Genomic DNA, 57671 nt, shown 5'->3' on the forward strand with positions numbered 1-57671 from the left:
CTCATCCCCCCCCGGCGGGGGCCGCCGCCCAGCTCTCGTAGCGCCAGGCCCCCGTCGTCCATCCGCCCGCGGGCGGGGCGGGGGTCGCGGCCCCGTCCGGCGCCGCTGTTAGAGTTCAAGTGTTGTCTGCCAACCAGTCTGCCCCGTTGTCGTGGCACAGGACCGGCCCTGCCCTGTAGGGCACCGGTATGTGCCGAGGTGACGGAAGTGGGCGTGACCCCGTGTCGTCAGCCAGGAGGATCTGTGCTTTCCGCCTTCGTGTCGGCCTTCCGGACCCCGGACTTGCGGCGGAAGATTCTCTTCACGCTGGGCCTGATCGCGCTGTACCGCGTCGGCGCCTCGCTACCGTCGCCCGGAGTCGACTACAAGGCGATCCGCCATTGCATCGACGTCGTCTCCGGCGGTGACAATGCCGGCATCTACCAGCTGATCAATCTGTTCTCCGGTGGTGCGCTGCTGCAGCTGTCGGTGTTCGCGATCGGGATCATGCCCTACATCACCGCGAGCATCATCATCCAGCTGCTGACGGTGGTCATTCCGCGGTTCGAGGAACTGCGAAAAGAAGGCCAGTCCGGCCAGAACAAGATGACGCAATACACGCGTTATCTGTCGATCGCTTTGGCGATTCTGCAGGCCACCGGTCTGGTGGCGCTCGCCTCGCGCGGCCAGCTGCTGCGCGGCTGCCCGGACGAGATCCTGGCCGACACCAGCATCTTCGGCTTGATCATCATCGTGCTGGTGATGACCGCCGGCGCGGCGCTGGTGATGTGGTTCGGCGAGCAGATCACCGAGCGCGGTATCGGCAACGGTATGTCGCTGCTGATCTTCGCCGGTATCGCCGCCCGCATCCCGAGCGAGGGCAAGCAGATCCTCGACAGCAAGGGCGGTCTGATCTTCGGGCTGGTGTGTGTCGCCGCCTTCGTGGTGATCGTCGGCGTGATCTTCGTCGAACAGGGCCAGCGCCGAATACCGGTGCAGTACGCCAAGCGCGTGGTCGGCCGCAAGATGTACGGCGGGTCGTCGACCTATCTACCGCTGAAGGTCAACCAGGCCGGCGTGATCCCGGTGATCTTCGCGTCCTCACTGTTGTATCTGCCGAATCTGGTCGCCCAGCTGACCCAGTCCTCCAACTCCGACAGCTGGTGGCAGAAGATCATCCAGAAGTATCTGGTGAACCCGGGTAACCCGGTGTACGTCCTGATCTACTTCGCGTTGATCGTGTTCTTCACCTACTTCTACGTCGCGATCACCTTCAACCCGGAGGAACGCGCGGACGAGATGAAGAAGTTCGGTGGCTTCATTCCCGGTTACCGTCCGGGTAAGCCGACCGCCGACTATCTGAACTATGTACTGAGCCGAATCACCCTCCCCGGTTCGATCTACCTCGGTGCTGTTGCCGTACTGCCCAACCTGCTGTTGCACATCGGTGCCGGCGGTGGCGGTTCGAACTTCCTGCCGTTCGGAGGCACGTCGGTGCTGATCGTCGTGAGCGTCGGCCTCGATACGGTCAAACAGATCGAGAGCCAACTGATGAACAGAAATTACGAAGGGTTCCTCAAGTGAGACTCGTACTGCTCGGACCGCCGGGTGCCGGTAAAGGGACACAGGCCGAACTGCTGTCGGACAAGCTGGGTGTTCCGCACATCTCCACGGGGAATTTGTTCCGTGCGAACATCTCCCAGCAGACCCCGCTGGGTCGCGAGGCGCAGAAGTACCTCGACGCCGGCAACCTGGTGCCCAGCGATGTGACCAACCGCATGGTGGAGTCCCGCATCGCCGAGCCCGACGCCGTCAACGGATTCGTGCTCGACGGCTACCCGCGCACCGTCGACCAGGCCGAGGCCCTGGAGAAGATGCTCAAGGAGTCCGGTCACGCGCTGGACGCCGTGATCAGCTTCGAGGTGGCCACCGATGTGGTGGTCGAGCGGATGCTCGGCCGGGGCCGCGCCGACGACACCGAGGAAGTCATCCGCAACCGGATGCAGGTGTACCGCGACGAGACCGAACCGCTGCTGCAGCACTACGACGGCCTGGTCGTCTCGATCGACGGCGTGGGTGAGGTCGACGAGGTCAACGCCCGCGTGCTCCACGTTCTGGGTCGCTGAGGCGAATGGTTTTCGGCCTCAAGCAGAAGAAGGTGGTGCCGTTCCGCACCGCCGGTGAGCTCGATGCCATGGCCGCGGCCGGCGCGATCGTCGGCCGTGCGCTGGTTGCCGTGCGTACGGCCGCCAAGCCCGGGGTGTCGACCTGGGAATTGGACGAGGTCGCCGAGCAGACCATTCGCGAGGCGGGCGCCGTCCCGTCCTTCAAGGGCTATCACGGCTTCCCGGGATCGATCTGCTCGTCGGTGAACGACCGTGTGGTGCACGGGATTCCGTCGAAGGACGAGGTGCTCGCCGAGGGCGATCTGGTCTCCATCGACTGCGGCGCGATTCTCGAGGGCTGGCACGGCGATTCGGCGTGGACGTTCGGCATCGGTGAGGTCATCGAGGCCGATCGGCTGCTCAGCGAGGCCACCCGGCTGTCGATGGACGCCGGTATCGCGGCCATGCTGCCGGGCAATCGCCTGACCGACGTCTCGCACGCGATCGAGCTGGGGACGCGCGCCGCGGAGAAGGAGCACGGCCGCGCCTACGGCATCGTGGACGGGTACGGCGGACACGGCATCGGCCGCCAGATGCATATGGATCCGTTCCTCGCCAACGAGGGCGCACCCGGACGTGGCCCGAAACTCGTGGTCGGTTCGGTGCTGGCGATCGAGCCGATGTTGACTCTCGGCACCACGGAAACGACTGTGCTGGACGATGATTGGACCGTCGTCACCACCGACGGCAGTCGCGCCGCGCACTGGGAGCACACGGTAGCGGTCACCGAGGACGGTCCGCGGATCCTGACCGTTCGACCCGAATAATACGTTTCGCGACGCACCCGTGGCCTCGTCGGCGCGGGTGCGTCGTGCTGTCTGGGGTGTTACGCCGTGCGTCCCGTCATGGTGGTGAGCGGAACCACGCCGGTCCAGCCGCACGGGCGGTCGCAACTGGCGACGACGGTGGGCGCCCCGGCGAAATCGGCGGAAGCCCTTGCGGGATAACCGCATTCGGGACATTTGCCGAAGTAGTCGAGAACCTCGTGCATTCCGGGGTTCATGGCGATACTGCGTTCGGTCACGGGCCCTCCTCACAGTCGGCGCACGGCGTCGAGACCGCACGTGGTGATGAATATCTGCTGGTCGAGAACCTAACTCTCGGGCCGGTCCGATCGTTCCGTTCCGGGTGGCGCATTGGACATCTCACAAGCGGTGCGGCGAGGCGCTGCGGGTGTGCCACAGCTACCCGGCGCCGCCGTCGCCCGCCCCGGCCCGGGTGCACGGCGGTAGCCGACACTGAATTTCCTTGGGCGCCACCGGATATTCAATCTGGTGTGCTGTTGTTGCTACTGCGCGCGTCGACGGTGGAGGTGGCAGTGGTCAACGAACGGCTCCATGCCGACATGATGACGGTGCTCGAGGGGCTCGACGAGCAATTGCGCGGCATCGCCGAGATCCAGTTGCGACGCTCCCGGCTGACGGCCACGGCGAACACCTGTGAGCAGCGAATCCAGGTGACCGTCAATGCCGACGGACTGCTCATCGACACGAAGTTCGCCGACGATATCGCGGATCTGACCTACGACGAGATCGCCGCGGGGATGACCGCGGCGGTGCAGCAGGCCGCGGCGGAGGTGCTGCGACTCGGCGCCGAACTCATGCAGCCGCTGCGCGAGCGGAAGCTGCAATTGCCGAAATTGTCGGAATTCGTCGAGGGCGCACCGGATCTCGGGCAGATGATGCCGACCGCGCCACCGGCGCCGACCCGGATCGAGGATTATCGCGACGTCCCGCCCGCGCATCCGGTGGACGGCAGCGCGCACCGCTCGATGGTGTCCGACGAGGACTGATCCCCCGTGAGCCTGTACCTGCCCCCGCCCGTACGTCCGATCGCCTGGGTTGCCGGCGCCAGCTGGCCCGACGGTGACGAAGACAAGATGTGGGCGGTTTCGCGGGCCTGGGAGCAGGCGTCCAAGGATCTCGCGGCGCAGGTTCCCGGTATCGAGAGCGCGAAAACGGCAGCGATGGCGGCATTTCCGGCCGGGGATGCCGCCGATCAGATCGGCAAGTTGTTCGATGCCTTTCTGCAAGGTGACCAGTCGCTCGCGACGCTGGCCGAATCGTTCAAGACCATCAGCGATTCGACCTTCGACGTCGGTACCGAACTGCAGTCGGCGAAGATCAACATCATCGTCTCGCTGTGCATTCTGCTGGTCGAGATCGCTTGGGCGTGGCTGTTCCCGCCGACCGCGCCGGCGGTGGAGGCCGCCGCGATCGGCACCACCCGATCGATCGTGAAATTCATCGCCGACGCACTGCAGAATGCGCTCGAACGTGCCTGGGCGAAACTGGGATTCGCCACCCGCGGCGAACTCAACGGCGCCTCGCGGTACTGGTTCAAGCACATCCTCTCCGCCGATACCTGGAAGGGGATGAAGGGACAGACCTGGAAGTACAAGGCCAAGACGATTCTGCCCACGGCCAAAGGCATGGGCGTGTATACGCTGAAATTCGGTGAGGGCGCGCTCTGGGCTCCGGTGACCAACGCGATCGTGCAGGGCGCACAGATCGCGGACGGTAAGCGGCACGGATTCAACTGGAAGGAATTCGGCGCGTCCTGGGCGGCCTCGGCGTTGAGCACCATTCCCAGCCGCGAACTCGGCCGGTACATGGGCTTCGGGATCGGCAATCTCGACAAGAAGTTCGGCGGTGCGATCACCAATATGCCGTTCCGGTCGGGAATGTTCCTGCAAGGCGCGACGATCGGTGCCACGGCCGGTGTCTTCGGCAACATATTCGGCAATATCGGCGCGGGTGCGGTGACCGGTGATATCGCGGGCGCGTTCGCGGGACCGGAAGGCTGGGTAGGTAGTGCGGCCCGCGGCGGAATGGTCGGCGGTATGCGCGGTCTGGGAACGAAGACGACCACCAATACCGAGGGCGACCCGAGATTCAACCTCTGGATGAATGCGAAGGCGCCCTGGGCCCCGCCGAAGACGCCACCCACGAACAATCCGCTGACGCCGCGACCGGTGCCGGGACAGAATGAGGCGGCGTCTACGACGAATACCTCGACGACGAACGGCGGAAACCACCAGCAAGGTGGTGGTTTCCGGGATCCGTCCGATCCGAATTACATGACGCCGTCGCGTCCTGCGCCGCAGCCACCAGTGAACGGCGGACAGGGGGGCGGTGGTTTCCGGGATCCCTCGGATCCGAATTACATGGTGCCGTCGCGCCCGGCCCCTGCACCGCCGACGCACGCAGCGGGGGCGGGCGGACAATCAGGAACGGGCGGAACGCATTCGGGCCCAGCGGGTTTCGGTGGACCGCATCAGTCGACGTCCATAGCGGGTGGTGGTTTTCGGGATCCGTCGGATCCGAATTACATGACGCCGTCGCGTCCTGCGCCGCAGCCGCCGGTGAGTGGTGGGCAGGGTGGTGGTGGTTTCCGTGATCCGTCGGATCCGAACTATATGGTGCCGTCGCGTCCGGCTCCTGCGCCGCCGGTGAACGGCGGGCAGGGCGGTGGTGGTTTCCGGGATCCGTCGGATCCGAATTACATGACGCCGTCGCGTCCGGCGCCGCAGCCGCCGGTGAGTGGTGGGCAGGGGGGCGGTGGTTTCCGTTCGCCCTCGGATCCGAACTACATGGTGCCGTCGCGTCCGGCCCCCGCCCCGCCGGTAAGCGGTGGTGACGGATCGGTGCCGCATCCGATCGGCAATTCCGCGGGCGCGGCCCCCGGCTCTCGCCCGGCGCCTGCTATCAACGCTGCGCCGGTGGGGAATTCGAGCAATCCGCCGAATTTCTCCCGGCCGTTCACGCAGCCGGGTGCGTCGGGGGGCGGGCCGGTGAGCTCGTCGTCGGCGCCGGTTCACGCTGCGCCGGTGGGGAATTCGACGGGCAATCCGAGTGGCCCGCCGAACTTTTCCAGACCGTTCACCCAGCAAGGCCCTCCGACTGCCCCGGTGTCGAATCCCTCCACCGGAGGGCAGGGCGGTGGTTTCCGGGATCCGTCGGATCCGAACTATATGACTCCGTCGCGTCCGGCGCCGCAGCCGCCGGTGAATGGTGGGCAGGGCGGTGGTGGTTTCCGGGACCCGTCGGATCCGAATTACATGACGCCGTCGCGTCCGGCTCCTGCGCCGCCGGTCAACGGTGGGCAAGGTGGCAGTTTCCGGGATCCGTCGGATCCGAACTATATGACTCCGTCGCGTCCGGCGCCGCAGCCGCCGGTGAATGGTGGGCAGGGCGGCAGTTTCCGCGACCCGTCGGATCCGAATTACATGACGCCGTCGCGTCCGGCGCCGGCTCCGCCCCCGCCCGCTGACCCGGATGAGCCGAAGGATCCGGGGAGGCCGTTGGGGCCGGGCAAGGATTATCGCGCGAAGTCGCGGCCGAAGAAGGTGCCGGACATCGGTCCGATGCCGGCGCACTACGACGCCCCGGACGCACCGGGCGAGCAAGCGTGGCTGGACGCGGCCGATCCTCCGCCCGCGCCGCGCGCGGCGGCGTCGGACGATCCGGGCGCGAGCGACCCGGGTGGGGGCGACCCGAATGTCGACAAGCCGTTCCAGATGTAGGCACACAGGTAGGGACTGACAATGGCGGAGAAGATCGAGGTGGATGTCGACGCGCTGACAAGAGCCGCCGACCTGCCCGAGGAAGTCTCACACAAGGTTCGGGGCGTGATCGATACCCTGCACAGCACGCTGGCCGGAATCGAGAACGACTCCGCCAACCAGCCGTGGGGAAACGACAAGTCCGGCAAGAAGTTCGCCGACGGCGACAAGGGATACAAGGCGACGCGGACCAATATGGTCGACGGCGGCTACAGCATGGCCGATGCCCTGTTTCAATTCGCCGAGGGTGAGCGGTCGGCCGCCGACCAGTTCAGAGCCGCCGAACAAGGTTCGACCCAAGGCCTCGGAGGCTGATCATGACGTTGCCGAATGCGGATACCACCGAATGGACCCAAATTCTGGGTGCGGCGAATGCCGGTGTGCTGCAGTTCGATACGAAGGACATCAAGGCCGCCACCGATGCCGCGGCGCAGCTGATCGCCAATCTGGAAGCCCTGGCGCAATCGGTCCACGACACCCGCGCGCACGAGGTCGGCGCCTTCAGTATTCTGCAGTCCAGCCGCGATCTGGCCGGTGTCTACAGCAATCACGGTGCGGCACTGTACAACTCGCTGATGACCCATGCGAATGTGGTCCGCGATCAGTTCGACACCTTCGTCGCCGCGGGGAAGACCTTCGCGGCGCACGAGCACAGTTCGACGTTCAATTTCGACACGCTGGCCAAACCCAAGGACGTCACCAGCAATGTGACGCCGCCGAAACTCTCCTCGAACGGTGGGAGTCTGGTCGCCGACCTCAATCAGGATCTCGTCGACGACAGCTGGTCGATGCCGAGTTTCCCGGAGGCGATCCAGGGTTACGGCGGTAAGACCGATTCGGTCACCATCAATATCGAGAACCCGGACAGTCTGGACTGGGACCAGATGATCCAGCTGGGGCAGACGATTCACGCCCAGCCGCCGATGGATCTGTCCGGATTCTGGGATTCGATGTCGAAGCTGCTCTCCAGCAATATGGCCACCTACGCGGACCAGATCGCGAAGTTGCAGGCCAGCTGGACCGGTACGTCGTCGGCCGCGGCGGTGACCGCCGTGCGCAATTACAAGGACAGTACGCAGGATCTGATCGACGCCATCAAGGTGACCGGTGCCAGTCTGCGGTACACCAGCGACTGGCTCGAGGCCACGCGCAAGTCGATGCCCACTCCCGGACAGCCGGAGAAGACGGGCTGCAAACATCACCACACCGACGAATACCGCGCGAATTACAAGAAGTACTACGCGGAACCGATGAAATCGACGATCTCGACGATTCCGACGATCGCCATCCCGGGCCAGGCGAGCGGTGGTAGCACGTCGGGTAGTGGATCCGGGTCGGGCAGCGGCTCGGGCTCGGGCTCGGGTTCGGGCAGCGGGTCGGGGAGTGGTTCGGGTTCGGGCTACGGCAGTGGTTCGGGCTATGGGAGCGGTTCTGGATACGGCAGCGGTTCGGGCTACGGCAGCGGTTCCGGATACGGGAGCGGCTCGGGTTACGGCAGCGGTTCCGGTTACGGGAGCGGCTCGGGATATGACAGCGGTTCGGGTAACGGCTCCGGCAGCGGCTCGGGTTACGGCAGTGGGTCGGGCTATGGCAGCGGATCCGGGTACGGCAGTGGGTCGGGTAGTGGCGCCACATCGCAGCAGCTGCAGGAGGCCTACCAGCAGGGCTACCAGGTCGGCTACGAAGAGGGTTCGCACAGTTCGGGTTCCGGCAGTGGCTCCGGCTACGGAGGCGGTTACGACAGTGGTTCGGGCTACGACAGTGGTTCCGGTTACGGCGGCGGATCCGGTTACGGCAGTGGCGACGGCTACGGGAGTGGCCAGGGCTACGGCAGCGGCCAAGGCTATGGCAGCGGACAGGGCTACGGCAGCGGTTCCGACTACGGCTCGGGCTACGGCGGTGGCGCGGGCGGCGGTTACGGAGGTGGTACGGGCGGCGGTTACGGCAGCGGATCCGGGGCGAGCTCGGGTTCGGGTCGCACCGGCAAGAGTTCGCCGATGCCGAGCAACTACGACAGCATGCCGGGCAGCGGCGAGTCCAACCAGCAACTACCGAATCTGAGCGACCTGCTCAATTCCGCCGGACTCGGCGACACCGGCGGATCCTCCGGCGGCAGTTCCGGTCCCAGCAGCACGCCGTACTCCGGTCCGACCGGCAGTGGCACCGGCTCGTCGACCGGCACCGGATCCACCTCGGGGACGGGTTCGTCGTCGATTCCGTCGAGTCTCGGTAAGACCCAGCAGTCCGGGGCGGGCGCGGCCAAGAACGGTCAGCAGCAGCTGCCGTCACTCGACGATCTCCTGTCCGGCCTTGCGGGAGAACAGAATACGGAGGCCGGAACCGGCACCACCGGCGACAGCGCCGGTCGGACGGTGCCGTCCTTCGGTAATTCGGCGACGACGGGAAGTGCGAATCCGCTGGAGTCGCTGCTGTCCGGCGGGACGGGCAACTCGAATCCGCTCGCGTCGCTGCTCGGAGGGAGCGCAGGTGGCACCAATCCGCTCGAATCGCTGCTCTCGGGCGGCGAACAGGCACTGAACCAGCTCGGGCAGACGGCCCACGACAGCCTGTCCGGCTTGGGGCAACTGCTCTCCGGCATTCCTGGGTTCGATCAGTTGCTGGCGAGCAATCCGGATCTGCGTCATCTTCTGTCCGGTATCCCCGGTCTGGACCAGTTGGTCTCGGGATCGACCGGGGTGGATCAACTGCTCTCCGGCAATCCGGATCTGAGCCACCTGCTTTCCGGGATTCCCGGCCTGGATCAACTGTTGTCCGGTACGGGCGATACCGATCCGCTGCACTCGCTGGCGGAACGGCTGCGGGACCTCAGCCACACCCCGGGTATGGAGGGGCTGTCGGATATCGCGGCACAACTGGATCCCGGCGGCGACAGCGCCGGCGGGGGAGGCGCCGATGCCGGTGGCGGGGCCGGTGACGGTGGTGGAGTCGGTGGCGGTGTCGGGCCCGACGATGCGACACCGCCCCAGCAACTCGATCAACCGCGGCAACCGGACAAGTTCCCGCGCGCATCGCTACCGGCGGACGTCTCCACCTATGGTGCCGGACACCACGATTCGTACGATCAGCAGGCCGGTCAGCCCGGACAACCCGGCCAGCCCGGTATGGCGGGTACCCCGGCGTCGAGCGCGGGCAATTCCGGACCGCAGGGTCAGCACCGGCGGCCGAAATACCTGACGTCCACGGACTGGCTCGACGACGCGATGGGCGACACCCCGTTCCGGGTCAAGCCGGTGATCGAACCATGAACGAGGAAATGTGAACAGGTGGACCCTGACGGACCTGGAATTCAAGGTGTTGTGCGATACCCGATTCTTCGGTCTGGTGCCGTCGATGTTCAGCATCACCAGCCGCATCCCGTATCTGGACGACTACGAGCGCGAATGGCGCCGCATCCGAGCGGAGTTGGAGAACCGCGGTGACAGCGCTTTCGAGGCGATCGTGGACACCATGGTGCTGCCGGAGGTGCTGGTCGGCGGCGAGGCGTGGGAGGATTCGGATTTCGACAATCCGAACAAGCGGGTGCGCTTCTATGCCGGGCGGCTCGGCTCCCGTGGGTTCGTCGTGGTGCAGTTGCCGGGCGAAACCCTCAGACACGCCGAAGGTTTCACCATCACCGCCTGCGATCCGCGGGCGCTCGGTGAGACGGTCGTCGGACTGCTGCCGGCGGCCGGGCCGGGTCGGCGCGGACCGATCGAGATCGAGATCGGCGAGAGCACCGGCCGGTCCTCCGGTGGCGGTTCGATGGTCGCCGACGACGATGACGACTACCGCGGGCTCACCAGTGCGGCCTTCTTCGACATTCCCGCGACTCACACCGGCACCGTTCGATTGACCCAGGGCAGATCGAAATTCGGTCCCCGCGGCCGCATCTCGGTGGCCCGGCTGTGGCGCGATCTGCCCGACGACGGTCGCTATGTGATTCCCCTGGAGGAACCGGCGCCGGTGGCCGTCGGGATGGGCTCGGCGGGACTGGCCGACTGGATCGACACCGAGGCCGAGCACATCGTGCAGCGGATGAACGACTATCAGGAGGTGGACGAGTGAGCGCGCCGTTCACGCCTCGAGCAGGAGCGTGACCGGCCCGTCGTTCACCAGCGACACCTGCATGTGCGCGCCGAAGCGGCCGGTCGCGACGGTGGCGCCGAGATCGCGCAGTGCTGCGGCGAATTCGTCGACCAGGGGTTCGGCGACCGCTCCGGGTGCCGCGGCCGACCAGGAGGGCCGCCGGCCCTTCGCGGTATCGGCGTAGAGGGTGAACTGGCTGACCACCAGGATCGGCGCGCCCAGGTCGGCGGCCGAGCGTTCGTCCTCCAGAATGCGCAGGCGAAACAACTTGTCCGCCAGCGTCTTCGCGAGCGCGGCGGTATCGGTGCCGGTGACGCCCACCAGGGCGAGCAGGCCGTGCGGCACTCCCATCGCGGGCGGGTCGATCTCGCCCACCACCTCGTCGTCGACCGTGACCCGGGCCGAGCTGACGCGCTGTACCAGGATTCGCATGCCCCCCATCATCGGCTACCGGCCGCCGCGGTGGGTTTCGCGGTGGCTTTCGGGACCGGCCACCCGGAGTTCACGTCGGCGCCACTGATGATTCTCCCGGGACTGCCATCGTCGAAGACCAGCGTCGACGGGCGCCGGCCGGCAGTGCGATGGAGGGACGGACGATGGCGGACGAGATCGAGGTCGAGGTGGCGAAACTCCGCACGGCCGCCGGGAAGACGCAGGACGTGCGTGACCACATCGAACAGGTGCTGACGAAACTGCAGGGTAAGACCACCGGCTACGGAAACTGCTGGGGGGACGACAGTCTGGGCAAGCAGTTCGCCGGTACCGGCAGCGGCGACGGCTACCTCGCCGCACACGACAACATGGTCACCGGCGCGCGTAACTTCTCCACGGCCTTCGAGAAGTTCTCCGACGGCCAGAACGACAGTGCCACCTATCTGGAGACCATGGAGCACGGCAACACCTACGGCTTCAAGTGATCGAACAGCCGCGGATCGAGCGCCCATGACGAACGAGCATATGAAGGCCGAGCTGGCGGGAATCATCGGCGAGGCCAAACAGCAACTGCGCGTGATCGCCGAAATCCAGCGTGACCGTGCGGAATTGACCGGCACCGCGTCGGTGCGCAAGAACCGGGTGACGGTCAGCGTGAATGCCGACGGTACCGTCATCGAGACCAAATTCGGCGCCGGAATCGAGGATCTCAGTTATTCCGAGATCGCTCGGGCGGTGACCGAGGCCGCCCAGCAGGCGTCGAAGAATCTGGCGCAGCGGCATCGGGAACTGATGGCGCCGCTGCAGGAACGCCGGGCCCGGTTGCCCAAACTCACCGATCTGATCGAGGGCATGCCCGATATGCGCCTGCCGACCGCACCGGAACCCTCACTGGCGCCGCCGGATTCACCGGATCGAACCGCCGCCTACGGCGAGGACGAGCTCCGGTTCGCGGATGCGGAGACCTATCCGGTCGAACCGGAACGCCGGGTCACCGACTCCAGTTGGTGACCCGGGGTAACCGCGCATGATCGAGTTTCCCAGCTGGCTCGAGTGGCTGGGTGCGGCCATCGGGATGGAGTGGCCGCACGGCAACGAAGACGATATGTGGTCGCTGGCAGGCGACTGGCATACCGCCGCCGGCGAACTGCGCGACATCCTGAGCCTGATGGACGACGCCAAATCCGCGACACTGGCCGCGTACCCGTCCGGCGACGGCCAGCAGCAGATGATCGACACCTTCGACAGCATGCGCCACGGCAAGGATTCGCTGGAGGCGCTGGCGGGATACTTCGATCAGGTCGGGGATTCGGTCTACGGCGGCGGTACGCAGATCGAATACACCAAGCTGATGTTCTATTCGACGCTGGTGATCACCGCCGCCGATATCGCCGCGGTGTGGATCTTCCCGCCGACGGCTCCCGCGGAGGAAGCGGGCATCATCGTCGCAACCCGTGTCGCGGTGCGGATGATGATGCGCCGGGTACTCGACGCGATGGCCGGTTGGGCGGGCCGGTTGGCCGAGAACGCGTTGGTGCGCTTCATGTTCCGCCATGTGCTGCTGAATGCGGCCCTCGGCGCGATCCAGGATTTCGCGGTGCAGCAGTGGCAGGTGTGGGAGGGGCACCGCAAGAGCATCGACTGGCAGCAGCTCGAGGTCACCACCTTCGCCGCGGGTGTCGGTGGCGCGGCCGGCGGCGCCTTCGGTGAGGCGATGGGCAAGAAGTTCGGCAACGCCTTCCGCAACGAGGTCGGCGACGTCACCTCGAAGTGGGGCGTCAATCTCACCCGCGCGGGGATCGGCGCGGGATCGGGCCTGGTCAACTCGGTGGCAGCCTTCGGGGGCTCGGTCGGCTGGCAGTTCGCCTCCGATCTGGCGCACGGTGATCTGGACACCGCGCTGAAGAATCTGAAGAATACGCACGTCGATTGGCGCATGTTCAGCGCCGGAGCGATCACCGGCGGGGCGTCGGCGGTGAATCACAATATGGCGCACAGCCATTTCGAGAACTCGCCGTTCTGGAAGCTGAACGCGCCGCGGCCGGATCTGGGCAATATCGGTGATCTGCACGGCTCCACCCACGACGGCACCGTGCCGAACGCCCATGTCGACCTGTCCGACAGCAATGGCGCTGTGCCGCACGGTGATTCCGCTACCGGCGTGAACGGCGAGCCGGGATCCTCCGGGTCCGTGCGCGGCGGGGCGGTGACCAACGGTCACGACAGCCACGCGGGTGCGCCGACTACGACGGCCGGCACCCACGAGCGCCCGGCATCCGACGCCGGTGGTACGCCGGAACAGACCGCGCCACAAGATCGTTCGGATACCTCCGAGACCACACCGTCGACTCCGCCGGCGGAGCGTCCCGGGTCGGAGGGCTCGAGTACGCCGTCCGAATCCGCGACATCCACCGGACCGGTATCCGACTCGTCGCCGACTCCGCCGGCTCGCAGCGAGGTGCCGGGCGGCGCGCACGATTCCACCACCGCGGACACCGCCGCGACACCGAGCGGTGGTACGCACGAAAACGTCACGCCGACAACGGCTCCCGCCTCCGAATCGGCGTCCCATGCCTCGGGGGCCGTACCCGCCGGCAGCGAAGCGGGCACGGCCGCCGGTCCTGCCGCATCGTCCGGACCGGCCGAGTCGGCGAGTTCCGCCGCCGCCTCGGGACCGGCCGCATCGTCCGGCCCGAGCGCTTCGTCGGGGCCGAGTACGTCGGGATCGAGCGCATCATCGGGGCCGAGTGCGTCGTCGGGATCGAGCGCGTCGTCGGGCTCGAGCGCGACAGCCGGTGCGTCCACGGGCTCGACGGCCGCATCCGGAGCGTCGCCGGTCGACGCTCGCGGACCCGCGTCCGGCGGTGCCGAGGCGCCCCGGACCGGGGAGGTGCGCACGCCCGACGCCAGGACCGGCGCCGACGGACGTGCCGCCTCAGATCTCGGCCGCGGTTCCGCCACCGATGCCCGGCCGCAGGGCGGAGCCGGTGCGGCCGACCCGTCCGCGGCCCGCCCCGCTGCCGATCCGCGGGTGCAGGCTCGAGTCGGCGACTCCGAGGGCCCGCGCGCCGCGACCCGGCCCGGCGCGAGCGAGGGCGAACGGGTCACCGCCAAACCGGACCGCGCGGACACCGCCCAGCCGCGAGACCGCGCCGGTGCCGGCCCGCGCACGGACCAACCACGCGGGTCCGAACCGACACGCGCGAGCGAACGTCCCGAAAACACTCGCACCCCAAGCAAATCCGATCAACCCACCGCGCAACGGCCGGACCGACCGGCGTCCCGCGACGAGGTACGCGCACCCGAACGTCAGCCCGCGCCACTGCGGGATCTGGACGGCGCCGGAACGCGTGACGAGGCCACGAGCGATGAGGCAGGAACTCGTGGCAAGGCCGGAACCGGAGACGGCACCGTGAGGCGCGACGAAGGAACCGCGGGTGACGAGCCGGGGGCGCGTCGTGCCGACGAACCGGAGTCCAACGAACCGGATGCGGCGCAAGTCGATCGGCCCGCGCGTGCCGAGGATTCGCCGGAGCAGTCGGCCGAGCCCGCGCGCGGAGACGGCCGAGATCCGGGCGATTCGACCGAGCCCGCGCAACGGGAGTCCGAGCGGCGCGATGCCGACACGTCGACCCCGCGCGATACGGACGAGACGGTCCAACGCGACCCCGAGCGGCGCGATGCCGGCACCTCCACCCCGCGCGATCGGGACGAGACGGGCCGGCGGGACCCCGAGCAGCGTGACACCGACGCGTCTGCCCCGCGCGATTCCGACAGCACCGAGCCGCCCGTCAGTGAGCATGCCGGCCCGAGGGATGCCGAGCATGCCGGTTCGCGTGATTCGGACGGTGCCCGCCCGCTGGACGACCGCGCGCCTACCCGCGATTCCGACAGGGCTGTATCGGGGGCCGACGAGTCCGTTGCCTCCCGGGACGCCGACTCGGCGGTTCACGCCGATGCCGCCGCACCCCGCGACGCGGATTCGGGCGTTTCGAACCATCCGGACGAGCCGGGTGTGCGGCACGACCGGGCCGACGATGCGGGTACGCCGCGCGACGACACCGGCGATCCGGCGCGAGACCCGTCGCATCCGGACGAGGCCCGATCCGAACACGATGCCGCGCAGGACAAATCGAATGCGGAACCGGGTGGACCACGACGGCGCCCCGCCGCCGACGCGAACCACGACGGTACGGTGCGCAAACCGGTTCACGAGGCGGGCGAGGACGGCACCCGGCACGACCGCGACGAGACGAGCGATGACCGGCCCGAAGACCAGCTGGTGCCGGGCGCCCCGCCCATGCCGGCGCCGGTCGGCGACCATCAGCCGGCGCGTTCCGCGCGGAGCGAGCAGACCGATCACACCGGGGCTCCGGAGGCGGCGAAACCGGCGACTTCGCGGCCGGAGTCGACCCGCGGCCGCTGTGCCGAATTGGCGCTGAAGCTGATTCGCGATCTCACCGGCAGCAAGACGATCCGGCTGCCCGAGCGCGCCGTCGGACCGGAAGGGATGACCGCCGCGGAGGTTCAGGCGGACGCCGGTGGCCGGATGGTGAAGGTCGGCGACCACGATGCGATCGCCCGGCGGCTCTCGCGGATGCGCAAGGGGGCGTCGGCACTGGTGGTCGACGGTTATCACGCCGGTCCCGGTCGCCGAGTAGTCGGAGCGCACGCCTACGTCATGGTCCACGAGGGTGGCGGGCGGATCGTGGTGCGCGATCCGAGTACGGGGGTGGTGACCGACCACCCGGCGAGCGTGCCTTCGGATCTGCACGACACCCACATGATCTTGTTCGACCACCGCGGGCGTCCCATCCACCCGCTCACTCCGGAACATCGGGAAGCCCTTGCGCGGCAGCAGGACCCGTCTGCCGTGCGCATCCGGCAGGCGCTCGACGACAATGTCGGCCGGGTGCACGAACTGCTGCTCCGAACACCCACCGGCAGAAGGATTCTCGGCGAACTCACCGATCGCCGCTATCGCGAGCACATCGATCAGGGGTCGCACAGCGACGGCAGATCCGGATCGTTCCGGCGCCGCGACATCACGGCGGTCCTGTACGCCGAGGGACGCGGCCAGATCGCTCAGGCACTCACCCTGGCACACGAGAGCGTGCACGCCGAGCGGTATCTCAACGGCGAATCCCCCGCCGATCGCCCCCTCGAGCTGTCGCGCGACCACTATGTGCGCGAGATGGTGCACGAGGAGGCGATGGCCTCCGGACGCCGCTTCCAGCTGGCGGCGGAGTTGCGTGAACTCGGCTACGACATCGCCGAACACCCCGCCGAGGTCGCCTACCGCCATGCCTACGAGCGCGCGCTGCGCGGACTCGAGGGCCCGGGAGCGCACGAGATCGCACATGAGGTGGCGGTCGACCATCTGCGCAACTACCTCGAGCACGTCCCGCCGAACGACAGTGGCCGAACCTACGCCGATCATTACCGCGATATCTGGGATCGCGCGCACGACGGCGCCCGCACTCCGACCGATCAGAGCATCCGCTACGTGCCCGACGATCCGGTGGTCCGCGACCGCATCCGCTCGGCCGCACTCGAGCGGCATATCGCCACCGTGCGGTTGAACGAGCATGCGCAGGAACTGGCCCACGTCGCCGACCGGGTGGCCGATCGCATCCCCTACGACCCGACGATGCGCCGGGATATGGTGCAGCACTTGATCTCCGATCAGCTGCGCACTGTCGAGCGCGAACTCGGCCGCGATGGGCTGCCACCGGAGCGCCGCGCCGAGTTGCGTCGGCTGGCCCACGATCTGCGACGGATGTCGGATCTGGTCGATCGGCATCACAACGCGCTGGCCGAGGTCGACCGGCTGCGGGCTACCGCCGCCGCGGACGTCGCGCGCCGGCTGCTCGGTGACATGATCGCCGATGCCCCGGGCGCCGAAGTGTTCGGTGACCACTTCGCGGTGATTCCCGGTGAACCGGAACGGATCATGGTCGCCGCGGGGCCCGGCGATCACGAGCGGGTCATGCGGGCGGCGCCGCCCGAGATCGTGGAGCGCGTGGCCCGCCCGGGTGTCGAGCCCGAATACCTGACCGTCGACACCCGCCGCAACGGCGAGATCCGCTATGAGCGGGCCGACCAACCAGGGCCCGCCCGGGAAGAACCGGCCGAAGCCGTCGAGCCGCAGGACCTCGCGGCGCGGGCTTCCGAGGCGATCGTCACCGAGCTGGAACGCACACTGGCCGATGTGCCGGTGGGCGCCTGGGCGGTCGACACGCTGCACGCCCGGGGCGTGACCATCGAACACGACTCCGGGGGTGGTCATCGGTACGAGCCCGCCCGCAACCGGCTCACCCTCGATATCGGCGGCACCGACGGCGAGCAGATGGCCGCTATGGTCCACGCCGCCATTCATGCCCAGCGGGCGCACGAGCGCAGTGCCGCCGACGGTGTGCTCGACCGCGATCGGATGTCGCGCGAGGAATACGTCGACCATATGGTGGACGAGGAAACCGACGCGCACGCAATGGAATTCAACGCGCTCGCACAGTTGCGCGATGCGGGCCACGACATCGCGACCAGTCCGCTGGAGCGGATCTACCGCGACGCGTTCACCGCGGCGCGCGAACGGGCGGCCGCGCGCGACGACCTGCCGGGCGATGCGACGGCGCGGGCCGCCGAACTGGACCGGATCGCGAACCAGGCCGGTGTCGACGCCATCCGCCCGGCAATGGGTGATCATGCGCCCGACGGCGGCGCGAGTTACGCGCGCGGTTACGGCGAGGCGTGGGATTCCGCGCATCCGCCCCGGGACGAGTCGACCGACGAGCAGTCCGCTCGTCCGGCAGCCGGACCACCCGAGCCGGGCGGATCGACCTACATCAATACCTACGGCGGCGATACCGCCTACGGCATCAAGGGGTGGGTCGACGAGCACGGCGTGCTCCACTACGAGGTGAACGTCGGTCCGGACACGCCGTCCGGGCGGGAGATGTTCCGGGATCTGATGAACGAGCTCGGCGACCGGGTCGAAGCGATCCAGGACGAGTGGTACGACGGCGGGGCGCTGATCGACAATCTGGACAGTTTCAACGCGGGAGTGCAAGACGGCTTCACGCCGGAAGAATCGGCGCGCCGGACGTTCACCGGCAAGCTCGCCGAAGAGCTGGGCTATACCGAGGTCACCTTCGGCGATCCGGAGCTGCCGGGCGATTCCGGTCTCGAGGGCCGACTGGGCGAGAACACCGGCGTCACAGTGCTTTTCCGGCGCCCCGAAGGGTTCGATGGCGCACCGCACGTGGACAGTCCCGAGTTGCCCGACGGTGCCGGTGGTGCGGGTCGTCCACCCGGCGAGCCGCCCACGCCGGGCGCGGCCCCGGGCGAGCCGCCGCGGCGGGGCGAGGTCGTCGTGGCCGTCGACGGTGAGCATGTGCGGTTGCGGCTGGTCGCCGACGGCGGCGGTCGGTGGCGGGTCGAATCCGTCGAGCCGGTCGGCGAAGGTGAGCACACGCCGGGCGGTGAGGTCGAACCGGCGAAGCCGGGGCGGCTGCGTTCGCTGTGGCAGCGGTTCACCGGCGGGTACGAGGGGCACTATCCGAAATATCCGTCGGGCAGTGGTCAGGACGGCAAATATCAGACCGAGATGACCGAGGATTTCGGGCATCTGTTCGACATCCACGCGCTCGAGACCCTCGGTGACCACGACATCAGCATCAATTACGCGCGGTTGCTGAAGGAGTCGTTCACGCTCTGGATCAACCGGGAACACGCACCGCTGCTGAACCACCTCACCGCTCGCATGGATCTGCAAGCGGGCGAACATATTCCGATGCGCACCCGCGACGGGCGGGAGTACGCGTACTGGAACGAGGACGCGGACCCGGCTGAGGTCGCGGCGATGCACAAGTATCTGCGCGATATCGGGCTGGGCCACCTGGTCGATGAATCACAGCCCCATGACCTGCCCGGCCATTCCGCGCCTCAGCACGGCGAAGCCGAAGCGCCGCACGGCAATCCGGCCGACGAGTTGCGGGCCGCCGCCGATCGACTGGGCATCGACCTGACCGATATCAGCCCGGAGACGCTGCGCCGCGCACTCGATACCGCCGAATACCAGAATCTGCGCCGGGCCGCCGTCATCGAGGCCCTGCGCGACGCCGCGCACCGCTACAACGCCGAGCACGCCGATATCCCGTACCGGCCGCAGTCGATCACCGACCACAATCCGCTCGGCCGATTTCTCAAGGAAGTGGTCATCGCCCAGGGCGACGATCCCGGCCTGCTGAACTGGCGCGGCGTGAACAACGGCGCCGAATCCGGCCGCGACTTCGATGTGCTGAACGTCGAAAACCCCGACGAGCGTATCGAATACGACCCCGAGGACGAGTCGGGCCGCGACCAGGGCCTGCGGACCTATTTCGAGAATGCGCTGCGGCGCGACCAGATCCGCGACGAGCGGGCGACCTGGGCGGATCTGCTCGCGGCCGAACTGTCCCGGCTCGAACCGGACCAGCTCGACCGCGCATTGAACGACCTGCGTGACGGAGTGCACGAACGTGCGGGGGAGATCCGCGATTTCGCAGACCGGGTGGCGGAGTTCCGGGAACGCTTCCCCGCCAATGATATTCGCGAGCTGCCGCCGCAGCGTCCGGGTGAGCCGGGCCGGCTGGTGGTCCTGGATGTGCACGGCGACCACGAACAGACGCTCGCCGGGGCCCTCGATCGCCATCCCGGGCTCGCCGCCCGCCTCAACAACGGTGAGGTGCGGGCGGAGAAGTGGACGGTCGTCGTCGACGCGAACAACCAGGCGCACGTCCGCCACGTCGGCGATATCGAGGGCCGGGCGATCTCGGTGGACGTCGAGGGCCGGCATCTGGACGGACTGCTGGTCCGCGACGCCGACGGCACCTGGCACGTCACCCAGCCGCCCGCCGAGCCGGACCCGGTCGCGCCGCAGGCCCGCACACCGGAGCAGATACGTTCCGTCCGAGACGATCTCGCGCGCGAGCTCGGCCTGGACCCCGAACAGATCACACCCGAACTGATCGAACACGAGTTGCGCGCCAACGACCTGCGCGCACTGCAGATCGAGGCGCTGCTGGACCACGCGCGCACCAGCGACGCCATCGAGTCCTTCCACGATCTGGCCAATGCGCGCGACCGGCTCGCGCAGACCACCGGCATCGACGATGCGCAACACGCGACGCCGGAGCGGGTCGCCGAGTCGATCGCCGATCGCGGCACCCGCAACGCGCTGCGCAAACAGCAGGTCGAGCAGCTGGTCAAGTACTACGACAAGCTGGCGAGCTATCTGAAGGGGCGGGGTGAGGATCCGGCGCATCTGGTCGAGGCCCGCGACGATCTCGTGCGCGCGCTGGGCGGCGAACCGGAGGACGTATTCCCGAAGAAGTACTCGAAGGAACTCGACTATCAGCGCAATCCACAGGGCATCGATCCCGGCGAGCTGACCTCGCTGATCCGCGGCCGGCTCCGCGACCCCGGCACCGGTGCGGCGCTGACCGATTTCATCCGGACCCTCGCGGACACGGATCCGTTCACGAACGGTCTACGTTTCGATCCCGCTACCGACCCGCGGGTGTTCGACGGTGAAGTGCCGATGCACGATCCGGACGCGTTGACCCACCTGCGGGAGACCATCGGTGACGGGCAGCGGCTGTTCGGCACACCCGACCCGGATCGGCCGGTCGCGTCCGGATCGCGGCCGAATCGCGATTGGGCCCGGCTGCTCGGCCACGACCTCACCGATGCCACTCCGGAGCAGTACGTGCGGGCCTACGAGGCCTATCGGGACGGCAAGATCGAAAAGCACGAGCGGCTGACTCCGGCGCAGCGGGAGCAGGTGCACCGCGAACTGCGCGAGGAGTTGCGACAGCGGGCCGCCGATCTGAAGGCGCTGGCGGAACTGAACGATCGCTATCACCAGGCGGTCGCCGATCTGCCGGAGAACCGGCAGGCGACCATCGATCGGCTCAGCCGGGAATGGGCGGCTGCCTGGACCGAGCGCGAACGGGCCCGCAGCTATATCGAGGCCCATGCCTACGAACTCCGCGTCACGCCGGAGGAGTTGCTATCCGACGACCTGAAAAACGGCTCGGCCCTGCACGATCTGTTCGGCGAACTGGGGTCGCGCACCGTCCGGGGCGAGAATCTCGCCGACTACCGGAGGCGGTTCGAGGAATTCAGCCGCCGGCACGACGCGCTGTTCGAGGCGACGCGCAGATTCCACGACAACGACGTGCGGGTGGCGGATCTGGACGCCGAACTGCGCGCGGCCGTGGCACGCGATGTGGAGCTGTCCGAAGGCGAGGAGGGCGACGACGGCGCGGCGGCTGCCCCGCCGCAGGGACCGCCGTCGAAGCCGCCCAGCTCACCGGGGGAGGGTGCACCGCCGCCGGAGCCCGGAGGCGGGGACCCCGATGGAGCCTCTTCGCAGACACCCGGCGGCCGCGACGCGGGCGAGTCCGCCTCCACGCCCTCGGAACCACCGCGTCCGGGCGACAACGACGGCCCCGCAGCCGATTCCGGTGCCACCGCACCGCGCATCGAGTCCCCCTCCGAATGGGGCATGCGCATGCGCGCGGAGAATGCGAGCTGGGACGCGCGGATGGCGGCCCGGCATGCCATCCGCACGCGCGAACTCGCCGACGAGATGGTCGCTCGCGATCCGGACGGTCCCGAAGGTCCCACAACCTGGGCCGCTCGGATGCGCGCCGATCAAGCGGAATGGGAGGCCCGGCAAGCCGCCCAGCACGCCGACTGGCTGTGGAAGATCGTCGGCGACCACCGCGGACCCACCGAACCGACACCATCGCCTGCCGGAACACACGAGCCGAAACCCGCTGCGCCCGAACCGGAATCGCCGACTGCCTCACCGAAACAGGACGGCGTCACCGGGACCTCGGAGCCGGGGCGGGAGAGCGCACCTGGCGACCCGGCCACGGATCCGGCGAACCGAGTCGAAAAGCCGCTGCGACAGCCGCGCTCGGGTGCTGATGCACCGGAAACAGGACCCGACGCGGAGAACGCCGAGCCCGGGGCCGAGAACCGCGAGCAGCCGCCGGAGATGGGGCAGACGAAACAGCAGGCAGGGCCGGCACCCGAATCGCAGCAGACGCCGGGGAGCGGAGAACCGCGGGAGGGGGCGTCGAGAGTCGAGGGAGCGCAGCCGGATCCGATCGACGCCGCGCTTGCTCGACAGGACGCGGCACATGCCGAATTGCGCAGGATCGCAGGAGAACTCGGCCTTCCCGACCACGGCAACGCGCGTGATCTGGAGGCCGCGATCCAGCGCCGGATCGAGGACGAGTCGGCCGAAAATCAGGCCACGATCGCGCGCAACGATCTGCGCCCGGACCAGTGGGCCGCCGCCCGCGACCGCGCCCAGCAGCGGTTGAACGAGCTGTACGGCCTGCGCCGCGAGATGATGCGCGCCGCCCGGGATTACCAGGCCGCCCGGATCGAGGAACGGCAGCTGCGTGCCGCGAATCCCCAGAGCGCGCAGGCTCCCGGCGAACGGGCGTCCACCGACGGTCGCCGCCCCGCCGCACGCGGTGATCAAGGTTCCGCCGAGCGCGGCGACCAGAACAGTCCCGGTGCTGAGGTGCCTGGTGCAAGGCCTGGTGAGCAGCCGGCTGCTGGTGCGGAGGGTTCTGTCGCGAGGCCTGGTGACCAGTCGGCAGCCGGCGCTCAGGGTTCTGGTGCGAAGGCTGGTGAGCAGCCGGCGGCCGGCGAGGAGCGTCCCGCCGCGAAACCCGCAGAACAACTGCCGTCCGGTGACGAGGGCTCCGCCGGCGAACCCGGTGGCGACGAGCCGGGTGCCGATTCCGGTGGTGGGGACGACGGCACGGGTGGGTCACCCGCGAAGCCGGGCGGTGACCGGCCCGGCGGTGCCGCGCCGCGCGCCCAGGCGGAACCCGGCGCGCAACCGGCACCCGATGCCGCCGGTGGTGGGACCGATGGTGGCGCCGGCGGTAAGCCCCCGACGAATGGAGGTTCGGACGACGGCAGCCCGCCGCGGGAAGGGGATGACGGATCCGAAAACTCCCCGGTACAACGGGATTCGAGCACCGTGGCGCTCCCGCGCCGGCCCGAGCCGCCCGGCGCCGAACGGTCCACGCGCGAGACATGGCATCAGGACGGCCCACAGCGGGAGCACCGTCCGGTGACGCGTGCCTTGCGAAAGGCGCTGCGGGATCTGGCGGATGCCGGTACCACGCGAGTGCGCGCCTGGACGCGAATGACCGCGCGCGCTCACGATCTGGGCCTGCGGCCGGACGAGATACGGCGCGAGATCCTGCGCGAGGCGATCGCCCGCACCGCCGATGCCGCCGACACCGTGCCGGCGGTTCGAAACGAATTGCGCGATCTGATCGGCGATCTCGACCGCGGCGCACCGCGGCTGGAGGTGGACCGCCGCGCCGCGCGCCTGGGTGTGCCGCTGCCGTCCGACCATCAGGTCGCCGACGCGATCCGCGACCGATTGGCACCGCCGGCCCAGCGGCGTGCCGAACTGTCCATCGAACTCGGCGATCGCCGCACCGTCGATCTGCCCCGGCTGGAGCGGCTCGCCCGCGAGTTCGGCGTCGATCCGGAGGGGCTGTCGCGGCCGGAACTGCAACGTGCGGTCCGGGACGCGGTGAACAACCATCGCGACACCATCTCCGAGCGGCAGCGGCGCGCGACCGTCGAGCTGGTGGACCGCTACCGCACGGCGTCGGCGAACGAATCCGCCCGCCGGGCCGCTGCCCAGCATGCCGCCGAACGCGAAATGCTGCAGTTGCGAGCCGGTTTCGATGATCGTGGCCCGCGAATCTCCGGAGTCTCCTACCGTCGCTTCCGGTTCGACGCCCCCAATCACATGCGAGTGGACGGCGCCCCCGGCGAGCGCGGCCGGTGGGTCGGGGTCGGATCGGGCCGTGATCCCGAGCTCCGGTTGCCCGCGCGGGAGCGGATCCGGCATGCGGCCGAGGGGTTCGACGCCGTCTACTACCGGCTCGAACTGGACCACAACGGCCGCATCTGGGTGAGCGAGCACCATCCGGTATCGACGGAGCCCGTTGCCACGCGGCCGGATCCGGTGCGTCGTCCCGGAGACTGGATCGCCGGCGGCGACGAGCACGAACACGAGCCGGGCACCCGGGCGCTGCGCAGACAGCTGCGCGACCTCGGCGCGGAACTGGATCGCCGCAACGATCAGGTGGACAAGAACTTCGCCAAGATCGTCCGGCTCGCCGAACATCTGGGTATCGACGACGCCTGGCGGATGCGGCCGCGCGAGCTGGCCGCAGCGGTGCGCGATCTGATCGTCCAGCGCCGGGCCCGCGCCGACGAACTGTGGAATCGCGCGGATATCCCACGGGCCGACCTGCAGAAGTTCTTCGAGGACCGCCGCGCCGAGGAGGCGCGGGCCGAGGAGACCGAATCGCTCGGTAAGGCCCTGCTGGGGCTGTTGCGGGTGCACGACCAGACGTTGGTCGCCGCCCGCGACCGGGTGGCGGCCGACGCCGCGCTACTCGCGGCACGCGACGTCCTGGCCGGTCACGAGGGCCTTCCGCTGGGCGCCGACGGGCGGCCCGTGGACCCGGCGAATCCGAAACCGGAAGTGGCGCGGCTCGTTCCGGGCCGCGACGGCGCACCGGACCGGCTCGTGGTGGTGGCGCCAGGCGCGAATCCGGATCATGTGCTCGACCCCGCTGTCCGCCGCGCGTTGCTCGGCGACGACGGCCAATTCGTGTTCCAGCAGGTTCGCGTCGACGCCGACGGACACGTTCGGCTCAGCGACATGCACCGGCCCCCACCGGAACTCGACGGAGCCACGCACCGCCCCGCCGAACTCGAGCAGCCGCGTCGAGCCGGAACCGAGCCGCACGCGCCGGGATCCGGCGAGCCGCACGCGGACGGGCCTCGTCCGGCGGACAACCCCGAGCCGGCGGCGGATCCGCAGGCGGCACTCGACGCGAAGGTGCGCGAACGTGCCCATGTGGCAGCCGATCTCGAGTTCTGGCGCAGTAAGGTCGACCATCGCGCCGACCCGTTCGGGGATGTGGATCTGAGCCGCAACCGCTGGTCGGAGACGTTGCGTCAGTTGCGCGCAGACACCGGGCGCTACGTCAGCGACAGCGCGGGCCCGGACAGTCCCGACGTCGCGCGGCACGAGCAGCTCAATCCGGAACAGGAGCGGGAGCAGACCGACCACGTCGACAAGCTGGCCGAGGCGCTGGACCGGCTGTTCCATTTCGAGGACCGGCTCGACGCCATCGACCGCGAGATCCACGACCTGGAACAACAGGGTGCCCGCCACGACGCGTCGCAGGCCGAAGCGGTCCGCGACGAACTGGGCCGGGTGGCCGACGAGCACCGGGCCGCGGTCCAGCGGGCGAAACCGTTGCGGCGCATCAGGAATGAGCTGTCCCGGCTCCTCGACGACCCCGCGCAGCGCACCCCCGAGAACCTGCGCCGGCTCGCCGATGCCGAGGAAGCGGTGGAGCGCGCCGAACACGAGATCGACCGCTTCAACGACGAGCGGGTCGCTCTCACGGGTGCGTGGCCCGATGCCGTCGCCGACCACTGGCGGGCCGCGGTGGGTACGGACGAGACGCCGACGGTGCGCCGGATCAGCGAGAACGTGTGGGTGGACCACGGTCGTGCGCCCGACGAGGACGGAACCGGCGGCCGCCCGGCCCGTTTCATCGTCGTCGCCGGTCGCGCCGCATTCGACCATCCGGACGTGCCGGTCCGCACCGACGATCCGGACGGACCGCGACGGCCGGCCGACGATCGATTCGACGCTCCGCTGCTGGACGCGCTGGCACAGCATCCCGATCTGGCCGCGCTGCTGAAGGATCCGGCCACCACCATCGATCGGCTGTCGGTCACCGGTGAGCTGGCCGGCGGCGATCGCGACGGCGCCGGTCAGATCCGCGCGCGGATCGAGACCATGGCGCCGGTGGAGATCGAGCGCACGGGGCTGCCCGCGCACGGCCGCCTCGGCCGAGACGCGCTGCCGTTCGCGGGCGACACGATGGTGCGCTGGCGCGGCGCGGACGGACACTGGCACGACACCCGGGAGGGCCAGGCCCGCGGTTTCCGCGCCTACCAGCCGGAACTGCCGCGCGGCACGAAACTGGACAAATACTGGCAGAAGGAAGTCGACGGCTGGCGGCTGCCGCCCAAGGGGTGGGCGGCGTTCGGCGGTACGGACAACTCCCACATCCCGTATCGGCAGCGTGAGGAGAAGATGCCGGACGGGTTCAGCGGCACCCTGGGCGCCGAACCGTTCCAGAACATGGTGGAGCCGTTGGTACTTCGGCTCCTGACCGATCACTGGCCGGAGCTGAGCTACGAGCAGATCCTGACGCTGAGCGAAGCCGGCCGCGCCGAATTGTGGTGGCATCAGGGACCGGGGCCGAAACCGGAGCCGCCGGCGGGCTGGGACGAGGAAGCCCATCACGGCATGCCGCTCGACGGCGCGCTGTACACCATCGGAAAGCGGTGGGTGCAGCTCTACGACATGGCGCGCAAGCACCCGTGGGTGCTGGGTCCGCTGCAGCGCCGGCCGGAGATCGGGGAGTGGGTGCGCGGGCACACCACCTGGCTGCCCGACGGCGCCTTCGATCCGGACCATCCGGTGCTGCGCAAGATCCCCGTGGTGCGCTCGTTCCGTGGCTGGAAGGGCTGGCGTGCCGGGCCGCGGATCGATCTGCAGCCGCCGCATCGGCCCTGGTCGGCCGCCGATCACGTGCCGCCGCGCGATCGGGTGGAGTGGTCCACGCCGCGCCAGGACCGCGACGTCGCGCGCTGGGATGCGGTGCAGCGCTGGGCGGATCGGGTGATCGGTGAATTCGCCGACGACACCGGCAATGCCGATGTGCACCGGATCGTCGACCTGCTGACCCGGGCCCGCGATCCGCTGCTGGACCCCGCCGACCCCGGCGGCGCCCGGCGGGAGACGCTGAACCTGGCACGGCATCCGGACGGCACTGCGCTCACCCGCGTGGAACTGACCGAGCGCATCCAGTTGGTCAAGGACCACCTCATGCGCAACGAGATGTGGGTGCGCGACCACGCCGACCCGACCGGCAGGATGGTCAAGAAGACCTACGACCGGCTCCCGCATGTGGCCGACGCCTGGCTGCGGCTCACCGGCGAGGGTGACGGCGACGGCCGGACCACGCCGTACAACGAAGATCTGTTGCTGCTCGACGACGCCTACGTCGAAGCCAGGTACCTCGCCGACCACGACGACGCCACCTGGCACGACGCCGACCTGGAAGCGGCTCGGTACGGCTACGACTGGGACACCAACCGGCGCCGCCTGAGCGGACATCTCGTGATCCGTGACGGGGTGCCGGTCCATCCGGACGAATTGCCGCCCGATGCGCCCGAGCACGACGGCGACAAGACCCTGCGGATGTCGCGGATTCCGTATGCGGTCGACGCGCCCGCGCCCGACCCCTCGTGGCTTTCGCCGCGTGAACGCCGCGCCGCCGAGATCCTCGCCGAAACCGGTGCGCGGCAACGCTTCCCCGGATTGCCCCGCAACCCGGTCGAGGCTCTGAAGGAGGTGGCGGCACGCGAGGCGGGGCCGCTGCGTGCCCTGCCCGCCCCCGGTGCGCGCGACCCGCTGCTGGATCTGCTGCTGCGTGCGGGCCGCGTGGAACAGCTCGCCGATGCCGGCCCGGGTGAGCACTTCGTCTGGGCGGAACGCCTCGGCGAACCCGAAGCTGCGGTGGAGCCGAGGCAACTGCCCGATACGCTGCGGCGGATGCGCGGCGATCTCACCCGCCGGCTGGACGACCTCGGCGCGGCCGGGCCCGACGAACAGGCCGCTGAGGGGAATCCGGCTCGGCCGGCATCCGGCGACGGGCCGCTGCGACAGCCCGGGCCGATGGAGCCACACGAATTGACCTCGGGCCGAACCGAAGTCGAGCGGCTGGCGACCGAACGTGCCCGTCTCGCCGGCGACCTGGGCCGGTTGCGCGCCGAACGGGACGCCGCCACCGGCAGCGAGCGGGAGCGCGCCGCACGAGCCTACGAGGAGGTACGCACCCGGGTCTTCGCCCTCACCGAGCGAATCACCGATGCGGCCGGACCCGATTTCCTCGCGGGGCAGGGCGCGCGGCCGGTGACGAACCGGGTCGGAATCATCGAGGGCGACCATCCGATCGTGATCGTGGTCGGCCTGCGCTCCGACGGTTCCGGCGGGTCTCCGCACCGTGCCGAACTCGATGCCGCCGTCGACGCTCATCCGGAACTGGCACAGGCTCTGGCCCATCCGGACGCGGAGATCCGCTACATCCGCCTGACCGTGGATTCCCAGGGCCGAGCCTTCGTCGCCGCCTTGGAAGCACCGCCCCAGGCCCCTCGTCCGCAGCAGCCGGGCTCCGAATCCACGCCGCCTGGTGCCGGCGGTGAGATCAGGACCGGGCTTGTCGAGCCACGCGGTGCCGACGGTGTGGTCGGCGGCGAGCATCGGGAGCTCGGTGCTGCCGACGGTGTTCTCGACGAAGCGGAGGGTCGGCCGAATGCGGACGACACCGAGGCCGGTAAGCCGGGAACCGACGAAGCTCCGGAAGGCAGTCGGAGCACGCCGGGGCGTGCCGACGACGGTGGAGAGCGGCCGGTGGCTCCGGTGCGTCCCGGCATCCCTTCGGAAGGTGAAGGGAGCGAATCGAATACGGCGCGCGGGTCGTCGGGCGATGCCGACGCCGGGGAATCTGGAGAGAAGGGAGAATCCCGAGGGGACCGGGCCGAGGAACCGCGGACCACGCAACCGCACGGGGGTGGTCGGCGCGCGTCCGGCTCGGACGGAGACGGAACGGATTCGGAGTCCGGAGACCGAACGGGTATCGGCCGGCGGGCGGGGCAGCAGCCGCCGGACGGTGGTGAGCCCGATCGTGCGGGCGCGAACCCGCGTGCTCGCGATCCACGCAAGCCCTACATCACGCCGGTCCCGCACGTCCCGCACAACGCCGAATTCGACTGGCCGGATTACACACCGAAGCGCATCGACGTCAACCTTCCGCCCACCCCGATTCCGACCCCGCCGCCGCACGAGCCGCCGCCGCATCAGCCCCCGCCGCATCAGCCGCCGCGAAAGCCCGGCCCGGGACAGCCCGGCGTAGGCCATCACGACCCAGGCGGTGGCCACCACGACCATCACGGTCACGACCCCGATCACCACGGCGATCACCGAGGGCACGGCCACGGGCATGATCACGGTCACCACGGTCACCACGGCCACGACGGAAATGATCACGACCATGGCGGTCACGGGCACGGTGGCCACGGCCATGACCATCATCACGGCGGCCACGGCCACAATGGGGATCACGACCACGGTGGCCACGAGCACGGCGGCGACGGTCATGACCACCACCACAGTGGCCACGGCCATCACGGGGGTCACGACCACGGCGGCCACGAGCATGGTGACCACCATCATCACGCCCACGACCACCACCATCTGCCGGGGTCGCAGGCTCAGCCGAACATCCCGGTACCGCCGTGGCTTTCGGACTCGAGCGTCCCGGGCAATGCCGCCTCACAACCGTTCCCGTTGCCGGGCGCGGGTATCGAGCGGAACGTGAACCCAGCCGGAACCGGGCTCAACCCATTCGGCGATCCGCTGGGCGCGATTCCTCACATGCCTGAACCTGCTGTCCCACAGCAGCTTCCGCCGCAGCCGGCCCCTGAACCGCGGGTATCCGACGGTCCACACGCAGCGATCCCGCCGGATCATGGCGTCGGGCAGGGGCCTGGCGGTGCCGACCGGTACGGGGCCGGGTACGGCAATGGGAACGGCCACGGCACCGGATACGACCCGGGAGCCGGATACGGGAACGCCCACGATCGGCAATTCTCGGTCGGTCGCCCGTTCTCCCTCGGTGATCCGGCAATGGGCGCAGCGGGAAACCTTGGGGTACAACCGGTTCCGGCAGAGCAACCGCAGAACAACTTCCCGCAGAACGGCTTCCCACCGTTCGCCCCACCGATGCCGCAGGGCAACAACCCGGCCTCCGCCTCCACTCCGGCACGTCACCCCGCGCACCCGCCCGGCTCGCCGACTCCCGCCGCGCCCCGCATCCTGGTACAGGAGTTCAACGGTCACCGTTGCGCGGAGGTCGATCCGCTCACCGGATCGCTGCACGAGGCCGCCGAGCCGATGGGTCCGTTCAGCGGGGTGTACGGCGATCTCGACGGCGTGGAGTTCGTCTTCTTCCGCACCGACGATCGGCTCTTCCTGCGCGTCGCCGGCCAGTTGATCGATGCCGACGATCTGGCGGTGATCGTGCACTGGCAGCGTGCCGGCCGCCGGCATACCGACTTCACCGTGACCCGAGCGGGACTGGCGGTGTGCACGGTGCGCTATCGCCGGCGCAAACCGGAACTCGACCTCGGCTTGTGGATCCGCGATGTGCTCGACAATCCCGCACGCCGAACGCAGATCTTCGCCGCAGTCCGGGGTGTGCGGTGAAAAGCGCAGCACCGCACACTGTTACCGAGCATCGCACCGATGAGGATGTCCGCAGCCGGCCGCGCCGGACGGTGGACGCGAACGAGGAGAACACCGCGACGTGACCCGCCCCGATGACCACACCCCGGACCCGCAGGACACCACACCGGTGCCGGCCCGACCGGACAGCGCACCCGCGGCCGCCGCGCCGGATCCCGCACTCGACGACCGGGCCGATCTTCCATCCCACGACACCGCGGGTTCCGCCGCCGAGGACGAGCCGGACGTAGGCTTCACTCTCGGCGGCGGAATGCCCGAATCCATCGCGGCGGCAGTCGATCCGGAGGCGCGCGCCAGGGAATTGGCGCACGGGATCGCGCGCGAACTGGCGGCGGTCGCGCCCGAGGGGTGGCACGAGCTGACGGCCGTGTTCGCCCTCACGGTGGTGGTCGGCGGCGGCGAGGTCGTCTTCACCGACGACCAGGACCGCGTGCTGCGTGCCGATCCGCCCGAGTCGGTCCTGGAGTTGGTGCGCGAGCACCGCGACCTGTCCGCGGCCTTCGACAGCGGTCCCTGGTGGCGCCTGTTCGTCCGATTGGACCGGGCCGGACATCTGCAGGTCGACTACGACTACGGTGACGAACCGTTCCCCGACGATCAACTGCTGGCGCCGGAGGCGTATCTGGCCGACCTGCAGGCATATCCGCGCGATCGGGTGCCGGTCTGGCTGGGCGCCTATATCGGGCACGGCGACCGGCAGTCCCGCCCGCCGGCCGTCGCGGCCCGGCAGGCGCGCGCCGATCGAGCCGAGGGTGTGGTTCCCGTGCTGTCGGACGACGACTTTCCCGAGCTGCCCACGCTGTGGAGCCGGTGGGCGGTGATGGCGGCCGCTTTCGTCGCCGCCGGATCGCAGTGGGGCCCGCGCGTGTTGCCGTCGCTGGGCTGGTTCGAGGGCGCCCGGCGCGGCGGCAGCACGCTGTATCTCCTGCCCGGCGGCCGTGCCGTGCTCTCCGGCGGGGTGTGGGAGGCGCCGGCGCTCGATGCCGCCTACAACGGCGGTGCATCGCTGCCGCGGCTGTATGCCGGCGCACCGGAATGGGTGTCGAATTCGGTGCTCAATCCGCGCTTCGGCGACGGGCTGCTGTCGTTCTGCTACTGGTGGGAGAACGGGCGGTGGTATCGCGGTGAGTCGCCCTCGGCCGATCACCTCAGCGACGCGCTGCCGGGTGTGTGGACCTCGGCCACCGTCGCGCAGGTGATCCGCGGCTTGATCGACGGCGAGGCCGACGACGAATTGCGCGCCGCGGTGGACACTCTGGTCGCCGCGGCCGAGGCCGATGTGGTCACCCGAGAAACCCTCGTCGCCGTCTTCGGCGACGACGGCGGCTTCGATGTCGACGGCGCATTCAACCAGCTCACCTTGGCCGGTGCGACGCCGACGGGCCCGGCGCCGCTGCCGCAGGCCGAGGCGCTCGAGCGGGTGCGTGGTCACATCGGCGAGGCCGGGATCGATACCGACGGATATCCGCTGGATCGACTGCACGCGGACCGGATCTCGGTGGGCTGGATGGTCTACGTGCCCGCCGAACCCGACGAGGTGGCGATCGGGCGGGCCGTGTTCTACGTCGCCGACGACGGTGTGCTGGAACAGTCCTCGTCCTCGATCGCGCCGTCGGTATACGTCGAGGGTTTCGAACAGCGGTTCCGGGAGCGGCGCGGCGCATTGCGGGCGGGGTGACACTCGCCGCCGGTGTTTCACCCCGCGTTCAACCGCCGTTGCCGCCGGTGTTGCTCGCAGGTCGCAGGCTGTTCGAAAGATGATGTGGGACTTGCTATTCGGCATATCGGCGCGGGCGGGGGACGACCTGCGGACGGTATCGCCGACGGGGTGAACGCGCAGCTTCCGCTGCTACCGAATTCGAGGAGCACGATCGATGGCGCCCGATCCGACTACGCCCGTCGCTACGGGCAATCCGTGGCCGGCGTTGAGTGACTATACGAAGAACCACACCTCCGGCAACGATGCGCTGAAATTCGAGCCGGACGTGGCCCTGGAGGTGGCCGCGGCCGCGGAGAACACGATCGCCGCGCTGAAGACGTTGCAGCTCTACACCGACGATCTCACCGCCGGTTCGCCGGTCTCGAATCTCGCGTCGGGCACCGCGCTGGGCAAGAAGTTCGGTACCGAGGCCACCGATCTGAAGACGGTCTTCGAGGACCACAAGACGATCCTCGGCCAGATGATCGACACCTTCATCGCGGCCGGCAAGGCCTACGGGAAGATGGACGGCTTCAACTCCGCGCTACTGGACAATGTCAGCGGCAAACCGGACTACATGTGGGACGCCGACGGCTTGGACCCGATGGGCGACCCGCCGAAAGTGCCTGGCACCAACGACGATCTGAAGAATCCCGTCAACGCGATGGACAACAAGGCGGGACTGCAGTCGTTCCAGTCCTCGACCATCAGCCCCGAAGCGCCGGACTACATGAGCTGGTACGACCTGTTCCAGGTCGGCAACTACATCCGGGTCAACAAGGTGGCCGAGAACCTCGCCAACCACGCGGGCACCTGGTGGTGGATGGCGACCGAGGTGAACAAGGTCTACTCGGATCTGCTCAACAAGATCGACTCGGTGACCGTCGACAAGTGGAGCGGACCGGGTAAGGAGACCGCGGTCGCGGCGGTGCAGGCCTACGGCAAGAGCATCCCGGGGCTGTCCACCGCGATCAGGGGCACCGGCGATCTGCTCGTCTACACCTCGGGGTGGCTGAACGAGACCCAGTACAGCATGCCGCCGAACAACGATGCCGACGCGAAGACGCAACAGCAGTGGATTCAAACGGTGCGCGAGAGTTTCCGGCGTACCTATGTCTTCGGGATGAACCAGTCCTCGTCGCATGTTCCGGTACTGCCCGCGGCCGCGGCGGCATTCGGCCAGATTCCGGCCAATCCGTACGACCCGACGGGCCAGAACCCACCGGGCAGTCAGAACCCGCCCGGCAGCCAGAATCCGCCCGGAAGTCAGAACCCGCCCGGCAGCCAGAATCCTCCGGGGGGCGCGACCCCGCCCGGCGGCGCGACCCCGCCGGGCGGTACGACTCCGGGTGGCTCACCCAACGACGCACAGGCCAAAGCCGCGCAGGAGGCCGCGGCCCGGCAGCAGCGCGAGGCCTTGGCGCAGCAGCAGAAACAGGCCGCGGAATACGAGAAGCAGCAGAAGGAAGCCCAGCAGCAGCAACAGAAGGAACAGCAACAGCAACAGAAGCAGCAGGAACAACTGCAGAAGCAACAGGAGCAGCAGCAGGCGGCCGCACAGCAACAGCAGGAACAGCAGCAGGTCATGTCCGCTGTCCAGCAACTGATGTCGGCCGCGCAGCAGGGTGCGCAGCAGCTGATGCAGGCGTTCCAGCAGGTCGCCCAGACCCTGACGCAGCAACAGCAGCAGGACGCGCTGGCCAAGGCCGGGCTGGGCGATATTCCGGGACTGGGCATTCCGGGTATGGACGGCTCGGATCCGCTGTCCGCCCTCGCGGGCGCCGGAGGCGGTGCGGGTGGCGGCGGTGGCGGTGTGCCCGGCGGCAGTGCCGGGCTGCCGGGGTTACCCGCGCTCAATCGCGATCTGGCGCAGGCCTCCAAGTTGTTCCCGCGGGCGAGCACGCTCAGCACGGCGTTGAGCGCCACCACCGTCGACTCCGCGACCGGCCGCGCCGGCGCCGCGCCGATGGCGGGCACTCCCGGTTCGCCGGGTGCGGCCGGGGCGGGCGCGCAGAACCAGCAGGGCAAGGAGCACAAGCGGGCCGCCTATCTGGACTCGGTCGAGCATCTCGAGGACGCGCTCGGCGATGCGCCCGTGGTCGTGAAGCCGGTCGTCGAGAAATGAACCGCAGCTGGAGCTTCACCGATCTCGAATTCGTCGTCATGTGGCGGCATTTCGGTGACGAGGGGCCACCGCGTCCGTTCGTCTACACCACCGACATTCCGCTGGAGGACGACTTCCAGCGCGAATGCACGCGCTTGCGCGACCGGATGCTGGCCCGGCCCGACCACACCCTGTTCGACGCGGTGCGCGACTGCACCCGGCCCGATCTCGCCGTCCTGGTCACGGGATTCGACGGCCACGACCCGCATCGCGGCGAAGGAGCGGTCCGGCTACTGGCCGCCCGGCGAGAGGATCGCGGCTACCTGCTCACCCAACTGCCCGGGCGCACCCTGTTGCACGCCGGTGGATTCACCATGGTGCAGTGCGATCCGCTGCGGCTGGCCGATATGGTCGCGGATGCGCTGCCACAGGTCGAGGCCGGTGGCTCCGGGCACATTCTGTTACCGCCCGATCCGGAATCGGCGGCCGGCGTCACCGAAGCGCACTACGTATCGGCCGACAGTGCGGGCGGTGCCCCGCAACTCTGGGACAGCTACGACGAGCCCGACGACGCCGCCGGGCAGCGCTTTCTCGATATCGTCCCGGAGCGTTCCGGCTCCATCGAAATCGCCCAGGGCGTATCGCGTTTCGGCCCGAGGGGTCGTACCGTCCGGCAACTGGACTGGCGCGACCTGTCCGGCGACGGCCGCTACGTGATCCAGGCGGGCCCGCCGCGCACCGCCGCCGGAGTGGACCGGCAGGGACTGATCGCCGCGATCAACGCCGAGATCATCACCGTCGTCCGCGCGATCAAGGACGAGCGCGTCTGACCGGCCGGCGCCACCGTGCCCGATTCCGACCGACAACGAGGAGCATGATGTCCACCGCGACAACGCGATCGGGTTCGATCGCGGTAGAGACGACCGAACAGGGCCTGCCGCTGCGGATTTCGATCGAGGCGAGCGAATTACGCCGCGAACCTGCCGAATTGGCCGCCGAACTGCTCCGGCTGTGCTCACGCGCGGCCGATCGGGCCGGACTCGCACGGCGGCGCCAACTCGCCGAGGCCGGGCTGAGCAGCGACCTGCTCGCCTTGACCGGACTGCCCACGGCGGAGCAGGTCGAACGGCAGGAATTGATCGACGAGCAGGAGTACGACACGGAACCGCAGAGCTGGCTGAGGTCGGTGGAGTGGTAGGCCACGACGCCGGAGACGACGCGACCGAAGGGGAGCCGATGGCGAATATGCCTGATCTGTCCGGTGTTTCGGTGATGGACGAGCTGGTCGCCCGCACGGAGCGGCAACTGGAACGCATGCGCGATCTGGGTGACCGGATGGCGGGGGTGCGGGCCCGCGAAACCTCACCGGACGGCGCCGTCACGGTGGAGGTCGACGGTAACGGCGCATTACTCGATCTCGTTTTCTCACCGTTGGTGAATCGGCTCACCCCAGCGGAGTTCGAGCAGGTGGTAGTGTCCACCGCGCGCAGCGCCGCCGCCCGTGCGTTCGCGCAACGCGGTGATCTGATCGCCGCATTCAACGAGGAGAACGGCGCCGGTACGCGCGAGATTCACTGACGCGTAACGCGTTCTTAAGCTGCGCGCGTGCCAATCTACGTCGACGCCTGTTGCAATTGCTCGGTAGATGTTCGATCCGCCGGTTACGCGAGCGCGAATCGGCTTACCGGGCAGGGGCTTTCAGATGGGCGAGTTGGTAGCAGTACCGGAGGCGATCCGTCGCTACGGGGACACGGCGGCCGCTATGGCCACCGAAACACTCTCCGCGGGCACGGTGAACCAGGCGGTGGCCATCGCCGCGGCCGTTCCGGTCTTCGGTTTGATCGGTCAGGACTTTCTCGCGACATACGCGCTGGCGCAGGCGAATCACCTGAGTTCGGTGGTCGAGCTGGCGACGGTGCACGCCGGTACCGCGGTGACCGCGCATCAGAGTGCCGCCACCTACGCGACGACCGACCAGGACAACGCCGACCTGCTCGGCGGAATCGGCCGCGCGTGATGGAACCGGGCCTGGACCGGTCGATCGTCGACCTGTTGCGCCAGAGCGCGATGGGGTCGATCGTGGACCGGCCGGTCAACGACGTACTGCGGGAGATGGGGCTGCCGGGCCTGCCGCAGCTGCCGCCGGCGCCACCGCTGCCGCCGGCGCCACCGCTGCCGCAGCTGCCGCCGCTGCCGGTGCTCGACCTGCACGCGCTGACCAAACCGATCACGGATCTGGCCAGCAGTTTCGGCACCGGCAAACTCGGCGCCGGCCCGGGCGCGGACCCGACGCAGGTGCTCTCCCAGATCTCGGCCGTGCTGCAGACCGTCGTGCAATTGGGCACCACGGCGATGCAGACGGCGATGTCGCTGTGGCAGGGCGCGGGCGCGCTGTCGGCGGCGGCCAAATCGACCCAGGCGGCCGCCGACGGTACCGCGGTGGCGGGCCAGGGCGCGCAGATGTCGCTGGGCACGACCGCCGCGGCCGGCAGCGTATTCACCGGAAACGCGCTGATGACGGGCATCACCTCGAAGTACCTGACCTCGCTGGCGGCGGCCGCGCCGTTCATCGTGACCCCGCCGGGGCAGGTGTTCGTGCTGGCGATGTCGGCGCAGACACTGGCCGAGGCGCTCGCCGTGGTCACCAAGACGCGGGTCGAGCTGACCGCGCACAGCGCGAAGATGGCGCACACCGGCCAGAAGGTCAAGATCACCAATGTGCCGCACGGGGTGTCGAATGTCGCCGCGCAGCGGGTCGCGGTGCCGCAGGCTTCGCTGAAGTCCGTGGCCGGCACCACGTCCCGGCTCAGCGCCACACCGTCCGGTATGTCGCTCGCGACCAACGCGTCGAGCTCGAGTAGCGCGGCGGGCAATGCGACGCAATACGTTTCGCAGGCACTGCAGATGGTGCAGTCGTTGTCGGCCGTCGGCGGCGCGGGCGCGCAGGCGGCCACGGGCGTCACCGGCCGCGCCGCGAAACCGATCGCGGCCCCGGTTCCGGCGGCGGGCGGAACTCCGGCGGCGGCCGGAACCGGATCCGGAGCCGGCGCACCGGCTGGCATCGGCGCACCGGCCGCCGGGCCACCCGAGATGTCCTCATCCCTGCAGGCCGCGCGCACCCCGTCGATCATGACGGAGGCGGCCGTCACCGCGAGCACCGAATCCGCGATCGCCTCGTCCGGTACGGCGGGTAGCCCGGGCATGATGCCGATGACGCCGGGCGCCGGCGCGGCCGGAATGGCCCGCGCCGCTTCGGATTCCAGCAGCGCGAGCGACGCGGTGCGCGGACAGCTCGTCACGGCCGCGCACGGTAACGACGTCGTGGGCGATATCGCCGGAGTCTCCCTCCCCGTGGTCGGCGCCGCCGACGCGGTCACCACCACACCGGACACCGAGCCGCCGGACAAAGCTCTCACCCTCTAGGAGTTCGCGATGGAATTCGATCCCGTAGTCGCGGCGCGCACCGCCGCCGATCTCGACGCACTCGCCGACCGTCTGGAGGCGGGCCTGCAGGCCGACACCCCGGCGCTGTCGGTGGCGGCTCCCGGTATCGACGAGGTGTCGCTGCGTGCGGCGACGACCCTGACCGAGGTCGGCGCGTCGTTCGACTCGTCGGGCAACCTCGGCGTGCAGGAGCTGCGCAAACTGGCCGCCACCCTGCGGGCGCAGTCGCGCGGGCTGTCCCGAATGGACAGCGACAACGCCGCCGACCTCGGCGCCACGGCCTGATCGGGGCGCGACGACATGGTCGAACCACCGGGTGACGGCTTCACCGGGGTGGTCTGGGAAGCCAGGCCGACCGAGCGGCTGGCACGCGAACTGACGACCGGCCCGGGATCGGTGCCGATGGCCGAGGCCGCTTCGGCCTGGGGGCGGCTGGCCGCGAACTTCGGTGCCGCCGTGGTGGATTACGACCGGATCGTCGCCGAGATCCGCGGGCACTGGCAGTCCGACCGCAGTGACGAAGTGCTGGAACGCATTGCGCGGATGCGGGATTGGCTGCTCGACGCCGCGACGGCCGCCGGGCGCAACGCCGCCCACGCCGCCGAACAGGCCGCGGCGTACGAGGTGGCCCGGCTGGCGATGCCGCATATCGCGGAGATCGCGGCGCTGGAACAGGCGATGCACACGGTGCAGGCCATCGGGGCCGCGATGGGCGCGCCGCTGGTCGGCGCCGCCGCCGATATCAGCGCCGATCAGGACGTGGCCAAGGCCGGCGCGGCCCGGGTGATGCGCACCTACGAGGCCGCCACCGAACCGCTCGCGATGCCGTGGCAGCAGATCGAGCCGCCGGTGCTGGCCACGGGCGACGCCCTGGCGGGGGAGCAGGCGGCCGCCGCGGTGGCCGCCGAATCGGCATCCGCGATGCCCGCCGTTCCCGGGATGCCCGCCATGCCGAACCTGGCCGCCTTCGATATGCCGCGCACCCTCACCGGCACCCGTGTCCAGACCGTCGCCCAGGTGGCGCGGTCCACCGAATTCACCGCGCTGCAGGCCTCGCCCGCGCAGACCGGGACGGCCACCGGCCAAGCGGTTCCCGCCGCGGCCGGCCCCGCCGCCGCGCAGTCCGAGGAGGAACGCGTCGCCCGGGCGGGGGCGGCGGACGCACCCGCCGTCGGCGAATTCGAGATCGACGCCGGATTGGCCGCCGCCCCAGCGGTTCTCGGTGGCGTCGAGACGCCGCCCGCGTTCGGAACCGCGAGTCCCGCGTAAGGAGTGTTATGGCGACCCTGACCAACGACGCCGTCCTGGCCGTCGCCGAACTGCTCGGCGTGCAGACGTTGCCGCTGGTGCTGGAGGTCGGACCACGACAGGACTCGATCGACGCCTTCACCGCGGCGCGAGCCGAGGCGCTGCGCGGGTTGCGCGGCGCTGGGCTCGTGGACCGCTACGACGACGTCGAGTCGGAACTCGGTGCGGCCCTGTCGATTCTGGCCCGGCCCGAGTCCGAACTCGCGGCGCGGATCGTCACCGTGGCCGGGGTGCATCGAGTGTCGGTGGTGCGGCGCGGCGCCGGGCACGCGGTCGCCGTCCGCACCGGCGACCGGATCGACGTCCGCACCATCTGGGCGGACGACGACGGTGTGGCACTGGCCCGTCCCGTGCTGGAGGTCCTCGGTCCCGCCGAACCCGCGGATATCGCGAGCTTCAGCGCCCCCACCGACGAGCTGGCGCAGCGACTGGACACTGCCACGGCGGCAACGGAATTCGCCGAAGCCCTGTACGGACTGGACGTGGCGGAACGCGCGGCGATCGAATTCGGCATGGCGCTCTCGCAGTGCCACGCGCACGCCGAGATCGTCGCCTACCTCCACGCCGACGGCATCACCACCCGATCCTCCGGCGCCGCGGCGGTGTACGACACCGCCCGGGGCCGGATCGCGGCCAGCCCGGGCATCGCATCCGACCAGCGGATGTGGACCACCTTCACGCCGGGATCCGATCACCGCGTCGCACAGGCGATTACGGCGCTGATCGGCACCTTGCCCGGGGGAAGGTGGATGCCCTAGCTCGCGAGATCCCGTGCCAGTGACCACCTGTAGTACCGACCACCCGCATTACCGGAAAACACAGAGAGGGGCCTGACGATGGCCGGACAGCAAATCAGTAACGATGCAGCGAGTACTTCGCAGGCGCAGACCGATATGGCCAACTCGGTCGATCGCATCCGCGCCACCATCGCCCGCGTGACCGAGGCGGTCGACTCCGCCAAGCGCGGCTGGCAGGGCGACGCGTTCTCGGCGTGCAACAAGGCCGCCCAGGACTGGGACGAGGAAGCGGCCAAGCTGAACCAGATCCTCAACGAGATGACCGAGGAGGTCGGCCACGGTAACAAGACCTACACCGGCCTGGAGAGCGAGAACGAGAACGAGTTCCGTCAGCTCATCTCGCAGACCGGCGGTCTGACCAACCTCGGCGTCTGAGGCGAATCCAGCACAACCGTTCCACCGCACACGTACGAAAGGTAGCGACATGCTTTACGAAAGAACAGTTCTCCAGGAGCTCTCCGACCTGCTGAACGGCTTCCACAAGGATCTGCAGTCCGAGGCGAGCAACCTGCAGGACTGCGCGGCCAAGCTGGCCCAGGCGTGGGAGGGCAACGCCGGTCTCGAGGCGTTCCAGCAGTCGAAGCAGAAGTGGGACCAGCAGTTCGGCGACATCAACGGCGACAGCGACCCCAGCACCGCCATGGGCAAGGTGTCGGCGCTGTCCAAGGCCGTCGCCGCGGCGATGAACAACGCGACCGCCGCCGACAAGGTCGTCGCCAACGGCTTCGGCGGCTGAGTCCGCACCGCAGTTTCCACCACGAAGGGCCCGTCCGATGTCCCAGATCGGGCGGGCCTTTCGCTGTCGTCGCCCGGGTTCGGCGGGCAGCCGCTTCACATGCCGGAACCGCCGAGGCGGGCTCGGCCGGCGTCAGGCCGGAACGGCGGGATGTGCGCCGACGTAGCGCAGTTCCTCCGGTGTCGCCACCATGTACACCCGGGTCTCCCCGGCCTCGGTGCGCACCGTGACCAGGTTGGCCGTCTCGGGATCCTCGATCAGGGTGACGTCGGGTTCGAATCCGTCCGCTGCCTGCCCGGGCCGGCGCAGCAGCATCACCGTCGCGTCGGAGTGGTGCCCGCTCGGCGCGATGCCGTCGAAGACCACCATGGTCGCGAACCGATACGAGCTGGCCTGCTGGGAACCGGCCGACCAGGTGGCGAGCGTGAGCGCCTGCGGCATATCGACGTAACCGACCATCGGCCGCCATTCGTCGTGCCGATTGGTGTGCACCACCACACTGGCGCCCAACGCGATCGCGCGCAGGATCACCTGTTTGGCGACCAGGGGGGAGCCGATGACCTCGACCCGGCGCACGTGCCGGCTCACCAGCGGCAGCGCCACACCCTGGCCCGAGTTGTCGGCGCCGATGAGCTGTCCGCAGCCGGCGATCGGCATCGGCACCCGGTCCAGGGCGTCCGGCGGTCCGAGGTAGCTGTCCAGCGGCAGCGCCGGCACGCCGGTGCCCAGCGGCAGGCTGAAAAGCATTGCGCGCCGCTGCTTTCCGGGCAAAGGAATCAGTCCGGCGGAGCGCACCCGGCACGGCGCGTCGCGGGTCGCGAAGCGTGCGGTCGCCGTCACGGCGATCGAAGTGTCGGTGGTCGCGGCCGTACTGGGCCCGGCATCCGGCACCCGCTGCAGCCGCACGGTGATCGTGGAGGTCACCGTCGGCGTCGACCACACCTCCGCGATGCCGCGAGAGCCCAGGGCCTCGGGTGTCATCCGGTAGGTGGTGTGGTGAAAACCGTTGTGGATCAGACTGTCCGTCGTCTCCTCGAATTCCTCCGGCGTCGCGCCGAGGGTCAACTGGGCGACCGCCTGATTCATCTCGGTCGCCGAGAGCGCGACCGCCGACAGACCGCGCGCGGCGAGCCGATTGGCCACCCGCCGCGTGGCCACGACCGCCGAGCGCAGGGTCCCCTCCGCCCCGCCGCCGCGCCGATCCACGGCGGCGGCGTTGGCCAGCGGATCCAGCCGCAGGACCACCCAGACCGTCCGATGCGCCACGGCCGGCAGCGGCCCGAGGATGCTCTCGTAGGCGCGCGCCACCGCACCGGTGCCGGCACTGCGTGATCCGGTGCTGATCACATCGATGGCGGCCAGCCGGATGTCGAACTGATCGAGACAGCGCGCGATCTCGGCGAGCGGCAGCATATCGTCGCCGAGCAGACCGCTCGGGCTGAGCCGGGTGACCGTTCGCGGCTGCGCGTCGATCCGCAACATGGTGATGAGCCGGCCACCGTCCCAGCGCATTCCGTAACTTCCGCCTTCCGTCAGTGGAACATTGAATGGCGAATGTTGAACGGCGGTGGAACGATTACGAAACAATTGCCAACGAAAGGTAATTCCGCGCGCCAGGGATTGCGCGAGAGAAGTGCCTCGAATCGGCGCCAGCGCGACGATCACCACCACCGCGGCGACAACGACCGGAACCCACCACAGCGGTGTGAAAACCCTTGCCACGAAGGCGCCCACGGCCGCCGTGACCAGCACCGGAAGCACCAGGCGCAGGGGGAGCAGGTGGAAGAGCCAGAATTCCGTCGAACGCAATTGCGGTGCGTTCGAGCGCGATTCGGAAGCGTCGGATGAATCGTCTCGAGGCGGTGTGACTTTTTCTCCGCGCGCGGTGGAGTTCATGCGCACATAATGGACCGAACTCGTTCGGCTTCGCTAGTCTGTCGAAGCGCGGACGGAATCGGTTCGCGCCCTCGAATCGGGTCATCGGAATCAGCTAGTGGGTATCGGGAGGCGGTTGTGCCGGCGCAGTTGACGACCCGTGCCCAAGTCAACGGTTACCGGTTCCTGCTCAAGCGTTACGAGCACGCGCTCGTGCGGCGCGACGTCCGGATGCTGCACGACCCCATGCGGACCCAGTTCCGTTCGCTCGTCATCGGCGCCGTACTGGGACTTTTGGGCGTGGCGGGTGCGGCGATCCTGGCCTTCCTGCACCCGCAGGGCTCCGTGGGTGACTCGAAGATCGTGATGGGCAAGGATTCCGGTGCGCTCTACGTCCTCGTGGACGGAACCTTGCATCCGGTGCTCAATCTGGCCTCGGCGCGCCTCGTCACCGGCGCCGACGCCTCGCCGGCCTCGGTCAAGGACAGCAAACTGACCCAGCCGCGCGGTCCGCTACTGGGTATTCCCGGCGCGCCCGGTGCCCTGCCCGGATCGGGCGATCCCCGGCGGTCCACCTGGACGATGTGTGACAACCTGCTGCCTTCCGCGACGGGTGGTGCGGCCGCGACGGGCCCGCTCACCACGGTGATCGCCGGGCCGCTGGACAATCCGGCCGGTGGCGCCCGCGCGGTGCCGGTGCGCGCGGACCAGGCGCTGCTGGCCACCCACGGCGGTAAGACCTTCCTCGTCTACGACGGTAAGCGTGCCGAGATCGATCCCGGCGATTCCGTTCTGGTCCGCTCCCTCGGTTTGCGGGATCAGCGTCCACGGCCGATCGGCGGTGCGCTGCTCGATGCCACCGAACCCGTTCCGCCGCTGGCAGTTCCGGACATCGACCGGCACGGGACGCCGGGTCCGGGCAAGCTGTCGGATGTGCCGGTCGGCGGTGTGATCCGAGTACACGGCGTGGACGCCGACGAGCTGTACGTGGTCCTCGCCGACGGCGTGCAACGGGTCACGCCGTTCGCCGCGGGCCTGATCCGCGACGCGAATTCGCAAGGGATGAACGAGATCTCGACCGTTCCGCCGGACCGCATCGTCGGTGTCCCGGTTCTGCACCGGCTGCCGATCGACGATTTCCCGCAGCAGGTTCCGTCCGTGCTCGCGCCCGACGCCGATCCGGTGGCCTGTCTGTCGTGGACCCGTGCCGCCGACGACGCGCGCGCCACGGTCACTCTGCTCGCCGGCCGCGCGCTGCCCCTGCCCGCGGATGCGGAGCCGGTCGTCCCGGCGACCGCGGACGGCGCCGGCGATCGGATCGACGGCGTCTATCTGCGCCCGGGCACGGGGGAGTTCGTGCGGTCGGTCGGCGCGGAGCCGGGCGCGGTGAGCAACGGCCCGCTGTTCTATTTGGGCGACAACGGGATTCGGTACGGCATCCCGGATGCCGACACCGCCAAGGTCCTCGGAATGCCGAAGACGCCGAAGCCGGCGCCGAAGCCGATCGTGGAGGCCTTGTCGGCGGGCCCGGCGCTGACCCGGCAGGACGCTCTGATGAGTCACGACAGCCTGCCGCAGTGCCCGGACGCGGGCGCGAGCGCTGTAGCCTGCGCCCGGCCGATCCCACCGCCGGGCAAGAACAACTGACCGCCACGGCCGCCCGGCAGCGCGACCGGTCCGCCGATCGCGGTGCGGCTCAGCGCAATCCGCCGAGTACACCTTCCAGCGCCTTGGCCATATCGGCGCCCTCGATCCGCATGAGCACCGTCTCGTCCACCGCCGACAGGTCGATGGATTCGTCTGTGGCCAACCGGAATTCGCGCTCCTCCTCGGCGGCTTCGATCACATTGCGAATGAACCGGCCGTTACCGGCGAGGTCCACCGCCCGCCGCTGCTCACCGCTCTGATCCACCACCTGGCGCTCGTAGAGCTCCCGGCACGCCGCCTGGAGCAGTTCCAGCGCATCTTCGGCGACCTCCGAATCCCGTTTGCTCGCAATGAACTGACCGATCCGGCCGAGTTCCTCGGGAGTGTAGGACTCGAACTTCACGCGCTTGGCGAAGCGGGATGCCAGACCGTCGTTGGAGGCCAGGAACCGGTCGATCTCGCCGTCGTAGCCGGCGATGATGACGATCAGCCGATCGCGGTCGTTCTCCATCCGGGCCAGCAGGGTGTCCACCGCCTCGCGGCCGAACGCGTCACCGCCGGACAGGCCGGTCTGAATGAGTGTGTACGCCTCGTCGACGAACAGCACTCCGTCCATCGCGGAATCGATCAATTTATTTGTTTTTATCGCGGTGCTTCCCAAATGTTCACCGACGAAATCCGAACGCTTTACCTCTACCAGTCGATCGGTTTTCAACAAACCCAACCCACAGTAAATTTTTGCCACCACTCGGGCAATCGTCGTCTTACCGGTTCCCGGCGGGCCGGTGAACGCAAGGTGTTGTCCGCGTGGCGCGCTGGACATACCTTTCTCGGCTCGAATCTTCGCCAATTGCGCGGTGGCCTGGAGTTTCGCCACCTGAGTTTTCACCGCGGCCAGGCCGATCTGCTCGTCCAACTCCGCGCGGGCGACCTCGAGCAGGCGCTTGGCCCGATCGCCGCGCTCCTCGGTCTCGACCTGCTCGGCGGTGGGCGCCGAGGCCGGATCCCAGCGGTCGGTGCGCGCGTCGATCAGTTCTTTCGAGGTCACCGTGAGGCGGTACTTGCGGTCGCGCATGGCCTGGGTGTTCGCGGCGAAGTCCGGCGCCTCGGAGAACACCTTCTCGAACAGGGCCTGTGCCTCGTCCTCGCGGCCCATCTCGCGCAGGCACAGTCCGCGGCAGAATCGGGCGGTGGTGGCCGCGGCCGGAATCGGACCGCTCTCGGCGGCCTCCATCCGGCGGATCGCCTCGCCGAACAGGCCGAGCTGCGCACAGGCCGTGCCGACCATCACGTGTGCGCCCGCGGCCAGGTAGGAGTCCTGCCAGTCCGCCGAACCGGCCAGCACGGTCATCACATCCGGCCAGCGCTGCGTCGTGTAGTGCAGCAGGCCGCGAACGTACTGGCAGATCCGGTCGTCGAGATCCCGATCCGGCTGCGACAGCAGACCCGCGCGATGCCGGGCCAGCTCGTCGAGCACCTGCTCGGCCTCGTCGTAATCGCCGGCGGAGATCAGCTGGGTCGCCTGCGCCAGCCAGATCTCGGTGTATCCGGCCAGCGGATAGTCGATGTACTGGCCCACCACGAACCGGCCAGCCAGCTGCCGCGGCGCCAGGCCGAGCCGGCGCTGCTCGCGGTAGAGGGTGGAGCCGCTGGTCTTGTAGAGGTTGAACACCACCTCGGGGGTGATCTCCCCGGCCGCGGCCCGGCCCAGCCAGGCGTCGCACATGCCCGGATCCCATTCGGTGGCGCGCTGGAATGCGAGCTTCGCATATTCGAGATCGGGCGTGGATTCCTGGCCGTCGATAGCGATGCCCAATGACAATACGCCGGCATCGAAGGCGCGTTGTGCTTGGCGGTTGCCGGTCATACGGACAGTCCCCTAAACGCGTGAATGTGCTAATTCTCGCTCAGCATACCGGCTGCCGTGACAGCCGATCTCGGTTAAGTTTGGAACGTCGCAATACAGCGACGAAAATCGTAGGGAGTTCTGTAATCCGTGACCGAGTCGTCGAGCAGCGGCGTGGGGGCCGTTGACCCGGAATTGTGCCGAGTGTCGGTGATCGGCGGAAATACTCAACTCGATGTGGGCCTGCCCGCGACCGTGCCGGTCGCGGCCTACATCACCGACCTGGTCGAGCTGATCGATTCCCGCAATCCCGACCTGACCGAACACGACGAGGGCGCGCCCGTGCGCGCACAGCACTGGACGCTGGCGCGGATCGGCCGCGATCCGATCCCGCCGCACCAATCACTCACCGACGCCGAGGTTTTCGACGGCGAGTTGCTGGTGTTGCGCTCGGTGACCGCCAAGGAGGCGCCCGCGCTCTTCGACGATGTGATCGACGCGGTCTCGCGGCTCACCGCCGAATCGGGAAACGCCTGGTCACCGACGGCGGCGCGCCGAATGGGGTTGGGCGCCGGGCTGATCGCGGTACTCGTCGCGGTCGCGGTCCTGGTGTCCGGTAAGGGCACCGGCATCTGGAACGGATTCATCGCGCTCGGCGTGGGCGTGCTCGCCGCCGGCGCCGCGGTGATCGTCGCGCGCCGCTATCCGGCCGAGCGCACGACCGCGAACGTGTTGTCGCTGTTCGCGATTGCGCTGCTGGGCGCGAGCGCGGGCCTGCTCACACCGGGCCGGGTGGGATCACCGCACGTCCTGTTCGCGGCGGTGGCGGCTCTGGTGGTGGCGCTGGCGCTGTATTCGATGACCCGCGCCGCGTCGCTCGTGGTGGCCGCGGTGGTCACCAGCGCCGCGGTGCTCGCGGTCGCGGCGGCGGTACGGATGGTGTGGGACTTCGACATCGCGAAGATCGCCGTCGGCGTGCTGATCGCGGGGCTGGTGCTGATCACGATGGCTCCCCGGGCGGCCGTCGCCGCGGCGCGCCTGCCGGTTCCCCCGGTGCCGACGGCCGGGGGCGCGATCGACCCCACCGATCACGAACCGCGCCCGACCATCGCCGATATCGGCGTCATCGGCGCGACCGCGCTGCCCTCGGCGGCCGGGCTGGAGCGCCGGGCCCACGCGGCGAATCAGTACCAGTCCGGAGTCCTGGTGGGCGCCACTCTCGCAGCGGGTTTCGGCGCCGTCCTGGGGGCCGATCCGCTGGGCGAGGCGCGCTGGCAGGGGTTGGTGCTGGCGGCGATCACCGCGGTGGTGCTGTGCCTGCGTGGCCGGGCGTACGCCGATCTCACCCAGGCGTCGACGATGATCGCGGGCGGCACCGCGGTGGCGCTCGCCGTCACCGCGGGAGCCGCTGTGGCGAACGAGGATTGGCGCGCGGTCGGCGCGGGCCTGTTGCTGATCGTCGCCGCGGCGGTGGTCGCCTTCGGTGTGCTCGGACCTCGCGCGGACGTGTCGCCGGTGGTGCGGCGGGCAATCGAGATCTTCGAGTATCTGCTGATCATCGCCATCGTGCCGCTGTCGCTGTGGCTGATGGACGTCTATTCGGCCGCCCGGAACATCTGATCGGGCCGATGACTGTGCTGCGCTACGGAAGAGATTGTCCGGTAGCGGGTTTCGCGCGCGGGGCGGCTCGCCGGCTGCGCGTGGCCGCTGCCGCGGCGGTACTCGGCGCGTCGCTGCTCGGCGGTGGTCCCGCGACCGCGGTCGCACCGCCGGCGATCGATGAGGGCGCCCTCGGGCAGGCGCTGGCCGTCAACGCGAAGAACGGTCCGCCGGACCAGACCGAGAAGCGCGCGGTCTGCGCCGAGCCGTATCTGACCGGGGCGATTCCGCGGGATCCGCCACTGCCCCAGCGGATTCTCGATCTGGACCGGGCCTGGAAGTTCAGTCGCGGCGCCGGACAGAAGGTCGCCGTCATCGACACCGGGGTGAACCGCCATCCGCGCCTGCCGGATCTGCAACCCGGCGGCGACTTCGTGACCGCCGGCGACGGCACCGAGGACTGCGACGGCCACGGCACCCTGGTCGCCGGCTTGATCGCCGCGCGCCCGAGTCCCGCCGACGCCTTCTCCGGCGTCGCCCCGGAGGCGCAGATCCTGGCCATCCGGCAGCTGAGCCTGCAGTACGAGGCGAAGAACCGCAACAACGACGAGACCGGCAAGGTCGCCGCCGGCGGATACGGTGACGTGCTGACGATGGCGGCCGCCGTGGTGCGCGCGGTCGACATGGGCGCCACCGTGATCAACATCTCCGAAGTGTCCTGCAGCCCAGCCGGTTCCGAGACCGCCGACGGCGCACTGGGCGCGGCGGTCGAATACGCCGCCGACCGCAATGTCGTCGTGGTCGCCGCGGCCGGCAATCTCGACCAGTCCGCCTGCTCGGCCCAGAACGACACCAGCGGCTGGAACGGAGTGCGCACCGTCATCAGCCCGGCCTGGTTCACCCCGTACGTGCTCTCGGTCGCCTCGACCGATCCGGACGGCGCGACCTCGCCGTTCTCGATCCACGGCCCGTGGGTGGGGGTCGCCGCGCCCGGCCGGTCGATCATCTCCCTCGACAGCAAGCCGGGCGGAACCGGTCTGGTCGACACCGAACACGGTGACGACGGACCGCTCACCATCGACGGCACCAGCTTCTCGGCGGCCTTCGTCTCGGGTCTGGCGGCCTTGGTACGCAGCAGATTTCCCGAACTGAGCGCGGCGCAGGTGATCGACCGGATCGAGCGAACCGCGCACAACCCCGGCGCGGGCCGCGACGATCGGGTCGGGTTCGGCCTCATCGATCCGCTGGCGGCGCTCACCGCGCAGCTGCCGCCGCCACCCGGCCAGGCCGCGCAGGTGCCACGGGCGATCGCGCCGCCCGCCCCGGATCCGGGCCCCGATCCGCTGCCGCGCCGGGTGGCGACCGTCGGCTCCGGCGCGTTGCTGGCCCTGCTGGCCGTCGGCTGGGCCGCCGCCCTTCCCTACCGGCGCAGGCGATCCGAACCGGTCGCCGACGATCCGGCCGCCGGATACCTGTCCGCCACCCCGGCTCCCACCGGGACCGACTCGCCTCGAGGAGAGTAGGCATGTCCACCGACGGATTCGTGCGCCGACCGCGGATCGCCCCGCCGCGGGCACCGGGCGGAGAGGTGGCGCTGACCGCCCCGCCGGAGATTCCGCGGCCGGTGCCGCCCGCCCTGCTGATGCGGCTCATGCCCGTGGTCATGGTGGTCGCGGTGGTCGGCATGCTCGCGATGATGGTGATGATGGGGCGCAATCTGCTCGCCAACCCCTTCATGCTGATGTTCCCGATGATGATGCTGATGTCGATGGTCGGGATGATGGCGGGGATGCGCGGCTCGGGCGGCCCCAAGCGCGCCGCCGAATTGAACGAGGAACGCAAGGACTACTTCCGCTACCTCGACCAGGTCCGCCGCGATGTGCGCAAAACCGGTGGCGCCCAGCTGCAATCGCTGATCTGGAGCCATCCGGAACCGGCCGATCTGCGCGCGGTGGCCGGCACCCGCCGGATGTGGGAACGCCGCCCCAACGACCCGGATTTCGGGCATGTGCGCGTCGGGGTCGGCAGTCACCGGCTGGCCACCAAACTGGCCCGCCCGGAGACCGGTCCACTCGAGGACCTCGAACCGGTCTCCACAGTGGCGCTGCGCCGCTTCGTGCGCACCCACTCGGTGGTGCACGGCCTGCCCACGGCCCTGTCGCTGCGTGCGTTCCCCGCGATCAACATCGAGGGCCGGCCGGACGAGACGCGCATGCTGGTGCGCGCCATGCTGATGGAATACGTGACCTTCCACGGCCCCGACCACGCCGCGGTCGCGATCATCTGCGCCGACCCGGACGCCGAGGCCTGGTCGTGGGCGAAATGGCTCCCGCACCTGCAACATCCGGTGGACCGCGACGGCATGGGCGCGGCCCGGATGATGTATCGCTCGCTGGCCGAACTCGAGACCTCGATGGCGGCCGAACTGCTCGAGCGCGGCCGGTTCATGCGCAACGCCCAGCCCACCGCCGGGCGCATCCATCTGCTGGTCATCATCGACGACGGCTATGTCAGCGGTACCGAGCGGATCGTCAGCGACGCCGGCCTGGACTCGGTCACCGTGCTCGACCTCACCGCGCCGCAGGCCGGGCTCGCGGTGCGCCGCGGTCTGCAACTGGTGGTCGCCGACGGTACCGTCGCCGCGAGATCCGCCGCGGGCGTGGAGCAATTCGCCACGTCCGACCCGGTGACGATCGCCGAAGCGCAGACCCTGGCCCGGGCGCTGGCCCGCTATCGGGTGGCCACCGCGGCCCAGATCGTGAGCCTCGGCGACGAATCGCGAGCCGTGCCCGGCCTGATGGAGCTGTTGAAGATTCCCGATGCCGCGCAGATCGATCCGGCGTCGGTGTGGCGCCCGCGCAACGATCGAGAGCGGCTACGCGTGCCGATCGGCATCACGCCCGACGGCACTCCCGTCGAGATCGACATCAAGGAGTCGGCCGAGAACGGCATGGGCCCGCACGGATTGTGCATCGGCGCAACGGGTTCGGGTAAGTCGGAATTCCTGCGCACCCTGGTGCTGTCCATGGTGACGACCCATTCGCCGGATCAGCTGAACATGGTGCTGGTCGACTTCAAGGGTGGCGCGACGTTCCTCGGACTCGAATCGCTCGCGCACGTCGCCGCGGTGATCACCAACCTGGAGGAGGAGATCGCCCTCGTCGACCGCATGAAGGACGCGCTGTCGGGGGAGATGACCCGGCGCCAGGAACTGCTCCGCTCGGCCGGCAACTTCGCCAACGTCACCGAGTACGAGCGAGCCCGCGCGGCCGGCGCGGCGCTGGATCCGCTGCCCGCGTTGTTCATCATCGTCGACGAGTTCTCCGAATTGCTCTCGCAGAAGCCGGATTTCGCGGACCTGTTCGTCATGATCGGCCGTCTGGGCCGGTCCCTGCGCGTCCACCTGCTGTTGGCCTCGCAGCGGCTCGAGGAGAACAAGCTGCGCGGCCTGGACTCGCACCTGTCCTACCGGATCGGCCTGCGCACCTTCTCCGCCAACGAGTCGCGCGCGGTGCTCGGCATCACCGACGCCTATCACCTGCCGAGTGTGCCGGGCTCGGGCTACCTCAAAAGCGATGCCGACGATCCGCTGCGGTTCAACGCCTGCTACGTCTCCGGCGCCTACGAATCACCCGCGGGCAACGCGCCCGGCCGCACCGGCGGTGGGCAGCGCGGCGGCGGACAGGAGCCGGTGGTGTTCACCGCGGCGCCGGTTCCGGTGCGCACACCGGTCACCGCCGCTCCGGCGCGCGGACCGCTGGGCCGGCCCGAACTTCCGCCGCCGCCCGGCTCACCGGAAGCGGAGCTGGAGCTGCCGCCCGGCACCCCCGCCGAAACCGTGCCCAAGACACTGCTCAACGTGGTGGTGGACCGATTGCGCGGTCACGGCCGCCCCGCCCACGAGGTGTGGCTGCCTCCGCTGGACGAATCACCGTCGGTGGACATGCTGCTACCCGATCCGGACTGGCGCTCGCCGGTGAACCGGCACGGCCGGTTGTGGTGGCCGATCGGTGTGATCGACAAGCCCTACGAGCAGCGCCGCGATGTGCTGATCGTGGATCTGTCGGCGGGACAGGGCAATCTGGCCGTGGTCGGCGGTCCGCAGTCGGGCAAGTCGACCACGCTGCGTTCGATCATCATGGCGGCCGCGGCCACCCACACGCCGGAGCAGGTGCAGTTCTACTGCCTGGACTTCGGTGGTGGCACGCTGGCGGGCCTGTCCGACATCCCGCACGTCGGCTCGGTGGCCGGGCGCATGGATATCGACCGGGTGCGCCGTACCGTCGCCGAGATGGTGACCCTGCTGCACCAGCGCGAGGAGCGGTTCCGGGAGCTGGGCATCGAGTCGATCCACGAATTCCGCCGCCGTAAAGCCGAACTGGCACAGCGGAGTCCGGCCGAACAGGCGGCGGACCCGCTGTCGCAGGATCTGTTCGGCGACGTCTTCCTGGTCGTCGACGGCTGGGCGACCATCCGCGCCGAATTCGACGTGCTGGAACCGGCCTTCAACGCACTGGCCGCGCAGGGTCTGTCCTACGGGATCCACCTCATGATCGGCGCCACCCGCTGGGGCGAGATCCGCCCGGCGGTCAAGGATCTCGTCGGCACCCGGCTGGAACTGCGCCTCGGCGACCCCAGCGATTCCGAAATGGACCGCCGCACCGCGGTGCTGGTACCGGTGGGCCGCCCCGGCCGCGGTCTCACACCGGAGAAGCTGCATATGCTGGTCGCCCTGCCGCGCCTGGATTCCAGCTCCGATCCGGCGACTCTCTCCGACGGTATCGCGCTGGCGCGCAGCCAGTTCGCCGAGCTCTACGGTGATCGACGCGCGCCCGCGGTCCGCATGCTGCCGCTGCGGGTGCCGCGCGAACAGGTGCTCGCCGAGGCCGCGAAGCACGGGATCGAATGCAGCGCCACCCGGGTGGTGGTCGGCCTCGGCGAGAACGAATTGGCGCCGCTGGTCATGGATTTCGACGCCCAGCCGCATCTGATGGCATTCGCCGACGTGGAGTGCGGCAAGACCACGCTGCTGCGCAACATCGTGCTCGGCATCGCCGAGAATTCGACGGCCGAGCAGGCGCGCGTCATCCTGATCGACTACCGGCGCACGATGCTCGGCGTCCTGGAGGGCCAGCAGCTGGCCGGCTACTCGACCTCCGGCCAGACGTCGTTCGACATGATCAAGGAGGTCGCCGCCTATCTGCGACAGCGGATTCCGGGTTCGGACATCACGCCGCAGCAGTTGCGCGACCGCAGCTGGTGGACCGGGCCGGAGATCTACATCGTGGTCGACGACTACGACATGGTCGCCACCGGTGCGGGCAATCCGCTCGAACCGCTGCTGGAATTCATCCCGCAGGCCCGCGATATCGGTATGCATCTGATCGTGGCGCGGCGCTCCGGCGGTGCCTCGCGGGCGCTGTACGACAAGGTGCTGGGCATGATGAAGGACCTGTCGGTCGACGCGCTGCTGATGTCGGCGCCCAAGGACGAGGGCAAACTGCTCGGCGACGTACGGTCGGGCAAGCTGGCACCGGGCCGGGGCACGCTCGTATCCCGTGCCAGGGAGAACGAAATGGTGCAGGTGAGCTATCTGCCGCCGGTCTGAGGTCAGGGCACCGGATCGCCCCGGTCGGCGTGCAGGTGCCGCCGCACTATCGGTTCCGGTAAGTCCCAGCTGTCGGTGCGCCGTTCGAACAGCGCGGCCGACGGTCCGGTGACCCCCGGGTTGGCGATGCGGGCCAGCCGGAATCCGGCCGCGCGGTAGTACCGGTGCAGGTCGGTATTCCTGGTCCAGGCGTCCAATCGCACCCAATTGCGTTGCCGCGCAACGGCCACCGCGGCGGCATGGGCGAGCAGCGCGCGGCCGACACCGCAGCCGGCGAAGCGCAGATCGACGATCATGTAGTGCACGATCACCGCGTCGGCGATCTCCCGCGGTGACCACAAACCGGGGTCGGCGCGATCGTTCACGGTGACGGTTCCCGCGAATTCGCCGTTCACCTCCGCCACCCAGGTCTCCCCGGCCGAGACCGACCGGCCGACCGCGTGGGCAAACCGTTCGATCGGCAGCCCCCGGCCCTGCCGGGTCCACTGGTCCGACCCGCGTGCCGCAAGCCAGGCCGTCCGTTGGAGCCGTAGTCGGCAGATGCTGCCGAGGTCGGCCGAGCGGGCCCGGCGGATGCGGATCGTCATGGTGAGCCGGGAACCAGCGAGTTACCGAAGGAATGGGAGTTGCCCGGAGGAGGCGGCGCCCCCAGGGTCTTGCGGATGAGGGCGGTGCCCTCGTCGTCACCGAGTTCGTAGGCCAGCCGGTTGCGTGCGGCCAGCGACCGCTGGCGGGTGACCCGCATGATGCGGGTGTTGCCGGCGCCGATGCGCAGATGGTCGAGCAGCATGGTGCCGGCTCCGACACCCAGGACGGCGGCCTCGTCGGCACTCGCGGGGCGCGCCACGACCGTATCCCGATGGGCCGTTTCGGGATATCCGCGTGCGGCCAGCCGCCGCGTGGTGCCCTCCGGAATGTCGTGCGGGGAATCGATTCCGGTGAGTTCGGCGAGGTCACGCGGGTAGTAGCTGACCTCCCACGACCACGGTTCGTTGTCGAGGTACTGCACCACGGTGCGGGCGACGACCCAGGAGTCCTTCGGTACGCCGAGCCAATGCGCGACGTCCGTACCGGCCGGTTCCATCCGGGCGCTGAACTGTTTGGCCGGTTCCCGCCCGGCAGCGCGGGCGGTCTCGGAGAAGATGTCGTGTGCCGACTTGGGGCGGTCGCGCCGAATGTGGCTGGTCACCACGGATTCCAGGACCTCCTGGCTGCGCACGATCGTGCCCCGGGAAGTCGCTGTGAACAGCAGGTTTTCGGCGACGAGCACCTGAATCGCGTTGCGCGCGGTGGTGATCGAGACATGCATCTGATCGGCCAGCTCGTTGTGGCTGGGCAGGCGATCACCAGGTTTGTACGTGCCGTCGCGAATCGCCTCCCGTAGGACGTCGGCGATGCGCTGGTACCTCGGACCGGCGGCCATCTCGCTCCTCGGTTGTACCTTCAAGGAAGGAGAGTCTACTCTGCTGGTTGACGGGGCAGTGTGACCCTTGACACACACATTCAGAGGTTTATTGTAATGAACGTCCTGACCATTGGTTGTACGGCGACGACGGCGAGGCAACGTGGCTGGTTTGGAGACGTCCCCGATGGTGGTCGTGGCATTGCCCGACACACCACACACACCGACGGCCGTCGAGTTCCTGACGACCGAAGTTCTGCCGAGTTCGGATCTGTTGTTGCGTGCGTGCCGGGGGCACCGCGTGATCGGCGGCCCGATCCTGTGGTTCGCGCGCGACCTGGCGGTGCTGTTCGAACGCCAGCTCGGCCGCGGCGGTTCCACACCGGATCCGGACTCCGCCCTGATGATCGAAATCGGCAGACGGCGAATGGAATTGGTGATGGCGATCGACGATTGGATCGTCCGTGCCGTGCCGCAGCAGGGCTCCGGCGCCACCTTGCACACCGAAACGATCGGCGCCGTCATCGACCGGCTGGCCGAAGCGTCGGTCCGCGCGCACCACGCGCTGATGACCCTCGACGCGAACGACGATGTGCTGCACAGTGCCTGGCATCACCTGGCCGAATTGGCCGACGGTTACGACGATCTGGTGCGTGAGGTCCTCGCCGGACGGCGTCGCCTGCCGAGCTGGTGAGCCGGTCTAGTAGCTCAGCGATCGGCACGAGCCCGCCATCCGCGGTGCGCGGCTGAGGCGTGACCGATCCGCCGGCAGCGGTGCCGGATTCAATCGGGTCACCCGCCGTGGTCGTGACCCACCGGCCAGTTCGGTGAAGCGAATCGTGTTCCAGCCGAACGGCATCAGGTGGACCGGTTCGCCGCGTTCCTCCAGGCGCTCGGTGAGTTCGGACACGACGTCCAGCGCATCCGCCAGGCCGGTGAGTACGTCGTCGGGTGCTCCACCGCCGGCGCGTCGATCGTTTCGTGCCCACGGCGCCACGCTCTCGACGACGATGTAGCCGGCGTCGTTGTGTAGCGCAATGGTTTTCACGACCTCGACCGCCGCCGGAAGCACCGCGGCATCGCCCGGCTCGACCGCGATCTGCAGGACCAGGCAGTCCACGAACATCTTCCGGGCGCGCACGGCCGCCGGATCCAGCGCGACCGCGCACGGCCCCGCCGCGGTGACCTCGTATTCGAAGAGGTGACACGCACTGCTCACGATGCGCATCGTGCACCTCTGTTCGCCCACACCGTCATACCGGAAACCCTAAGCGGTGGATACGCGCAATAGCAGTGTCGTATCCGACGCATTCAGTACTGTTTGCGACATGGATGTCGCGATTTTCGTCGTGGACGGCGTCGGAGACCTCGGTCTCGCCGCCGTCCTGGAGGTCTTCAACACGGCGAACTCGCTCGTCGACGATCCGGAACTGGAACCCGAGCCGTGGCGGGTGCACACCGTCGCGCTCGGCGGCAGCGTCCGCTCGGGCCACGGCCATCTGATTCCCACCACACCGTTGGCCGAGGTACCCGCCGACATCGGCCCGATCATCGTGCCCGCCGTGCTGGCCATGGATGCCGACGCGGTGGTCGACCTCATCGCCGCGCCCGCCAACAGGCCGGTACTGGAACGCATTTCGCAGGCGCACCTGGCGGGGACCGGGCTGGCCGCCGCGTGCACCGGAACCTTCTTCCTCGCCGAGGCCGGGGTGCTCGACGGGCTGCCCGCGACGACGAGCTGGTGGCTCGGCCCGGCCTTCCGCCGCCGCTATCCGAACGTCGACCTGGACGAGGGACGCATCCTGTGCCGTTCCGGTCATATCGCGACGGCCGCGGCGGCCCTGGCGCACCTCGACCTCGCATTGGCCACGGTGGCCGGTCGCAGTCCCGCCCAAGCCGAACGCGCGGCCCGGATGCTGTTGGCCGGCAGCGGAGGCGAGCAACGCGACTACATCGTCCCGCAGGTGATCGCGCGCGGGAACTCGCTGGTGGCGGCGTTCGAACGCTGGGTGCGCGGCCATATCGCCGAGCAGTTCCGGATCACCGACGCCGCCCGCGAACTCGGCGTCACCGTGCGCAGCCTGCAGCGCGCGACCCAGGCCGAAATCGGGATGTCACCACGGGATTTCGTAAACGAGATCCGCCTCGAGCGCGCCACCCGGCTGCTGCGCACCACCAACGCCACCGTGGAGACGGTGGCCGCCCGGGTCGGCTACCTCAACGCGGGCACTCTGCGCAGCCTGTTCCGGCGCCGCCGCGGACGCAGTATCGCCGAAGTCCGGGCGACCCCGCTCACCTGGCAGGACCGCGGCACTCAGTAACCGCCGAACCGCCGATGGTCGGTGGCGAAATCGTCGGCCACCGTCGCGGCCAGTTCGACCAGCGCCCGCTTGGTGTTCTTGTGCAGCCGAGCCAGATCGATCTCGGCGCCCTCGGCCAGATGTGGGTCGTAGGGGATGACGTGCACGGCGCGGCAGCGGGCCAGGAAGTATTCGCGCAGATGCTGAATCGCCACATTCGGCGACCCCTCGCGCGGCAGATTGATCACCACCACGGCATTGCGCACCAGGTGATCGTGCCCGTGCAGCGAGAGCCAGTCCAGCGTCGCCGCCGCACTACGGGCGCCGTCGATCGCCGACGACGAGATCAGCACCAGCGAATGCGCCAGATCCAGCACACCCGCCATGGCCGAATGCATCAGTCCGGTACCGCAGTCGGTCAGGATGATGTTGTAGAACCGCTGCAGGACGCGCAGCACCTGGCGGTACTCGTCCTCGCTGAACGATTCCGACGCCGCCGGATCACGCTCACTGGCCAGCACCTCCAACCGGCTGGTGGCCTGCGAGGTGTGCCGCCGGACGTCGCCGTAACTGCGAATCTGC

37 protein-coding genes (1 of these 37 running past the window's edge) are annotated in these 57671 nt (G+C 69.1%); 29 read left to right on the forward strand and 8 right to left on the reverse strand.

All coding sequences use genetic code 11. The features are described 5' to 3' along the window. Positions 1 to 243: 243 nt before the first annotated feature. The 3 genes from secY to map are packed head-to-tail and all read left to right on the forward strand — an operon-like array spanning position 244 to position 2911. Entirely contained in the window at positions 244 to 1563 is a 1320-nt protein-coding gene (gene secY / locus A5789_RS26685) for a preprotein translocase subunit SecY (protein ID WP_063016692.1), read from the forward strand. Further along, a complete protein-coding gene (locus A5789_RS26690; protein ID WP_062994277.1) occupies positions 1560 to 2105 on the forward strand; it encodes an adenylate kinase in 546 nt (181 codons plus the stop codon). The genes secY and A5789_RS26690 overlap by 4 nt, the downstream gene beginning before the upstream one ends. A gap of 5 nt (positions 2106 to 2110) precedes the next feature. Continuing rightward, positions 2111 to 2911 carry a type I methionyl aminopeptidase gene (gene map, locus A5789_RS26695; protein WP_030513408.1) on the forward strand — a complete coding sequence of 267 codons (801 nt, stop codon included), beginning with the start codon at positions 2111 to 2113 and terminating at the stop codon, positions 2909 to 2911. A gap of 59 nt (positions 2912 to 2970) precedes the next feature. On the opposite strand, the gene A5789_RS26700 is transcribed toward map, so the two are convergent. After that, a complete protein-coding gene (locus tag A5789_RS26700) occupies positions 2971 to 3168 on the reverse strand; it encodes a hypothetical protein (RefSeq protein WP_030513409.1) in 198 nt (65 codons plus the stop codon). A 252-nt stretch (positions 3169 to 3420) separates the two neighbouring features. Between A5789_RS26700 and A5789_RS26705 the strand changes: the two genes are divergently transcribed. From A5789_RS26705 to A5789_RS26725, 5 genes are read left to right on the forward strand one after another with little or no spacing between them, the layout of a single operon-like run. After that, positions 3421 to 3936, forward strand: coding sequence for a hypothetical protein (locus A5789_RS26705; RefSeq protein ID WP_051755293.1), 516 nt, complete (start codon positions 3421 to 3423; stop codon positions 3934 to 3936). A 6-nt stretch (positions 3937 to 3942) separates the two neighbouring features. Next, on the forward strand, positions 3943 to 6669 hold the full coding sequence (locus tag A5789_RS26710) for a hypothetical protein (RefSeq protein WP_064905233.1): 2727 nt from the start codon (positions 3943 to 3945) through the stop codon (positions 6667 to 6669). Positions 6670 to 6690: 21 nt separating this feature from the next. Further along, a complete protein-coding gene (locus tag A5789_RS26715; protein ID WP_063016688.1) occupies positions 6691 to 7023 on the forward strand; it encodes a hypothetical protein in 333 nt (110 codons plus the stop codon). Positions 7024 to 7025: 2 nt separating this feature from the next. Next, positions 7026 to 9974, forward strand: coding sequence for a PPE domain-containing protein (locus tag A5789_RS36960; protein WP_064905235.1), 2949 nt, complete (start codon positions 7026 to 7028; stop codon positions 9972 to 9974). A gap of 10 nt (positions 9975 to 9984) precedes the next feature. Beyond that, positions 9985 to 10773 (forward strand): ESX secretion-associated protein EspG, encoded by a 789-nt coding sequence (locus A5789_RS26725; RefSeq protein ID WP_063016684.1) that lies wholly within the window; start codon positions 9985 to 9987, stop codon positions 10771 to 10773. Positions 10774 to 10782: 9 nt separating this feature from the next. On the opposite strand, the gene dtd is transcribed toward A5789_RS26725, so the two are convergent. Next, positions 10783 to 11226, reverse strand: coding sequence for a D-aminoacyl-tRNA deacylase (dtd, locus tag A5789_RS26730; protein WP_063016682.1), 444 nt, complete (start codon positions 11224 to 11226; stop codon positions 10783 to 10785). Between the two features lie 164 nt (positions 11227 to 11390). Here dtd and A5789_RS26735 point away from each other — a divergent pair, with 164 nt between their 5' ends. From A5789_RS26735 to A5789_RS26805, 15 genes are all read left to right on the forward strand, one after another. Then, the gene (locus A5789_RS26735) at positions 11391 to 11711 is read left to right on the forward strand and encodes a hypothetical protein (RefSeq protein ID WP_146098677.1); all 321 of its coding nucleotides are present in this window, start codon (positions 11391 to 11393) and stop codon (positions 11709 to 11711) included. A gap of 25 nt (positions 11712 to 11736) precedes the next feature. Beyond that, entirely contained in the window at positions 11737 to 12237 is a 501-nt protein-coding gene (locus A5789_RS26740) for a YbaB/EbfC family nucleoid-associated protein (protein WP_063016680.1), read from the forward strand. A gap of 16 nt (positions 12238 to 12253) precedes the next feature. Then, on the forward strand, positions 12254 to 30685 hold the full coding sequence (locus tag A5789_RS26745) for a hypothetical protein (protein ID WP_064922802.1): 18432 nt from the start codon (positions 12254 to 12256) through the stop codon (positions 30683 to 30685). A gap of 100 nt (positions 30686 to 30785) precedes the next feature. Then, on the forward strand, positions 30786 to 32402 hold the full coding sequence (locus A5789_RS26750) for a hypothetical protein (protein ID WP_321190226.1): 1617 nt from the start codon (positions 30786 to 30788) through the stop codon (positions 32400 to 32402). 196 nt (positions 32403 to 32598) lie between these two features. Then, on the forward strand, positions 32599 to 34548 hold the full coding sequence (locus A5789_RS36965) for a hypothetical protein (RefSeq protein ID WP_064907189.1): 1950 nt from the start codon (positions 32599 to 32601) through the stop codon (positions 34546 to 34548). Continuing rightward, on the forward strand, positions 34545 to 35357 hold the full coding sequence (locus A5789_RS26760) for an ESX secretion-associated protein EspG (RefSeq protein ID WP_063018653.1): 813 nt from the start codon (positions 34545 to 34547) through the stop codon (positions 35355 to 35357). The genes A5789_RS36965 and A5789_RS26760 overlap by 4 nt, the downstream gene beginning before the upstream one ends. Before the next feature lie 44 nt (positions 35358 to 35401). Further along, complete coding sequence (locus A5789_RS26765; protein WP_369817612.1) at positions 35402 to 35725, forward strand: hypothetical protein; 324 nt, start codon at positions 35402 to 35404, stop codon at positions 35723 to 35725. 38 nt (positions 35726 to 35763) lie between these two features. Next, the gene (locus A5789_RS26770) at positions 35764 to 36105 is read left to right on the forward strand and encodes a YbaB/EbfC family nucleoid-associated protein (RefSeq protein ID WP_227462745.1); all 342 of its coding nucleotides are present in this window, start codon (positions 35764 to 35766) and stop codon (positions 36103 to 36105) included. Between the two features lie 124 nt (positions 36106 to 36229). Continuing rightward, positions 36230 to 36544, forward strand: coding sequence for a type VII secretion target (locus A5789_RS26775; protein WP_030513423.1), 315 nt, complete (start codon positions 36230 to 36232; stop codon positions 36542 to 36544). Further along, on the forward strand, positions 36541 to 37950 hold the full coding sequence (locus A5789_RS26780) for a hypothetical protein (RefSeq protein WP_156747666.1): 1410 nt from the start codon (positions 36541 to 36543) through the stop codon (positions 37948 to 37950). Before A5789_RS26775 ends, A5789_RS26780 begins: the two co-directional genes overlap by 4 nt. 9 nt (positions 37951 to 37959) lie before the next feature. Beyond that, positions 37960 to 38256, forward strand: a complete 297-nt coding sequence (locus A5789_RS26785) for a PE family protein (protein ID WP_064907191.1) — start codon at positions 37960 to 37962, stop codon at positions 38254 to 38256. Between the two features lie 15 nt (positions 38257 to 38271). Further along, on the forward strand, positions 38272 to 39240 hold the full coding sequence (locus A5789_RS26790; RefSeq protein WP_064907192.1) for a PPE domain-containing protein: 969 nt from the start codon (positions 38272 to 38274) through the stop codon (positions 39238 to 39240). Positions 39241 to 39248: 8 nt separating this feature from the next. Next, positions 39249 to 40037 carry an ESX secretion-associated protein EspG gene (locus A5789_RS26795; RefSeq protein ID WP_064907193.1) on the forward strand — a complete coding sequence of 263 codons (789 nt, stop codon included), beginning with the start codon at positions 39249 to 39251 and terminating at the stop codon, positions 40035 to 40037. Positions 40038 to 40115: 78 nt separating this feature from the next. Continuing rightward, complete coding sequence (locus A5789_RS26800) at positions 40116 to 40451, forward strand: WXG100 family type VII secretion target (RefSeq protein WP_030513428.1); 336 nt, start codon at positions 40116 to 40118, stop codon at positions 40449 to 40451. Between the two features lie 49 nt (positions 40452 to 40500). Next, positions 40501 to 40812, forward strand: coding sequence for a WXG100 family type VII secretion target (locus tag A5789_RS26805; protein WP_030513429.1), 312 nt, complete (start codon positions 40501 to 40503; stop codon positions 40810 to 40812). A 132-nt stretch (positions 40813 to 40944) separates the two neighbouring features. Here the strand turns inward: A5789_RS26805 and eccE are convergent, their stop codons facing one another. Beyond that, a complete protein-coding gene (gene eccE, locus A5789_RS26810) occupies positions 40945 to 42621 on the reverse strand; it encodes a type VII secretion protein EccE (RefSeq protein ID WP_169812393.1) in 1677 nt (558 codons plus the stop codon). Between the two features lie 204 nt (positions 42622 to 42825). Here eccE and eccB point away from each other — a divergent pair, with 204 nt between their 5' ends. Then, positions 42826 to 44334, forward strand: coding sequence for a type VII secretion protein EccB (gene eccB / locus A5789_RS26815; RefSeq protein ID WP_064907194.1), 1509 nt, complete (start codon positions 42826 to 42828; stop codon positions 44332 to 44334). 49 nt (positions 44335 to 44383) lie between these two features. On the opposite strand, the gene eccA is transcribed toward eccB, so the two are convergent. Beyond that, a complete protein-coding gene (gene eccA / locus A5789_RS26820; RefSeq protein ID WP_064907195.1) occupies positions 44384 to 46201 on the reverse strand; it encodes a type VII secretion AAA-ATPase EccA in 1818 nt (605 codons plus the stop codon). A gap of 129 nt (positions 46202 to 46330) precedes the next feature. On the opposite strand from eccA, the gene eccD reads away from it, so the two are divergent. The 3 genes from eccD to eccCa are packed head-to-tail and all read left to right on the forward strand — an operon-like array spanning position 46331 to position 53387. Continuing rightward, a complete protein-coding gene (eccD, locus tag A5789_RS26825) occupies positions 46331 to 47800 on the forward strand; it encodes a type VII secretion integral membrane protein EccD (protein WP_064907196.1) in 1470 nt (489 codons plus the stop codon). 8 nt (positions 47801 to 47808) lie between these two features. After that, entirely contained in the window at positions 47809 to 49302 is a 1494-nt protein-coding gene (gene mycP, locus A5789_RS26830; RefSeq protein WP_082940988.1) for a type VII secretion-associated serine protease mycosin, read from the forward strand. A gap of 2 nt (positions 49303 to 49304) precedes the next feature. Continuing rightward, positions 49305 to 53387: a type VII secretion protein EccCa gene (eccCa, locus tag A5789_RS26835; RefSeq protein ID WP_064907198.1), complete on the forward strand. Its 4083-nt coding sequence runs from the start codon at positions 49305 to 49307 to the stop codon at positions 53385 to 53387. A gap of 2 nt (positions 53388 to 53389) precedes the next feature. On the opposite strand, the gene A5789_RS26840 is transcribed toward eccCa, so the two are convergent. After that, complete coding sequence (locus tag A5789_RS26840) at positions 53390 to 53974, reverse strand: GNAT family N-acetyltransferase (protein ID WP_063012549.1); 585 nt, start codon at positions 53972 to 53974, stop codon at positions 53390 to 53392. Next, positions 53971 to 54810 carry a GntR family transcriptional regulator gene (locus A5789_RS26845; RefSeq protein WP_064907199.1) on the reverse strand — a complete coding sequence of 280 codons (840 nt, stop codon included), beginning with the start codon at positions 54808 to 54810 and terminating at the stop codon, positions 53971 to 53973. The genes A5789_RS26840 and A5789_RS26845 overlap by 4 nt, the downstream gene beginning before the upstream one ends. A 151-nt stretch (positions 54811 to 54961) precedes the next feature. Here A5789_RS26845 and A5789_RS26850 point away from each other — a divergent pair, with 151 nt between their 5' ends. After that, positions 54962 to 55483: a DUF4254 domain-containing protein gene (locus A5789_RS26850; RefSeq protein WP_227462744.1), complete on the forward strand. Its 522-nt coding sequence runs from the start codon at positions 54962 to 54964 to the stop codon at positions 55481 to 55483. Between the two features lie 6 nt (positions 55484 to 55489). On the opposite strand, the gene A5789_RS26855 is transcribed toward A5789_RS26850, so the two are convergent. Continuing rightward, the gene (locus tag A5789_RS26855; RefSeq protein WP_146098675.1) at positions 55490 to 56008 is read right to left on the reverse strand and encodes a hypothetical protein; all 519 of its coding nucleotides are present in this window, start codon (positions 56006 to 56008) and stop codon (positions 55490 to 55492) included. Between the two features lie 109 nt (positions 56009 to 56117). Here A5789_RS26855 and A5789_RS26860 point away from each other — a divergent pair, with 109 nt between their 5' ends. Further along, complete coding sequence (locus A5789_RS26860) at positions 56118 to 57110, forward strand: GlxA family transcriptional regulator (protein ID WP_063012555.1); 993 nt, start codon at positions 56118 to 56120, stop codon at positions 57108 to 57110. On the opposite strand, the gene A5789_RS38100 is transcribed toward A5789_RS26860, so the two are convergent. Continuing rightward, positions 57104 to 57671 carry the final stretch of a MinD/ParA family protein gene (locus A5789_RS38100; RefSeq protein WP_227462743.1) on the reverse strand. The gene runs 2480 nt beyond the window's last position, so only the last 568 of its 3048 coding nucleotides appear in the window; the start codon falls outside the window, past its right edge; its stop codon occupies positions 57104 to 57106. The genes A5789_RS26860 and A5789_RS38100 overlap by 7 nt on opposite strands.

The sequence above is a fragment of the Nocardia sp. 852002-51101_SCH5132738 genome, from assembly GCF_001665695.1.
Lineage (GTDB): Bacteria > Actinomycetota > Actinomycetes > Mycobacteriales > Mycobacteriaceae > Nocardia > Nocardia nova.

Excerpts from the sequence above, each read along its gene's own strand:
- map (WP_030513408.1), top strand. The coding sequence starts at position 2,111 with ATGGTTTTCGGCCTCAAGCAGAAGAAGGTGGTGCCGTTCCGCACCGCC.
- A5789_RS26840 (WP_063012549.1), bottom strand. The coding sequence starts at position 53,974 with ATGACGATCCGCATCCGCCGGGCCCGCTCGGCCGACCTCGGCAGCATC.
- A5789_RS26770 (WP_227462745.1), top strand. The coding sequence starts at position 35,764 with ATGGCGAATATGCCTGATCTGTCCGGTGTTTCGGTGATGGACGAGCTG.
- A5789_RS26735 (WP_146098677.1), top strand. The coding sequence starts at position 11,391 with ATGGCGGACGAGATCGAGGTCGAGGTGGCGAAACTCCGCACGGCCGCC.
- A5789_RS26845 (WP_064907199.1), bottom strand. The coding sequence starts at position 54,810 with ATGGCCGCCGGTCCGAGGTACCAGCGCATCGCCGACGTCCTACGGGAG.
- A5789_RS26760 (WP_063018653.1), top strand. The coding sequence starts at position 34,545 with ATGAACCGCAGCTGGAGCTTCACCGATCTCGAATTCGTCGTCATGTGG.
- A5789_RS26790 (WP_064907192.1), top strand. The coding sequence starts at position 38,272 with ATGGTCGAACCACCGGGTGACGGCTTCACCGGGGTGGTCTGGGAAGCC.
- A5789_RS26745 (WP_064922802.1), top strand. The coding sequence starts at position 12,254 with ATGATCGAGTTTCCCAGCTGGCTCGAGTGGCTGGGTGCGGCCATCGGG.
- eccA (WP_064907195.1), bottom strand. The coding sequence starts at position 46,201 with ATGACCGGCAACCGCCAAGCACAACGCGCCTTCGATGCCGGCGTATTG.
- A5789_RS26765 (WP_369817612.1), top strand. The coding sequence starts at position 35,402 with ATGATGTCCACCGCGACAACGCGATCGGGTTCGATCGCGGTAGAGACG.
- A5789_RS26775 (WP_030513423.1), top strand. The coding sequence starts at position 36,230 with ATGGGCGAGTTGGTAGCAGTACCGGAGGCGATCCGTCGCTACGGGGAC.
- A5789_RS36965 (WP_064907189.1), top strand. The coding sequence starts at position 32,599 with ATGGCGCCCGATCCGACTACGCCCGTCGCTACGGGCAATCCGTGGCCG.
- A5789_RS26785 (WP_064907191.1), top strand. The coding sequence starts at position 37,960 with ATGGAATTCGATCCCGTAGTCGCGGCGCGCACCGCCGCCGATCTCGAC.
- A5789_RS26860 (WP_063012555.1), top strand. The coding sequence starts at position 56,118 with ATGGATGTCGCGATTTTCGTCGTGGACGGCGTCGGAGACCTCGGTCTC.
- A5789_RS26740 (WP_063016680.1), top strand. The coding sequence starts at position 11,737 with ATGACGAACGAGCATATGAAGGCCGAGCTGGCGGGAATCATCGGCGAG.
- dtd (WP_063016682.1), bottom strand. The coding sequence starts at position 11,226 with ATGCGAATCCTGGTACAGCGCGTCAGCTCGGCCCGGGTCACGGTCGAC.
- mycP (WP_082940988.1), top strand. The coding sequence starts at position 47,809 with ATGACTGTGCTGCGCTACGGAAGAGATTGTCCGGTAGCGGGTTTCGCG.
- A5789_RS26800 (WP_030513428.1), top strand. The coding sequence starts at position 40,116 with ATGGCCGGACAGCAAATCAGTAACGATGCAGCGAGTACTTCGCAGGCG.
- A5789_RS26805 (WP_030513429.1), top strand. The coding sequence starts at position 40,501 with ATGCTTTACGAAAGAACAGTTCTCCAGGAGCTCTCCGACCTGCTGAAC.
- A5789_RS36960 (WP_064905235.1), top strand. The coding sequence starts at position 7,026 with ATGACGTTGCCGAATGCGGATACCACCGAATGGACCCAAATTCTGGGT.
- A5789_RS26795 (WP_064907193.1), top strand. The coding sequence starts at position 39,249 with ATGGCGACCCTGACCAACGACGCCGTCCTGGCCGTCGCCGAACTGCTC.
- eccCa (WP_064907198.1), top strand. The coding sequence starts at position 49,305 with ATGTCCACCGACGGATTCGTGCGCCGACCGCGGATCGCCCCGCCGCGG.
- A5789_RS26715 (WP_063016688.1), top strand. The coding sequence starts at position 6,691 with ATGGCGGAGAAGATCGAGGTGGATGTCGACGCGCTGACAAGAGCCGCC.